The sequence below is a fragment of the Arthrobacter pullicola genome (genome assembly GCF_014836875.1).
GTDB classification, from domain to species: domain Bacteria; phylum Actinomycetota; class Actinomycetes; order Actinomycetales; family Micrococcaceae; genus Arthrobacter_B; species Arthrobacter_B pullicola.
In genome coordinates this window covers 115344-171056 of the sequence record NZ_JACSQC010000008.1, presented here as the reverse complement: position 1 = coordinate 171056, position 55713 = coordinate 115344, and the positions used below count along the sequence as shown (strand labels likewise).

The 55713-nt window shown below is 66.5% G+C and carries 51 protein-coding genes, 1 tRNA gene and 2 riboswitches (1 of these 54 cut by a window edge); of the genes, 21 read left to right on the top strand and 31 right to left on the bottom strand.

The window, feature by feature from the left end:
- Positions 1–419 precede the first annotated feature (419 nt).
- Both H9638_RS15570 and H9638_RS15565 read left to right on the top strand, forming a co-directional pair.
- The gene (locus tag H9638_RS15570; protein ID WP_191748929.1) at positions 420–902 is read left to right on the top strand and encodes an SRPBCC domain-containing protein; all 483 of its coding nucleotides are present in this window, start codon (positions 420–422) and stop codon (positions 900–902) included.
- A gap of 10 nt (positions 903–912) precedes the next feature.
- Positions 913–2286 (top strand): FAD-binding oxidoreductase, encoded by a 1374-nt coding sequence (locus H9638_RS15565; protein WP_191748927.1) that lies wholly within the window; start codon positions 913–915, stop codon positions 2284–2286.
- A 28-nt stretch (positions 2287–2314) separates the two neighbouring features.
- On the opposite strand, the gene H9638_RS15560 is transcribed toward H9638_RS15565, so the two are convergent.
- On the bottom strand, positions 2315–4051 hold the full coding sequence (locus H9638_RS15560) for a glycoside hydrolase family 13 protein (RefSeq protein ID WP_191748957.1): 1737 nt from the start codon (positions 4049–4051) through the stop codon (positions 2315–2317).
- A 278-nt stretch (positions 4052–4329) separates the two neighbouring features.
- Here H9638_RS15560 and H9638_RS15555 point away from each other — a divergent pair, with 278 nt between their 5' ends.
- Positions 4330–5097, top strand: coding sequence for a hypothetical protein (locus H9638_RS15555; RefSeq protein ID WP_191748925.1), 768 nt, complete (start codon positions 4330–4332; stop codon positions 5095–5097).
- A gap of 84 nt (positions 5098–5181) precedes the next feature.
- On the opposite strand, the gene H9638_RS15550 is transcribed toward H9638_RS15555, so the two are convergent.
- The 4 genes from H9638_RS15550 to H9638_RS15535 form a co-directional block, all read right to left on the bottom strand.
- Positions 5182–6543, bottom strand: coding sequence for a DUF4032 domain-containing protein (locus H9638_RS15550; protein ID WP_191748923.1), 1362 nt, complete (start codon positions 6541–6543; stop codon positions 5182–5184).
- 125 nt (positions 6544–6668) lie between these two features.
- Complete coding sequence (locus H9638_RS15545) at positions 6669–7757, bottom strand: ABC transporter ATP-binding protein (RefSeq protein WP_191748921.1); 1089 nt, start codon at positions 7755–7757, stop codon at positions 6669–6671.
- A gap of 156 nt (positions 7758–7913) precedes the next feature.
- The gene (gene otsB, locus H9638_RS15540) at positions 7914–8690 is read right to left on the bottom strand and encodes a trehalose-phosphatase (RefSeq protein ID WP_318241906.1); all 777 of its coding nucleotides are present in this window, start codon (positions 8688–8690) and stop codon (positions 7914–7916) included.
- On the bottom strand, positions 8687–10144 hold the full coding sequence (locus tag H9638_RS15535; protein ID WP_191748919.1) for an alpha,alpha-trehalose-phosphate synthase (UDP-forming): 1458 nt from the start codon (positions 10142–10144) through the stop codon (positions 8687–8689). The genes otsB and H9638_RS15535 overlap by 4 nt, the downstream gene beginning before the upstream one ends.
- Positions 10145–10309: 165 nt before the next feature.
- Here H9638_RS15535 and H9638_RS15530 point away from each other — a divergent pair, with 165 nt between their 5' ends.
- The 5 genes from H9638_RS15530 to H9638_RS15510 all read left to right on the top strand — a co-directional run bounded on the left by H9638_RS15530 (position 10310) and on the right by H9638_RS15510 (position 16115).
- Positions 10310–11188 carry a DsbA family protein gene (locus H9638_RS15530; protein WP_191748917.1) on the top strand — a complete coding sequence of 293 codons (879 nt, stop codon included), beginning with the start codon at positions 10310–10312 and terminating at the stop codon, positions 11186–11188.
- A 146-nt stretch (positions 11189–11334) separates the two neighbouring features.
- A tRNA-Thr gene (locus tag H9638_RS15525) sits at positions 11335–11411 on the top strand.
- Between the two features lie 249 nt (positions 11412–11660).
- A riboswitch (SAM riboswitch) is annotated at positions 11661–11773 on the top strand.
- A 151-nt stretch (positions 11774–11924) separates the two neighbouring features.
- Positions 11925–13337, top strand: coding sequence for an O-acetylhomoserine aminocarboxypropyltransferase/cysteine synthase family protein (locus tag H9638_RS15520; protein ID WP_191748915.1), 1413 nt, complete (start codon positions 11925–11927; stop codon positions 13335–13337).
- Position 13338: 1 nt separating this feature from the next.
- Positions 13339–14544: a cystathionine gamma-synthase gene (locus tag H9638_RS15515; protein WP_191748914.1), complete on the top strand. Its 1206-nt coding sequence runs from the start codon at positions 13339–13341 to the stop codon at positions 14542–14544.
- 226 nt (positions 14545–14770) lie between these two features.
- A riboswitch (SAM riboswitch) is annotated at positions 14771–14867 on the top strand.
- A 9-nt stretch (positions 14868–14876) separates the two neighbouring features.
- Positions 14877–16115: a cobalamin-independent methionine synthase II family protein gene (locus H9638_RS15510; RefSeq protein ID WP_191748912.1), complete on the top strand. Its 1239-nt coding sequence runs from the start codon at positions 14877–14879 to the stop codon at positions 16113–16115.
- An 88-nt stretch (positions 16116–16203) separates the two neighbouring features.
- Here H9638_RS15510 and H9638_RS15505 read toward each other — a convergent pair whose 3' ends face one another.
- From H9638_RS15505 to H9638_RS15465, 9 genes are all read right to left on the bottom strand, one after another.
- Positions 16204–16806, bottom strand: a complete 603-nt coding sequence (locus tag H9638_RS15505; protein WP_191748910.1) for an alkylhydroperoxidase domain protein — start codon at positions 16804–16806, stop codon at positions 16204–16206.
- Positions 16803–17471 (bottom strand): CMD domain protein, encoded by a 669-nt coding sequence (locus H9638_RS15500; RefSeq protein ID WP_191748908.1) that lies wholly within the window; start codon positions 17469–17471, stop codon positions 16803–16805. The genes H9638_RS15505 and H9638_RS15500 overlap by 4 nt, the downstream gene beginning before the upstream one ends.
- Positions 17468–18517, bottom strand: coding sequence for a putative FMN-dependent luciferase-like monooxygenase (locus H9638_RS15495; protein ID WP_191748906.1), 1050 nt, complete (start codon positions 18515–18517; stop codon positions 17468–17470). The genes H9638_RS15500 and H9638_RS15495 overlap by 4 nt, the downstream gene beginning before the upstream one ends.
- Positions 18514–20172, bottom strand: a complete 1659-nt coding sequence (locus H9638_RS15490) for a dipeptide ABC transporter ATP-binding protein (RefSeq protein WP_191748904.1) — start codon at positions 20170–20172, stop codon at positions 18514–18516. The genes H9638_RS15495 and H9638_RS15490 overlap by 4 nt, the downstream gene beginning before the upstream one ends.
- Entirely contained in the window at positions 20169–21041 is an 873-nt protein-coding gene (locus H9638_RS15485) for an ABC transporter permease (RefSeq protein WP_191748902.1), read from the bottom strand. Before H9638_RS15485 ends, H9638_RS15490 begins: the two co-directional genes overlap by 4 nt.
- Entirely contained in the window at positions 21038–21982 is a 945-nt protein-coding gene (locus H9638_RS15480) for an ABC transporter permease (RefSeq protein WP_191748900.1), read from the bottom strand. The genes H9638_RS15485 and H9638_RS15480 overlap by 4 nt, the downstream gene beginning before the upstream one ends.
- A 1-nt stretch (position 21983) precedes the next feature.
- Complete coding sequence (locus H9638_RS15475) at positions 21984–23651, bottom strand: TIGR04028 family ABC transporter substrate-binding protein (RefSeq protein ID WP_191748898.1); 1668 nt, start codon at positions 23649–23651, stop codon at positions 21984–21986.
- Between the two features lie 191 nt (positions 23652–23842).
- Positions 23843–24742: a sulfurtransferase gene (locus H9638_RS15470; RefSeq protein ID WP_191748896.1), complete on the bottom strand. Its 900-nt coding sequence runs from the start codon at positions 24740–24742 to the stop codon at positions 23843–23845.
- Entirely contained in the window at positions 24739–26196 is a 1458-nt protein-coding gene (locus H9638_RS15465; RefSeq protein ID WP_191748894.1) for an NtaA/DmoA family FMN-dependent monooxygenase, read from the bottom strand. Before H9638_RS15465 ends, H9638_RS15470 begins: the two co-directional genes overlap by 4 nt.
- 181 nt (positions 26197–26377) lie before the next feature.
- Between H9638_RS15465 and H9638_RS15460 the strand changes: the two genes are divergently transcribed.
- Together H9638_RS15460 and H9638_RS15455 are read left to right on the top strand one after the other, a co-directional pair.
- Positions 26378–26875 carry a DUF2975 domain-containing protein gene (locus H9638_RS15460; RefSeq protein WP_191748892.1) on the top strand — a complete coding sequence of 166 codons (498 nt, stop codon included), beginning with the start codon at positions 26378–26380 and terminating at the stop codon, positions 26873–26875.
- Entirely contained in the window at positions 26875–27129 is a 255-nt protein-coding gene (locus H9638_RS15455; protein WP_191748890.1) for a helix-turn-helix domain-containing protein, read from the top strand. Before H9638_RS15460 ends, H9638_RS15455 begins: the two co-directional genes overlap by 1 nt.
- A 10-nt stretch (positions 27130–27139) precedes the next feature.
- Here the strand turns inward: H9638_RS15455 and H9638_RS17120 are convergent, their stop codons facing one another.
- From H9638_RS17120 to H9638_RS15435, 4 genes are all read right to left on the bottom strand, one after another.
- Positions 27140–29725: a helix-turn-helix transcriptional regulator gene (locus tag H9638_RS17120; RefSeq protein ID WP_191748889.1), complete on the bottom strand. Its 2586-nt coding sequence runs from the start codon at positions 29723–29725 to the stop codon at positions 27140–27142.
- Between the two features lie 248 nt (positions 29726–29973).
- The gene (locus tag H9638_RS15445; protein ID WP_191748888.1) at positions 29974–30810 is read right to left on the bottom strand and encodes an alpha/beta fold hydrolase; all 837 of its coding nucleotides are present in this window, start codon (positions 30808–30810) and stop codon (positions 29974–29976) included.
- 44 nt (positions 30811–30854) lie between these two features.
- On the bottom strand, positions 30855–31709 hold the full coding sequence (locus H9638_RS15440) for an alpha/beta hydrolase (protein WP_191748887.1): 855 nt from the start codon (positions 31707–31709) through the stop codon (positions 30855–30857).
- A 75-nt stretch (positions 31710–31784) separates the two neighbouring features.
- On the bottom strand, positions 31785–32675 hold the full coding sequence (locus H9638_RS15435; protein WP_318241905.1) for a DMT family transporter: 891 nt from the start codon (positions 32673–32675) through the stop codon (positions 31785–31787).
- A gap of 162 nt (positions 32676–32837) precedes the next feature.
- Here H9638_RS15435 and H9638_RS15430 point away from each other — a divergent pair, with 162 nt between their 5' ends.
- Complete coding sequence (locus H9638_RS15430; protein WP_191748885.1) at positions 32838–34280, top strand: aminotransferase-like domain-containing protein; 1443 nt, start codon at positions 32838–32840, stop codon at positions 34278–34280.
- Positions 34281–34344: 64 nt separating this feature from the next.
- Here the strand turns inward: H9638_RS15430 and H9638_RS17005 are convergent, their stop codons facing one another.
- Both H9638_RS17005 and H9638_RS15425 read right to left on the bottom strand, forming a co-directional pair.
- Positions 34345–34467 (bottom strand): hypothetical protein, encoded by a 123-nt coding sequence (locus tag H9638_RS17005; RefSeq protein ID WP_263599663.1) that lies wholly within the window; start codon positions 34465–34467, stop codon positions 34345–34347.
- Complete coding sequence (locus tag H9638_RS15425; protein WP_191748884.1) at positions 34454–35140, bottom strand: TetR/AcrR family transcriptional regulator; 687 nt, start codon at positions 35138–35140, stop codon at positions 34454–34456. Before H9638_RS15425 ends, H9638_RS17005 begins: the two co-directional genes overlap by 14 nt.
- A gap of 172 nt (positions 35141–35312) precedes the next feature.
- Between H9638_RS15425 and H9638_RS15420 the strand changes: the two genes are divergently transcribed.
- From H9638_RS15420 to H9638_RS15390, 7 genes are all read left to right on the top strand, one after another.
- Entirely contained in the window at positions 35313–37004 is a 1692-nt protein-coding gene (locus H9638_RS15420) for an amidohydrolase (RefSeq protein ID WP_318241904.1), read from the top strand.
- Positions 37001–38668 carry an ABC transporter substrate-binding protein gene (locus tag H9638_RS15415; RefSeq protein ID WP_191748881.1) on the top strand — a complete coding sequence of 556 codons (1668 nt, stop codon included), beginning with the start codon at positions 37001–37003 and terminating at the stop codon, positions 38666–38668. Before H9638_RS15420 ends, H9638_RS15415 begins: the two co-directional genes overlap by 4 nt.
- A 1-nt stretch (position 38669) precedes the next feature.
- Positions 38670–39701, top strand: coding sequence for an ABC transporter permease (locus tag H9638_RS15410; protein ID WP_191748879.1), 1032 nt, complete (start codon positions 38670–38672; stop codon positions 39699–39701).
- Positions 39698–40555, top strand: a complete 858-nt coding sequence (locus tag H9638_RS15405) for an ABC transporter permease (protein ID WP_191748878.1) — start codon at positions 39698–39700, stop codon at positions 40553–40555. The genes H9638_RS15410 and H9638_RS15405 overlap by 4 nt, the downstream gene beginning before the upstream one ends.
- On the top strand, positions 40552–42159 hold the full coding sequence (locus tag H9638_RS15400) for a dipeptide ABC transporter ATP-binding protein (RefSeq protein ID WP_191748876.1): 1608 nt from the start codon (positions 40552–40554) through the stop codon (positions 42157–42159). The genes H9638_RS15405 and H9638_RS15400 overlap by 4 nt, the downstream gene beginning before the upstream one ends.
- Positions 42160–42257: 98 nt before the next feature.
- Complete coding sequence (locus tag H9638_RS15395) at positions 42258–43670, top strand: NAD(P)/FAD-dependent oxidoreductase (protein WP_191748874.1); 1413 nt, start codon at positions 42258–42260, stop codon at positions 43668–43670.
- A 92-nt stretch (positions 43671–43762) separates the two neighbouring features.
- Complete coding sequence (locus tag H9638_RS15390; protein ID WP_191748873.1) at positions 43763–44764, top strand: hypothetical protein; 1002 nt, start codon at positions 43763–43765, stop codon at positions 44762–44764.
- Positions 44765–44773: 9 nt separating this feature from the next.
- Here H9638_RS15390 and H9638_RS15385 read toward each other — a convergent pair whose 3' ends face one another.
- The gene (locus H9638_RS15385; RefSeq protein WP_191748871.1) at positions 44774–45607 is read right to left on the bottom strand and encodes a transporter substrate-binding domain-containing protein; all 834 of its coding nucleotides are present in this window, start codon (positions 45605–45607) and stop codon (positions 44774–44776) included.
- Between the two features lie 150 nt (positions 45608–45757).
- Positions 45758–46396, bottom strand: a complete 639-nt coding sequence (locus H9638_RS15380) for a LysE family translocator (RefSeq protein ID WP_191748869.1) — start codon at positions 46394–46396, stop codon at positions 45758–45760.
- A gap of 117 nt (positions 46397–46513) precedes the next feature.
- Here H9638_RS15380 and H9638_RS15375 point away from each other — a divergent pair, with 117 nt between their 5' ends.
- On the top strand, positions 46514–47152 hold the full coding sequence (locus H9638_RS15375; protein WP_191748867.1) for a peptidyl-tRNA hydrolase: 639 nt from the start codon (positions 46514–46516) through the stop codon (positions 47150–47152).
- On the opposite strand, the gene H9638_RS15370 is transcribed toward H9638_RS15375, so the two are convergent.
- On the bottom strand, positions 47149–47592 hold the full coding sequence (locus tag H9638_RS15370) for a hypothetical protein (protein ID WP_191748865.1): 444 nt from the start codon (positions 47590–47592) through the stop codon (positions 47149–47151). The genes H9638_RS15375 and H9638_RS15370 overlap by 4 nt on opposite strands.
- 97 nt (positions 47593–47689) lie before the next feature.
- Positions 47690–48442, bottom strand: a complete 753-nt coding sequence (locus H9638_RS15365) for a hypothetical protein (RefSeq protein ID WP_191748863.1) — start codon at positions 48440–48442, stop codon at positions 47690–47692.
- A 175-nt stretch (positions 48443–48617) separates the two neighbouring features.
- Here H9638_RS15365 and H9638_RS15360 point away from each other — a divergent pair, with 175 nt between their 5' ends.
- Positions 48618–48926, top strand: a complete 309-nt coding sequence (locus H9638_RS15360; RefSeq protein WP_191748861.1) for a hypothetical protein — start codon at positions 48618–48620, stop codon at positions 48924–48926.
- A gap of 26 nt (positions 48927–48952) precedes the next feature.
- Here H9638_RS15360 and nhaA read toward each other — a convergent pair whose 3' ends face one another.
- The 5 genes from nhaA to H9638_RS15335 all read right to left on the bottom strand — a co-directional run bounded on the left by nhaA (position 48953) and on the right by H9638_RS15335 (position 53403).
- A complete protein-coding gene (gene nhaA / locus H9638_RS15355; RefSeq protein ID WP_191748858.1) occupies positions 48953–50779 on the bottom strand; it encodes a Na+/H+ antiporter NhaA in 1827 nt (608 codons plus the stop codon).
- Positions 50780–50818: 39 nt separating this feature from the next.
- Complete coding sequence (locus H9638_RS15350; protein ID WP_191748856.1) at positions 50819–51202, bottom strand: RNA-binding S4 domain-containing protein; 384 nt, start codon at positions 51200–51202, stop codon at positions 50819–50821.
- A gap of 13 nt (positions 51203–51215) precedes the next feature.
- On the bottom strand, positions 51216–52106 hold the full coding sequence (locus tag H9638_RS17115; RefSeq protein ID WP_191748854.1) for an HNH endonuclease: 891 nt from the start codon (positions 52104–52106) through the stop codon (positions 51216–51218).
- A 44-nt stretch (positions 52107–52150) separates the two neighbouring features.
- On the bottom strand, positions 52151–52441 hold the full coding sequence (locus tag H9638_RS15340; RefSeq protein WP_191748853.1) for a DUF1540 domain-containing protein: 291 nt from the start codon (positions 52439–52441) through the stop codon (positions 52151–52153).
- A gap of 116 nt (positions 52442–52557) precedes the next feature.
- Positions 52558–53403 (bottom strand): hypothetical protein, encoded by an 846-nt coding sequence (locus H9638_RS15335; RefSeq protein WP_191748851.1) that lies wholly within the window; start codon positions 53401–53403, stop codon positions 52558–52560.
- Positions 53404–53501: 98 nt separating this feature from the next.
- On the opposite strand from H9638_RS15335, the gene zapE reads away from it, so the two are divergent.
- Positions 53502–54566 (top strand): cell division protein ZapE, encoded by a 1065-nt coding sequence (zapE, locus tag H9638_RS15330; RefSeq protein ID WP_191748849.1) that lies wholly within the window; start codon positions 53502–53504, stop codon positions 54564–54566.
- A 9-nt stretch (positions 54567–54575) separates the two neighbouring features.
- On the opposite strand, the gene H9638_RS15325 is transcribed toward zapE, so the two are convergent.
- A complete protein-coding gene (locus H9638_RS15325; RefSeq protein ID WP_191748847.1) occupies positions 54576–55520 on the bottom strand; it encodes a coiled-coil domain-containing protein in 945 nt (314 codons plus the stop codon).
- Positions 55517–55713, bottom strand: partial view of a DoxX family protein gene (locus tag H9638_RS15320; protein WP_191748845.1) — the 3' portion only. 175 nt of this gene lie beyond the right edge of the window; only the last 197 of its 372 coding nucleotides appear in the window; its start codon lies beyond the right edge, outside the window; it ends in the stop codon at positions 55517–55519. Before H9638_RS15320 ends, H9638_RS15325 begins: the two co-directional genes overlap by 4 nt.

The following is a 55713-nucleotide window of genomic DNA, read 5'->3' as shown; positions in this document are numbered from 1 at the left end:
ACCCGCAGCGCCGATGGTACTGCACCTGGGAGGGTGTGGGAGAGTAGGTCACCGCCGGACAATCATTCAAGACCAGGGATCCTGGTCCACGTTAGGCCCCGCACACTAAGTGCGGGGCCTGACGTGTTTAACCCCCGCTTTCCGTTCCGCGGGGTTGCAGGCCTGACCCGTGGGGTCAGCGGACCCTGCCTTCGACCGGCCTGCGGTTGTGCACCGTATTCAGCCCACGGGCGACCGTCGACGTGCAGATACGGCGGCCTCCGCGCGATTTTGGTCACCATACCTGCCCATCCAGCGAGGGCGAGAGCCGGTGAAGCCGCCAGACCTGCACACCCATCGAAATGAAGCCAGCCCTGCCCCACGCTGAGCAATGGAAGCCCGACGGGGTCCCCTGGCACCGGAGTACGTAGGCTAAAGGCATGACTTCATCCTTGTTCTCCCACGCCCCGGACCCCGAGCCGCAGCGGGGCGCAGCCTCCGTCGCCGATATCGAGGAATCCTGTGTTGTTCCCCGTGAAACGGACGAGGCCTTCAGGGGTTTCCACGAGTACCTTCACCTGTGGTGGCCTGCAGAATTCAGCACGTACGGGGAAGGGATGCATCCGGAGTTCGAGAGCGGATCCCTGACAGAGACGAGCCTCGATGAGGAGACCGCGCTCTGGGCCACGGTTCGGGAAATCCGCCCGGACGAGCTGCTGGCCATGGACTGGTTCCTGGGACACAGCCCGACGGTCTCGACCAGCGTGGAACTGAGGTTCGAGCCGCAGGAAAACCACACCCGTGTCACGGTGCAGCACTCGGGCTTCGGCCGGATCCCCGATGGCCTGGAGGTCCGTGACCGGCTAGCAGGGCAATGGCGCAATGTCCTGCAACGTTACGCCCGGTTCATGGGCGCCCGGTAGCCTTCTGCATATGACCACCGATGTTCTGCATGACCTAGCGCTTGCCCTTCCCGGCGTTTCACTGGCAACCGATTCGACCACCCTGGCAGCGTACGCCAAAGACCAGGGTCCGGTGCAGGACCTCGTTGACCCGCTGGCAGTGGTCTGGGCGGAAACCGTGGCCGATGTGCAGAACATTATGCGCTGGGCCTCGCGCACCAACACGGCTGTGGTCCCGCGCGGAGCCGGCACCGGCGTCTCCGGAGGAGCCCATGCCACCCGGAACTGCATTGTCCTCAGCCTGGAGAAAATGAACCGGATCCTGGAGATCCGGGCGGGCGACGAACTCGCCGTCGTCGAACCCGGCGTCATCAATGCGGACCTCAACGAGGCCGTGCGGCCCCACGGACTGATGTATGCACCTGATCCGGCCAGCTACAGGATTTCCACCATCGGCGGCAACGTGGCCACCAATGCCGGCGGCCTGCGCTGCGCCAAGTACGGAGTGACCCGTGACTCGGTGCTCGCGCTGGACGTGGTGCTCGCGGATGGAACGCTGATCCGCACCGGGCACACAACGTTCAAAGGCGTAGCCGGGTACGACCTCACCGGCCTGTTCACCGGGTCGGAAGGCACCCTCGGCGTCGTCGTCGGCATCACCGTCCGGCTCCGCTACCTGCCCCGCGAGGTATGCACCGTAGCGGCGTTCTTCCCCGACTTCCGGACCGCTGCGGCCGGTGTGCTCGCCGTCGGCGCGGCCAGGGTCCAGCCCGCGATCATGGAACTGCTCGACGGCGCCACGATGGCAGCGCTCGACGGCGCCCATGGCTCGGATCTCGGCACCCGGGGTGGGGCGCTGCTCCTGATTCAAACCGACGGTTTCGGTGCCGAGGCCGAAGCGGACGCCGTCCGTACCGTCCTGTCCGGACTCGGCGGGACCGTAAGCTCCGCCGGCTCAGCCGAAGCCGAGCGCCTGGTGGAACTGCGCCGGCACAGCCGCGGAGACGCCGTCGACCATGAGCTGCGGGTTGGAGAAGACGTGGCGGTGCCGCGCTCCCAGCTGGTGCACTACGTGGCGGAACTTGAGCGGATGGCCCGCGATCATGGCGTCCGGCTCAAGGTTGTTGCCCACGCCGGAGACGGCAACCTGCACCCGACCTTCTGGGTCAGCACTGCGGAGGGTGCCGCAGGTGCGGCCCGCCTGGACGCAGCCCTGGACGAATCCATCACGGTGGCCCTGGGGCTGGGCGGAACCATCACCGGCGAACACGGCGTGGGTCAGTTCAAGCTCCGCTGGCTGGCCCAGGAACAGCAGGCCGAGGTGCTGGAACTCCAGCGCCGGGTCAAAGCAGTTTTTGACCCGGCGGGAATCCTGAACCCGGGCAAGGCCATCCCCGGCGCCTAACCGCTGGCCCGCCCGAAGGAAGCGGAACCTAGGGTACCCGCATCCAGACCGTCCGGTTCGGGCGGAGCCGGGTGTGCTCCATGGCCCCCGGCGAGCTTTGATGCAGGATCTCGAACTCCGGCAGCTCAACCGCTTCGGTACCCATGTTCATCGCCACCAGCACCCCGTTGTTCACGAAAGCTACCACGCCCTCGGCGTCGTGCTCCGGCCACCAGGACAGCGAGCCGTGGCCCAGGCCGAGTTCCTGCCGCAGCCTGAGGGCTGCCTTGTACATGTGCAGTGTGGAATCCGGGTTCCGTTCCTGGATGTCCCTGGAATGGGTGCCCCAGACTTCCGGCTGCGGCAGCCAGCTCTTGCCGGTGCTGCTGAACCCGTACGACGGCGCGTCCGCCGTCCAGGGCAGCGGCACCCGCGAGCCGTCCCGGCCCACGCGGACACCATCCGTCCGGTGGAACGTCGGGTCCTGCCGGTAGGTGTGCGGAATCATGGTGTGGTCGGGCAGGCCGAGTTCCTCGCCCTGGTAGAGATAGACCCCGCCGGGCAGGCCGAGCATCAGCAGCGTTGCCGCACGTGCCCGGGACAGTCCGAGGACGTGGTCCGGCTGGGCATCGTCGGGCCCGATCCCGTCGCCGCTGCGCAGCTCATGGCCCTGCAGCCCGAAGCGGGAGACGTGGCGGACGACGTCGTGGTTGGAGAGCACCCAGGTGGTGGGGGCACCGACCTTGTCGAATGCCTTGAGGGAGGTTTCGATGGTGCTGCGCAGATCCCCGGCGTCCCAGGGGTGGTGGAGGTAGGCGAAGTTGAAGGCCTGGTGCATTTCGTCGGACCGGACCCAGTCGGTGAGCCGGTCCAGCGGGTCGATGGTCGCTTCGGCGCAGAGCACGCGGTCGCCGTCGTAGTCCTCCAGGATTTTCCGCCAGGACCGGTAGATGTCGTGGATTCCGGCCTGGCCGAACATGGGTGCCTCGTGGCCGGGGAAGCCTTCGATGGAGGCGCCGTCGGCGCGGCCGCCCCAGTCCGGGAGGCCGGACTTCTTGATCAGGGCGTGGGCGACGTCGACGCGGAAGCCGCCGACGCCGCGGTCGAGCCAGAAGCGCAGGATCCGTTCGAATTCCTGGTGGACGGCGGGGTTGTCCCAGTTGAAGTCCGGCTGGGTGGAGTCAAAGAGGTGCAGGTACCACTGGCCCGGAGTGCCGTCGGGGTTGGTGATGCGGGTCCAGGCCGGTCCGCCGAAGTGGGACTGCCAGTTGTTCGGCGGGTTTTCGCCGTTCTCGCCGGTGCCGTCGCGGAAGATGAACATGTCCCGGGCGGGGGAGTTTTCCGGGGCGGCGAGGGCGGCTTGGAAGAGGGGGTGCTGGTCGGAGCAGTGGTTGGGGACCAGGTCAACGATCACGCGGATGCCGTGGGCCTTGGCGGTGGCGACGAGGGCGTCGAAGTCGTCCAGGGTGCCGAAGATCGGGTCCACGGAGCAGTAGTCCGCGACGTCGTAGCCGGCGTCTTTCTGCGGGGATTTGTAGAAGGGGGAGAGCCAGATCGCGTCGATGTCGAGTTCGGCGAGGGCGGGGATTTCGGCGGTGATGCCGGGCAGGTCGCCGATGCCGTCGCCGCGGAGGTCGCGGAAGGAGCGGGGGTAGATCTGGTAGATCACCGAGGAACGCCACCATTGGCGGTCGCGTTCAGCGGAAGCCTCATGGACCGGCACCAGCTGGAGCTCTGCTGAAGGTTTTGAGATTTCGCGGAGGGCATTGTCCATGGACAGAATCATCCTTTTCACGCTGGTCAGGCTGCTTACGTATGGGTTAACGCCGGGTTCCCGGCACATGTGCCGATATGTGGTGGTGATTGTTCCCACAGCTGCATGACCGGTTGCCAGCTGGGCACAGGAGCCCCGCATCGCACATGGAAGGGGCCGCTGACTTGGGGCGGGACCCCCAGTGCCCCAGCCTAGCCACAACAGCACAGGATAGACTGGCGCCGATCGCCGGAACAGCTGCCGCTGTTCGCCGGCCAGCTATCAGGAATCATCGTCCCAGGGGGAGAACCATGCCAGAGAACCGCAACGACGACGCCGGTCAGAGCGCCGGCGGGCCAGACGGCTTCGCTGCGCCGGGACAGCCGTCCAGTGAACCGACGCCGGCGGGTCAACCGGACAGCAGCACTCCCGCATCCGGTGATGCCGCACCGGCCGGAAGCACCCCCGCGTCCGACACCGCAGCCATCGGAGGGGCACCGACCCAGCCGCTCTACGGACAGTACGGTGAACCCACTCCGGAGCAGGCGTCCTCCGACCAGCCGGCTTCCGGCCAGCAGCCCTACGGCCAGACGCCGCAGCAGGCTCCCTATGAGCAGCAGCCCTACGGCCAGCAGCCCCCTTACGGCCAGCAGCAGCCGTACGCTCAGCAGCAGCCTTACGGCCAGCAGCCCCCTTACGGCACGAACTACGGCTACCCCGGGACCTACCAGGCTCCGGCGCAGAAGCCGGGGAAGGCCCTGGGAATTGGTGGCTTGGTTCTTTCCTGCCTGTTCTTTATCCCGTACGCCTCACTGGCGGGCCTGATCCTGAGCATCGTGGGCCTGGTCCAGTCCCGGAAAGCCAACGAACGCAATGGCCCCGCCCTGGCCGGCATCATCATCGGAGCCATTGTTTTCCTGCTCACGTTGCTGGCCACAATTCTGATCTTCGTTTTCGCCGCGGGTGCGGTGGTCAACGTGGTGGAAGTCTGTGCGGAGTACGGCACGGGAACGCACGTCGTCGACGGCATGACCTATGAGTGCAATGTAAATTCCACGGGGTTCGAACAGTCCCTGTAACGCTGCAAAGAGCCTCACCTTGCAGACAGCCAAAAGGCCGGGCCCTCAGGTCCGGCCTTTTGGCTGTCTTCGCCTGCTGGCGCGCTAGGGCTGGTCCGGCGTTCCGCCACCCTCCAGGATGCTCATGGTTTTGGTGTCCGGGTTGAGCAGGATTGCGGCTTCATCCCGGCGGTGCCGCAGCTCGGTATCGAGATAGGACTGCACAGCTTCCGCGAGGCCGACGTTCCGGTTCTCCTTTTCGGAGAGGTACCAGCGGTGTTCCAGGACCTCGTGGACCACCTCGGCCTGTTCCAGTTTGCTGCCCAGCTCACGCGGCACTGCCTTGACGATCGGTTCGAAGACCTGGGTGACCCAGAGGTGGGCGCTGAGCTCCTCATCCAGGTCGGGGTGGTTGTCCGCGCGGTAGGAATCCAGATCGTTCAGCAGCCGGCGGGCCTGGTTCTCCTGGGCGTCCAGTCCGGTGAGGCGGAGCAGGCGGCGCTGGTGGTGGCCGGCGTCAACCACCTTGGGCTGCAGCTGCACCTGCGAGCCGTCCGGAGTAGTGCGGATGGTGAGTTCGTCGACGTCGAACCCCAGCTCGTTCAGGCGGCGGATCCGGGCGTTGACGCGCCAGCGTTCGCCGAGTTCGAAGGACTCCTGCTCAGTGAGTTCTGCCCAGAGGTTCCGGTAGCTGTCCATGATGCGTTCGCTCGTGGCGAGGGGATCGATGTTTTCCTCGATCAGGCCGCCCTCGGCCAGGTCCATGAGTTCGCCGGCGATGTTCACCCTTGCGATCTCAAGGTCGTACTCGCGTTGCCCGGGGGAGAGCTCGGGGTAAAGTTCCCCCGTTTCAGCGTCCACCAGGTAGGCGGCGAACGCCCCGGCATCGCGGCGGAAGAGCGTGTTGGAGAGGGAGACGTCGCCCCAGTAGAAACCTGCGAGGTGCAGGCGGACCAGCAGCAGTGCCTGGGCATCGATCAACCGGGTGAGCGTCACAGCGCGCAGGGTCTGTGAAAAGACGGCGCGGTAGGGCAGCGAGAATCGCAGGTGCCGGGTCACCAGCACCGGAGCGAGTTCCTCCCCGTCCTTGTCCGTGCGGCCGGTAATCACCGCCACGGGGGCAACGCAGGGGATATTGAGCCGCCTGAGCTTGCGGAGCATTTCGTACTCCCGCAGGGCAACCCGCTCGCTGGTTTCCTTGATGGCGATGAGGGAGTCGCTGAGTTTGGCGAACCGGACAACGTGCCGGGAGATGCCGCGGGGGAGGGCTGCGAGGTTCTCCTTGGGCCATTCCTCCAGGGGGATGGACCAGGGCAAATCCAGCAGCGCCGGGTCCATGGAGGCGGCAGTGATGTGCAGGGAACCCAACGGGGCTTGGGACGCATCGGCCTGGTTCCGCGGGCTGGTGCCTGGCTGCTCTAGATCCGAGGGGTGATCGCGCTGGTTGGCGCGCGCGGCTTCAGTCATGGGCGGCATGCCTTCTGTGGACTATGTTTATCCGGCGTTTATCCGGGGTTTAACCGGCACGGTGGCCTTTCCCCTGCAGTCTAGTTCAGGGGAAAGGCCACCGCACTTGCACAGAGCTGCTGAGACTATGCCTCGTCCGCGAGACGCTTTCCGGTGCTGGTGTCAAACAGGTGCACGTGGCCCGGCTTCGGCCGGACGAAGAGTGTGTCGCCCTTCGCCGGCGGCTTCCGGGCGTCCACCCGGGCCGTGATCTCGTGTTCCTGGCCGTCGAGGAAAGTGTGGCCGTAGACGAAGGCATCCGCCCCGAGTTCCTCGACGACGTCAACCTCAACCTTCAGGCCCTCGCCGGCAGCAGCGATGTCCATGTCTTCGGGCCGCACACCGAACGTGACGGTGTTGCCTGCCGCGGCGTCGAGAATGCTCCGCGGCACCGGGTAGACCGTGCCGCCGAAGGTGACACCGCCCTCGGTGACCGGAAGCTCGAGCAGGTTCATGGCGGGGGAGCCCATAAAACCGGCCACGAACACGTTCATCGGCTTGTCATAGAGGGCGCGCGGCGTGTCGACCTGCTGCAGGATCCCGTCCTTGAGGACCGCAACCCGGTCGCCCATGGTCATGGCCTCAACCTGGTCGTGCGTGACATAGACCGTGGTGACGCCGAGGCGGCGGGTCAGGGACGCGATCTGGGTACGGGTCTGGACGCGCAGCTTGGCGTCCAGGTTGGAGAGGGGCTCATCCATCAGGAAGACCTGGGGGTTACGCACGATCGCGCGTCCCATGGCCACCCGCTGGCGCTGTCCGCCGGAGAGCGCCTTGGGCTTGCGGTCCAGGTAGTCCTCGAGGTCCAGCAGCTTTGCCGCCTCACGGACACGGTCCAGCCGCTCTTCCTTGGGTACGCCGGCGATCTTCAGGGCGAAGCCCATGTTGTCCGCGACGGACATGTGCGGATACAGCGCATAGTTCTGGAAAACCATGGCGATGTCACGGTCTTTGGGCGGGACGTCGGTGACGTCGCGGTCACCGATGAGGATGCGTCCGGAATCGACGTCTTCCAAGCCGGCCAGCATGCGCAGGGAGGTGGACTTGCCGCAGCCCGAGGGGCCTACGAGCACCAGGAACTCGCCGTCGGCGATTTCGAGGCTGAGGTTGTCGACTGCGGGCCGGTCAGTGCCCGGATACAGCCGTGTAGCTTGGTCAAACGTTACCGTTGCCATGGTGTTTCCCTTCACGGGCAGGTACGTGCCCGACGATCCGTTGTGAATGGGTGGATATGTAATTGTGAAGCAGCGTGATGGACGCCGTGTGGCGCCCATCACGCTTAGTATGCCATGCCTGTAAAGAGGGCAGTGGAAAAGGCGGTGGCCGGAAGGTTAATTTTCGACGGCGGCGCGGCGCAGCTGCAGAAGATGCGTCAGGACTTCGGCGAAATCTGCGGGGGAGTCCACCCGAAAACCGGCAGCGGTGGCACCCGGTCCAACCTTGATTCCCACGTCGCCGCGCTGCAGGGCTGCGAACCCGTGTTCGTCGGTGACGTCGTCGCCGGCGAACAGCACAGCCGACGCGCCGGTCAGTTCACGCAGCGCGCGGATTCCTTCACCCTTGTTGGAATGCACCACGGACGCCTCGAGCACCCGCTTGCCGTCTGTGACCTGGACGCCGTCGAGCTCGCCCAGCCGGCCGCGCGCGGCATCGACTGCAGCGGAGGCGACGTCGTCGGGAGCACCGCGGGTATGCAGGACGACGCCGGCGGGCTTGTCCTCGAGCCGGCAGCCAGGCGAGGCGTCCACCACAGAGGCGACCGCCTGCCGGGCGCGGGCCAGCAGCGCCGCCTGCACCGGCGTGAGCTGCAGCGGTTCGGCATTGGGGCCGGTCCAGGTTTCGGCGCCGTGGCTGCCCACCAGCAGGGTTTCCGGTTCGGGGCTGGCCGCGTGGCGCAGGCTCGCCAGCGCCCGTCCGGAAATGAGGGCGGTTGACGTGTGCGGCACCTCTGCCAGGGCGCGCAGGGCGGCCGCGGACTCCGGCAGCGGCCGGGCGTCCTCGGCGCGCTGGACCAGGGGAGCCATTACGCCGTCGAAGTCCGTGGCGACCAGCAGTTCGTCTGCCGTGGCCAGCGTGGCCAGGGCGGTGCGGAGTTCCGGGGGAATCACGGCTGCTCTCCTTCCAGCCGCAGGGCGTTGAGGAAGGTCTGTGACCAGCGTTCCACATCGTTCTGCAGGACCTGGCGGCGCATCAGCCGCATCCGGCGCTGGGCCTCACGCGGCGGCATTTCGGTGGCGGTGACAATTGCGTCCTTCAGCCGGTCGATGTCGTGCGGGTTGACCAGCACGGCCTGGCGCAGCTGGTCCGCCGCGCCGGCGAACTCGCTGAGCACCAGGGCGCCGGTGTTCTCGGTGCGGGCCGCAACGTATTCCTTGGCGACCAGGTTCATGCCGTCGCGGAGTGCGGTCACCAGCATGACGTCGGAGGCGAGGTAGAGGGCAACCATTTCCTCGACCGGGTAGGAATGGTGCAGGTAACGGATGGCGGTGTTGGACATGGTGTCGTAGGTGCCGTTGATCCGTCCCACGGTGCCTTCCACCTCCTCGCGGAGGAGACGGTACTGTTCCACGCGTTCACGGCTCGGGCTCGCGACCTGGATCAGGGCGGCGTCTTCCACGCTGATCCGGCCGTCTTCGAGGAGTTCCCCGTACGCCTTGAGCCGGTGGCTGATCCCCTTGGTGTAGTCCAGGCGGTCCACGCCGAGCAGGATCGTCTTGGGATTGCCGAGTTCGCGGCGGATCTGCTTGGAGCGTTCGATCACGTCCTCGCGCTTGGCGAGTTCGGTGATCTGGTTGACGTCAATGGAAATCGGGAAGGCCTCGGCGCGCGAGACGTAGGAGGCGCCGTCGTCGCCGGTCACGTGCACCTGCTGCTGGCGCACGGAATGCCCGGCGAAGCGGCGGACGCAGCGCAGGAAGTTAGCGGTGTCGCTGGGCCGCTGGAAACCGATCAGGTCCGCGCCCAGCAGGCCGGCGATGATGTCCTTGCGCCAGGGCAGCTGGGCAAAGATTTCCAGCGGGGGGAAGGGGATGTGGTTGAAGAACCCGATCTTCAGGTCAGGCCGGGCGCGGCGCAGCAGCTGCGGCACCAGTTGTAGCTGGTAGTCCTGTACCCAGACTGTGGCCCCTTCGGCCGCGACTTCCGCGGCAGCCTCAGCGAAGCGGCGGTTCACCGTGCGGTAGGAATCCCACCAGGTTCGGTGGAACTCCGGCGGGGCGATGACGTCGTGGTAGAGCGGCCAGAGCGTCGCGTTGGAGAAGCCTTCGTAGTAGAGCTCCACCTCGGAGGCGCTCAGCGGGACCGGGCGCAGATGCATGTTGTCGTGGTCGAAGGCTTCTAGGGTTTCGTCCGGCGCCCCGTGCCAGCCAACCCAGGCGCCGTCGGCCTTGGCCATCACCGGGGCCAGGGCTGTGACCAGTCCGCCGGGAGAGCGGCGCCAGGAGTCCCCGCCGCCGTCCGAGACCCGGTCCACGGGCAGCCGGTTGGAGACCACAATGAAGTCGTAATCGCCGTACCCGTCCGTTGAAATCTCTGTGTTCGATTCGGCGGCAACAGCGTTCACTTTTTGCACTCCTAAGTTGACTTGTTTGTTTTCCACTCTATCCAACCCAGGAAACTTTGTACCGTGCCGGGCCGTTGTGCTTGGGGGCAGCGATATCGTTGTCCCTTGAGACTGTGTTGCCCGCTGCCGCCGGAGAGGCTGCCGCTTTGAGAGACATGAGGAAATATGAGTGACCGGAACCCCAAGCCGACCAAGGCTGACCGCCAGGCCGCAGCGCGCGAGAAGGCCCGCGAGCTTCGTGAGGCGCAGCTGAAGAAGGACCGCCGCAACAAACTGCTGACACGCTGGGGCATTGTGGTCGGGATCGTTGCGGTTCTCGTGATCATCGCCGTTGTTGTCATCAACAGCGTCCGCGGAGGGATTCCGGATGCGGGGCCGGCGCCGGCCAACAGCAACGTCAACGGCGGCATCACCCTTACCTCCTCCACCACGCTGGAGGCGACGGAGCCGTTTGAAGTGGATGTGAACAGCCTGCCCGAGGCCACCACCACCAACGCCGCCGGGGAGACCGTTCCTGCCGGCGTCGAAGCTGCAGCGCCGGGCGAGCCCATCCAGATCGTGGAGTACGTGGACGTCAACTGCGTGCACTGCGCGGACTTCGCCTCCACTTACGGATCCCAGATCGAGTCCTGGCTCGACGCCGGCGAGGTCACGTACGAATACCGCACGGTTGCCTTCCTGGACCGCGGTTCACCCACGAACTACTCTTCGCGCGGCGCCAATGCCGCTGCCTGCGTGGCCGATTCCAGCCCTGAGTCCTACTGGGGCTTTATGAAGGCAATCTTCGCCCAGTACCCGAACGGCGAAATCGACAACGCTGCCCTGGTCGACATGGCCGAGTCGGCCGGTGCCACCGGCGTTGAAGACTGCATTACCGGCGACGGTTTCCGCACCTACGTGAAGTATGCCGACTCCATGGCCCGCGCGGCCGAGGTAGGCGGCACCCCGACCGTGTACATCAACGGTTCCGAGGGTGACCTGAACACCTTCGTCGAGACGGTCCAGGCTGCGATCGATGCCAACAAGGCAGAGGCTGCTGCCTAGTCCCATCTGATTGCCGGGGCGCCCTCCGGAACGGAACCGTGGAGTGGTTTCGTTCCGGAGGCCGCTCTGGGCTAATCTTGTCTAGCGCTGTTTTGTCGTTGTGTTCTTGGTGAACGACGACGGCGCGCGGCCGGTTCGCCGGCTATGCCTCCTTAGCTCAGTTGGCCAGAGCACCTGTCTTGTAAACAGGGGGTCGCCGGTTCGAATCCGGCAGGGGGCTCCACCGCTGTTCCAAACCCCTTCTCTTCAGGCGCCAGGCCTGAACGGGAGGGGTTTTTCCATGTGCTGCTGACGGTTCACGGCACGCTTCGCCAAATACCCGTCAAGCGCCGGTGCTTCACGTCCGGCCGGCATCGTCATATAACGGCACTGGGGCGGTTTGTGACGGAACCCGCGTCCTAAACCGTCACGCAGCGCCTCGTTGCTGCAGGTATTTGGGCAGCGGCAGGGCCGCTGCCTACAGTGATCCCACTAACCATCAAGAGCGGCCGAGAGATCTGGCTTGTTGACGCCGCAGCAACCATCTGGCTGCCTTCCCCCTGGGACGGGCCGCGGGAACGGTGCTACCGCCAGGACCGATGGAGACGCATCAGCGAACCCAGCTGCGGCCCCGGTATGCCTTTGGCCCGGATCCCGCTGGCTCCCGGGCGCTGATGCACTCCCTCGGCAGGACCGAGGAGCAGCAAATGACATTGCATGAGCAGGCGGCCACTGCTGACGAAGTGGCGTCCCTTCCATGACCACCGGCGGCGCTGGCTGTACAGCCACCTCCCAGATTCATGCCGGCTATGAACCGCAGGCCCCCTACCGGCCCGTGGCGGTTCCCATTTACCAGACGGCCGCGTACGAATTCCCCGATTACGCCTCGGCCCGGCGTATGTTTGCGCTGAAAGAACCGGGCTTCACCTATACCCGGACGGGCAACCCGACGGTCGCCGTGCTGGAACAGCGAATCGCAGCGCTCGACGGCGGCGTGGCCGCACTGGCCACGGCCACCGGCCAGGCCGCCGTTTCCATTGCCCTCTTGACGCTGGTGCGCAGCGGCGGGCACATCGTCGCCTCCTCGAAGTTGTACGGGGGAACGGTGGACCTGCTCACGGACACGTTCAAGGACTTCGGGATCGAGGTCAGTTTCGCGGATCCGGCCGACGTCGGTGCCTGGGCTGCGGCGGTGCGCCCGCAGACCCGGGCATTCCTGACCGAGTCCATTGGGAACCCGCTTGCAACCCTGCAGGATCTGCCGGCGATCGCCGAGGTGGCGCACGGCGCCGGCGTCCCGCTGGTGGTGGACAATACGCTGGCTACCCCGGTGCTGTACCGGCCCCTGGACCATGGGGCAGACATCGTTGTTTATTCGGCCACGAAGTTCCTCGGCGGGCACGGAACCACCCTCGCAGGTGCCGTCGTGGATGGCGGACGCTTCGCCTTTTCCGCCTATCCGGACAAATGGCCGCAGCTCACCAGGCCCAAACGCCGCTACGGCGGCGAGATCCTGTGGGAACGCCACGGCCACGGCGCCTACCTGGCCCTGGCCCGCAGCAAATACCTGCACGATCTGGGACCGTCGCTGGCTCCGGCCAGCGCCGCACAGATTCTCCAGGGGCTGGAGACCCTGGACATCCGGGTAGCCCGGCACGCACAGAATACGCAGGCGGTAGTCCGGTTTCTGGCCGGCCATCCGGCCGTGGCCGCAGTGCATCACCCATCGGTGCCCGGCCACCCGCAGGCCGGACTCGCCGTCCGGGACTTCCCGCGCGGGGCCGGGAGCGTGTTTTCCTTCGACCTCGCTGCGGATCCGGGGCAGGTGGGTCCGTTCATTGACCGGCTGCGGCTGTTCAAGCTGGTGGCCAATGTGGGGGACACCCGATCGCTGGTGGCACATCCGGCCGCAATGACGCACTGCCGGCTCAGCCGGGAGCAGCGCGCCGCCGCCGGCATCGCGGAGACCACCATCAGGCTCTCATTGGGGCTGGAAGACGCGGCGGACCTCGTCGCGGATCTAGCCCAGGCCCTGGCCGGGCTGACCGGAGATACTTGCCCGGCGGCAGCGCCCCCAGCCGCCGTTGTCCACGCAGGAGCCCCTGCGGAAGCCCACACAGGAGCCCACACAGGAGCCCACACAGGAGCCCACACAGGAACGGAGGCCTGAGATGGCACTGTACGCAGGGTTCAACACCACCGCCGTCCACGCTGGACAGGAACCGGACCCGCTGACCGGAGCGGTAATCCCTCCGATCTACCAGACCTCCACCTTTGTGCAGGACGGAATTAATGTGCTGCGTGCCGGGCATGAGTACAGCCGCGGCTCCAACCCCACACGCAACGGGTTCGAAACCCAGCTGGCCGCATTGGAGCACGGCACGGCGGCCTTCGCTTTCGCCTCCGGGCTGGCGGCGGAGGATGCGCTGCTGCGGGCGGTGCTGCGGCCCGGCGACCACATAGTGCTGGGCGGGGACGGCTACGGCGGCACCAACCGGCTCATCAACGGGCTGCTGGGCCCCTGGGGCGTGGCGAACACAGCCGTGGATATCACCGACCTGGCAGCGGTGGCAGCCGCAGTCCAGCCCGGAAACACTGCGGTGCTGTGGGTGGAAACGCCGTCGAATCCGCTGCTGGGCATCGCGGACCTGGCTGGCTGGGCCAAGCTGGCACACGCGGCCGGGGCACTGCTGGTGGTGGACAACACCTTTGCCTCGCCCTATCTGCAGCGGCCGCTGGACCTGGGAGCGGACGTGGTGGTGCACTCGACGACGAAGTACATCGGCGGGCACTCTGACGTGCTCGGGGGAGCAGTGGTGGTGGCGGACCGTTCCTTCCGCGGCCGGGAGCTGGCCGAAGCGGTCGGCTACCAGCAGTTCGCCGGCGGCGCCGTTGCCGGGCCGCAGGACTGCTATTTGGCCGCCCGTGGCCTGAAGACCCTTGGCCTGCGGATGGAGCGGCACAACTCCAACGCCCAGGCGCTCGCCGAGTGGCTCCGGGACAAGCCCGGCGTCGCCGAGGTCCTGTATCCCGGGTTGCCCGAACACCCGGGGCATGCCCTGGCGGCCCGGCAAATGTCAGGTTTCGGGGGAATCGTTTCCCTGCGCTTCGCCGGGGGAGCGGCGGCGGCACGGGCATTTGCCGAATCCACGCGGCTGTTCGCGTTGTCGGTGAGTTTGGGCGGGGTGGAATCGCTGATCTGCTACTGCTCGGAGATGACGCATGCCTCGGTGCGGGGAACCGGGCTTGCGGTGCCCGTGGACCTGGTCCGGTTGTCGGTGGGGGTGGAGGACCTGGTGGACCTGCAGGCTGACCTGGCGCATGCGCTGGAGCGGACCCGCGGATTCAGCAGCAACGGCGTGATGCTCCATGCGTGATCCACCCGCCGGGTAACGGCGCCGAAGTCGTGTGACCATGGCCGCCAAAGCAGTGCGTGGCTGTCCCGCCTCCCTGTCACATGACGAATTACAAGGCAATGTAGAGAATGATTTTCCCGGTCTGCGATGGTCAACGATCATGGTAGGCAGTCCCTCCGTTTGGTGCCCGGCTCCTGTCCGGGGAGGGAGCGCACCCGCGTCACCGGTGGATTTAGAGCCCTAAGCCACACCATCCAGAGCAGCTGAGAGACCTGCCTCATTGACGCTGCAGCTTCCCCGGGATTTTCCATCCCGAAAGGTGCTAATGGCAGGACCGATGGAAGGAAAGAGCCATGACGATCGAACGCATTCACACCAGCCACGCGGGGTCCTTGCCCCGCACCCCGGAACTCATTGCGGCCAACGCGGCCCGCACCTTCGCCGAGGACGGGTTCACCCTGGAGCGGACGCCCGAGTTCGAGGGGCTGCTCACAGATGCAGTAGTTGACCTCGTCCAGCATCAGAAGGATCTTGGGATCACGATCCCCGGCGACGGGGAATACGGCAAGGCCATGTCCAATGCCGTGGATTACGGGGCCTGGTGGACCTACAGCTTCCAGCGCACCGCAGGCCTGGAGCTGACGGACTTCAACCCGATCCTTGCGGCCCCGGTCCGCAGCGAACCGGGCAGCATCAAGCTCACTTCCTTTGCCGACCGGCGCGACTGGACCCGGTTCGCCGCGGCGTACCAAGACCCGGAAAGCGGGATCCAGATCGGCAGGAACGCCACCGCGTTCCCGTCCGCGACCGGACCGATTTCCTACACCGGCCAGGCAGCGCTGGCCAGCGACATCACGAACCTCAAAGCCGGCCTCGCCGCTGCGGGCCTGGCCACCGGGTTTATTACCGCTCTTTCACCCGGGTCCGCCAGCCGGATCGGCAACGACTATTACGCCAGCGAGGAAGAGTTCATCTACGCCTGGGCCGACGTGCTGCGCGAGGAATACAGCGCGATCGTCGATGCAGGACTGATTGTTCAGATTGATGATCCGTCCATTGCGGAAAACTGGGACCAGATTAATCCTGCGCCCAGTGTCGAGGACTACCAGCGTTTCACGCAGATCCGGGTCGAAGCGCTGAACTATGCCCTGCGCGGTCTTCCTGAGGAGCAGGTACGCTTCCATGTCTGCTGGGGATCCTGGCACGGCCCGCACACCACCGACATCGAGTTCCGCAATATCGTGGACCTTGTACTCGCCGTCAACGCGGGCTCGTACTCTTTCGAGGCTGGCAATGTCCGGCATGAACACGAGTGGACCCTGTGGCAGGACACGGCGCTTCCAGAAGGAAAGGTCCTGGTCCCCGGTGTCGTCTCGCATGCGACAAACGTGGTCGAGCACCCGGAGCTGGTCGCCCAGCGGATCGAGCGCTTCGCCGGCCTGGTGGGCCGCGAGAACGTCATCGCCTCCACCGACTGCGGGCTCGGCGGGCGGCTGCACCCGCAGATCGCCGATGCCAAGCTCGAGTCCCTGGGCCGTGGCGCGCAGATCGCCTCGAACCGGCTCTTCGCGCGTTCAGGATCCACCGTCTAAAACCGCGGCGTAGGAACGGCACCGTCCCCTGAAGGACGGTGCCGTTTCTGCCTTAACACCTGTTCGCGGTGCGCGGGGCGTTTCTCCGCTAGTGCCGCTGGCCGGGCTCACCGAGTGAGAGCATCAGCCGGTTGGCCCAGTTGAAGAATGCCGCCCCGTGGATCACGTCGGAGATCTCCAGCACGCTGAGCCCTTGGTCCGCAAGCGCCTGGATGTGGGTGTCGTCCAGCTGCGGGGGCGTCTGGGTAAGCGCGCGTGCTGCAGCGGCAATCGCATTCCACCGGGGGCCAAGGTCAGCGGAAGTGCCCTCGTCCAGGAGCCGCTGGACGTCATCAGGCCGGTCCGAATAGTGGGCGGCAAACCTGGCGTGAACGGAGGCGCAAAAAACGCAGCCGTTCTCCCGGGACGCCGCTGCCGCCGCCAACTCGCGCTCGGCACGCGGCAGCCCTTCGGCCGTGTTGTAAAAGATGTCCTTGTCCGTCCGTGTCCGTGCCCCCAGAATGTCCGGGTCTCGGACCAGCAGGCGGAAGTACTCGTTCGAGGCCCGGGAACGGTCCACCAGCCCGGCATACTGCCGCTCCGTCAGGTCCTCCACGGCGGGGGCATGCAGCCAGGGAACCCACCCGATCTGCGCCTGGGTGAAGGCCTCGGGGCGGTCCAGAGTGGCATAGGTGATTACTTCGCCGGTCATGATTCGATCCTTACGGTCTGGGCTTCTGCAAGTGCCGCGTCCGCGGCCAGCACTGCTTCCCCTGCGGGGGTATCGGTTAGGAGCCGCAGCCCGGCGATAACCCGGAGCTGATAGGACAGGAAAGCCACCAGTTGCGACAGGGTTACGATTCCGGTGGTTGACCAGCCGGCGTCGACCAAGGCCTCCAGTGCTGCCGGTGAGGATTCCCGGGGCCGGAAGACCAGGAGATGCGCGTGCTCCAGGGCGGCCGCCAGCCTGAGGCCCAGCGCCTCGCGCACCGCGGGGGCAGCTGTCCACCGCGGTCCCTCACGGTCCTCGTTCCGAAGCCCCGGTTCCCGGTACTTCCCGTAGGGTCCCTGTGCCGCGCCGGACGCTGCGGCCTCCCGCAGCGCGGCGCGCAGGCCCGGATCTGCGCCCGCAGCCGCCAGGCCCCGGCCATAGAACTCCGCTGCCGCCTGGCTGCCGTGCAAAGAAGCCGCGAATACGGCGACGGCGAAGCGTTCCGTCAGGCCCGCATCGGCCAGGTCATCGGGATGGAAGAGCGCCAGATAGCTGGCCTGGGTGTTCTCATGGGTGACGGGCCGGCGGCGCCGCAGCGTGTCCAGAGCTGATCCGGGACTGCTCCCCAGAATGGTGTCGACGGCGTCGGGTATCGTGCTGCTCATTTCTCTCCTTGCAGGGTGGGTAGATCGGCGGGGTCCGGATGCCATCCGAGCCGCGGCGCCACTTCCGTGGCCGTCAGCTCGATGGAACGCAGAACGTACTCATGGGGCGGATCAATGGAATGGACCTGGAACGAAACGTCCGTTGCGCGCTGCAGCGAGCTGTCCCTGCCGAGCGACTCAACGACGTCCTCCACCGTGCCAACGTGCGCGTCCGTGGCAGCGATGAGGGCCTCCACATCGTGGCTTTCGAACACGTGCCCCTGGCGCTCGAAATGGGGGACGATCCGGGACAGGCCGGCCTCCGCCAGCCGGAGGGCCGTTGCCCTGTCGTCCGCGACGAACAGCGTGCGGGAGGCAAGGATTCGAGGCGTGGTGCCGGCCGGGAGGGCTGCCAGGTAGGCGTCGATGATGGGATTCTGCAGCCGGTCAAGCGGTGCGCCCTGCAGGGCTTCGTTCCGCGGCTGGGTCCGTGACAGCATCAGGCCGTCACCGGCACTACCAGCCCGTTCGCCTCCGCTGGCAGAGAACGTCGCCTGCCAGAGCCGCTCGAGCAGCTGCGGTGCGGCCGGGTAGAGCGAATTGGCTGTGGACCGGAGGTTCTTCCCGCTCCAGGCCTCGGTGAGGAGCTGAAGGTTGTCCGCGAAAATCTGGCGGCGCTGGTCGGAATCCAGGCCGAACGCGGCGAACGAGGATGCGGTTCCCCCGGTGCCCACACCCACCTCCAGCCTGCCGCCGGACAGCAGGTCCAACACGGCCGCGTCCTCGGACACCCGCAGCGGATCCTCCAGGGGCAGGGTGATGATCGCCGTGCCAAGCCGGATCCGGGACGTCAGGGCGGCGGCATGGGCAAGGAAGACCAGGGGAGCGGGCAAGCCGCCTTCGGTCTCGTTGAAGTGGTGCTGCGCAACCCAGGCGGTGTGGAACCCGGCTTCCTCTGCTGCCAGGATCTGCTCCAGGGCTAGACGGTAGCGGTCGGCCGGGCCGGCGTCGTCGAGCAGGCGGGTGAAGAACCCGATCCGCTTGGCAGCTGCTGCAGAGTCGGTCATTGCGTGGCCTTTCGGTTGCCGGGGATCGCTTCGATCAGTTCCCGGGTGTATGGATGCTGCGGATTGTCGAAGACTTCGGATACCGTTCCGACCTCCAGCTGGCGGCCTCCACTCATCACGGAGACCGTGTCTGCAATCTGTCTCACAACAGCCAGGTCATGGGTGATGAAGATGTAGGTGAGGTCCAGTTCCCGCTGCAGTTCCTCCAGCAGCCCAAGGATTTGGGACTGCACGGTGACGTCCAGCGCGGAAACTGCTTCGTCGAGGATCAGTACCTGCGGGTTGAGGACCAGCGCCCTGGCAATGGCCACGCGCTGGCGCTGGCCGCCGGAGAGTTCTCGGGGATGCTTGGTGAGCACCGACTCCGGCAGGTGAACACGGTTGAGCAGGTCCCGCGCGGCCTTGGTACGGTCCTGGCGGGGTACCGGGGCGAAGTTCAACAGCGGTTCTTCGATGATCCGGGTGATGGTCTGCCGCGGATCGAGCGAGGTGAAGGGGTTCTGGTAAACCAGCTGGACGTGTTTGCGGAACTGGCGGAGACCTTTGGCTTCCAGCGTGGAAAGTTCCTGGCCGCCGATGGAGATGCTGCCGGCGGTGGGCCGCTGGAAGCCTGCGAGGGCGCGCGCCGTGGTGGTTTTTCCGGAACCGGATTCTCCGACAATGGCATGGGTGGTGCCCTGCGGAACCTGGAAGCTCACGCCGTCCACGGCCCGGAACGCCGGCTGTTTCCGCCCGGTGGGGAACTCCTGGATGAGGTTATGGACCTCCACTGCGTTCCCGCCGCGGGGCGTTGGCGCAGGCCGCTGCGGGCCCGGGGCGATCGACGGCGCGTCGGAGAGCAGCTGCCGGGTGTAGGCGCTTGACGGGTGGGTGAGCACTTCAGCGGTGCGGCCCTGCTCCTGGATCCGTCCCCCTTTGAGTACCGCTATCCGATCGGCCCGGTCAGCGGCAACGCCGAGATCGTGCGTGACGAAGAGGACCGCGGTGCCGGTCTCAGCCCGAAGGTCATCGATCAGGTCAAGGATCCGCCGCTGAACGGTGACGTCCAGGGCACTCGTGGCTTCGTCGGCGATGATCAGTTGAGGCCGGAGGGCAATGGCCGCGGCGATCAGGACGCGCTGCTTCATGCCGCCGGAGAGTTCATGGGCATACTGCCCGGCGCGGCGTTCCGGCTCCGGGAGGCCAACGCGCTCCAGCAGCTCCAGGACCCGCTGCCGGCGGTCCGGCTTGGAGAGCTTTGTGTGCAGGCGCAGCACCTCTTCCACCTGCGCGCCAATTGTCAGCACGGGGTTCAAGGAGCTGGTGGGATCCTGTGGGATGAGGCTGATTTTGGCTCCGCGGATCGACTCCAGGCGTTTCTGCGACCAGCCGGCAATATCGGTGCCGTTGAGCCGGATGCTTCCGCCGTCCACCCTTCCGTTTCCGGCGAGGAGGCCGATGACTGCCTGTGCGGTGGTGGACTTCCCGGACCCCGATTCCCCCACCAGCGCCAGCACCTCGCCGGGAGCAATCTGCAGTGACACATCGTGGACGACCCTGCGGTGCCGCCGGTGCTGATCCGTGTAGGACACGGACAGGTTCTCCAGTTCCAGCACGGGAACGCTGCCCGACGGCGCGGGCGATGCTGTGGCCAGGTCAATGAGGGCGTCGGTCACGGTAGTACCTTTCGGATCGAGTGGCTGATGCGGTTGGCCGACACGACTACCGCCACCACCACCAGCCCCGGATAGGTGGTCAGCCACCAGGACGTGGCAACGTAGTTCCGGCCCTCAGCGATCAGCAGCCCCCACTCCGGGGTGGGTGGAGGCGGACCGTAGCCAAGGAATCCCAGGGTGGAGATGGCCAGGATGGCGCTGCCGAACTGCAGGGCCACCAGCGCCAGGACCGGTCCGGCAGAGTTCGGCAGGATATGCCGCCTCAGGACCGCGGTGAACGTTCCGCCGCTGCCGAAGGCTGCTTCGACGAAATCGCTGCGGCGGACTCTCAGGACCTCGGACCGGGACAACCTGGCGAAACTGGCCACCGAACCCACACCCACAGCGATGGCGGCGTTCACCGTGCCAAAGCCGAGGATGATGATGATGCTCAGTGACAGCAGCAGGCCCGGAATGGACAGCAGGACGTCCACAATCCGCATCACCACCGCATCCGTGACGCCGCCGACCGATCCGGCCAGCAGGCCCAAAAGCGTTCCCACCACCAGCCCGACGGCGACGGCCACCAGGGCGCCCGTCAAGGAGTTGATGGAACCGTGGATGATCCGCGAAAAGAGGTCGCGGCCCAGTTCATCGGTGCCGAGCAAGTACTCGCCGCCGGGCGGCAGGAGTTTGTCCCTGGCCGTGCCGGACGTAGCGCTGTGGCTGGTGAACAGACCCGGGGCGATGGCCCAGAGGGCAACAATTCCCAGGACCAGCCAGGCGAGGACCAGGCCTGGCTGAATCCGCGGGAAACGGCGTCCTGAACGGGGTGCGCCCGGTCCTGGTGCTGCCAGCTGCGAGGCGGCGGCCGCCACTGTGTGGCTCATGTGAGTGCTCCTGTCTTTCGCTTGAGCCGGGGGTCCAGCACGGGGTACAGCAGGTCCACAGCGAGGTTGACCAGGACGAATGCCGTGGCCGCGAGCACCACCACCGCCTGCAGCACGGCAGCGTCCTGGCTGTTCACCGCCTGCTGCGTCAACTGGCCCACACCGTTGTGCCCGAACACGGTTTCCGTCACCACGGCCCCGCCGATCAGTTCCCCAAGCAGCACACCCGCGATGGTCAGCGCCGGAAGTACCGCGTTGCGTGCCACATGATGACCCAGCACCCAGGCGGCACTTCCACCCCGGGAAAATGCGACGGCGACGAAGGGCTGTGTGCGGACGTCGTCGATGCTGCGGATCAGGATCTGCGCCAGCGGAGCCGAGATCGGAACGGCCAGGGTGGCCACCGGCAGGATCAGGCCCAGCGCCTCCGGTGGATTGATGACTGGAATCAGCTTCAGCTTGAAGGAGAAGATCTGGATCAGCACGATGCCCAGCCAGAAGACCGGTATCGAGACCAACAGGGAGGGCAGCGACTGGAGGGCGTTCCGTATCCAGCCGAACGGAGCAAGGCTGGACAGGAACGCAATCGCGACGGCAAGGACCACCGCGGCGAGGAAGCCCAATCCCGCCAGGGCCAGCGTGGGCGGCACATTGGCCGCCAGCTGCTCCACCACGGGAACACCCGCCTGAACCGAGTAGCCGAGGTTCCCGGTCAGGAAGCCACCCAGGGAATTCAGGTACTGAAGGAACAACGGGGTATCCGCGCCGTAGGAGTCGCGGATGGCCGCGATCTCCTCCGGGCTCAGGCCCATATCCGGATTCTGGTACTTGATCAGCAAAGCGTCACCGGGAAGCGCCTGCAGCAGCACGAAGGCAATGGTGAACGCCGCCCAGAGGACCAGGATGGCCTGGCCAATACGGTTCAGGAGGTAGCGCTGCATATCAGTCCTTGTCGAGCCAGACGCCGTACAGGCTCGGACGGCCGACGGCTTCGAAGGCAAGCCCGTGCAGGTAGGGTGCGGATGCGAAGACCTGCGGCTCTTCGAAGATCGGGATCACCAGGGCCTGGTCGATCAGGTGGTTCTGGATGTCGGCAACGTCCCTGAGCCGCTGCTCCGGATCGGTGCGCGCTGACTGGGTTTCGAGCAGGGAATTGAGCTTCTCATCGACGAAGCTCTTGACGCTCTGGCTGCTGCCGCCGAGCTGCAGCAGCGCATCCCGGTTCGCCGGGTGGAACTGGCTCTTGATGACGTCCGGATCTGCGCGGCCAACCATCGCCACGGATACCGGGGTCTTGTCCGGGTCGAGGTTGTCAACGGTCTTGCTGCCGGTGTCACCGGCCAGGACGTTGAGTTTGACGCCCACCTTTTCCCACTGCTGGGCGACCAGCTGCAACACAGCCTTGTTCTGCGGCTGGGGCAGGGATTCGTAAATAGTCAGGGACAGCTGCACACCGTCCTTCGTCCGGATGCCGTCGGCTCCCTCTTCCCAGCCCGCTTCGTCCAGCAGTTCCTTCGCCTTCTCTGGATCGTGGCCCAGCTTGTCGGAGAGATCCACGTAGCCAGCGGCAGCCTTGGCCAGGACGGACGTGGCCACGGGGTAGTTCTCGGAGAAAATGGTCTCCACAATTTCGTTGGTGTCGGTGGCCTTCAGGAGTGCCTGGCGGACGCGGACGTCCGAGACCAGTGCGTTGTCCGGGCGGAAAACGATGCTGTCGTTGACCCCGCGGCTGCCGGGAGCATGAATCGTGAAGTTCTGCGCCTCCACCTGCTTTTCGTCATAGGCCTGCACCTGGCGGATCAGGTCGCCCTGGCCTGCGAGCAGGGAGCCGGTGCGGACGCTGTCTTCGGGGGTGACGATAATCTTCACCGAGTCCAGGTAGGCGCGGCCCTGGTGTTCCGCGTTTACCGGGCCCCAGGTGTAGTCCTGGCGGGCCTCCAGCACGAGTTCCTTGCCCAGGACTTCGCTGGCCACGGTGAAGGGGCCGCTGCCGATGATGTTCGTGGCGTCGCCGAGTTCGTCGAAGTTGCGGTCCAGGGTGCTGACGGAAACGATTCCCGACCCGATGGTGGCCGTGCCCTGCAGGAAGCCGGGCGAGGACTTCTTGAAGTGGAACCTGACTGTCAGCGGGTCGATGACTTCGCTGTGGTCATAGTTGTTAATCACCTCGGAGACCGGCTGATTCAGGGCTTTGTTGCCCAGACCGTAAGTGTCGAAGTTGCGGGCCACCGCGGCTGCATCCACCGGGGTGCCGTCGGAGAAGGTGACCCCGCTGCGGAGTTTGAAAGTGTATTCCGTCAGCTCGGGATTGGAAGTCCAGGACTCTGCAAGCCACGGTTCGATTTCGAGTGTTTCGGGGTTCTGGAAGGTGAGCTTGTCCGTGATCTGGTTGAGGATCCCGCCGTTGGGGTAGAAACCGCCCGAGGGGGGATACAGGTTCGTGTGGGCCTGCTGCTCAAGGTAGACGAGGGTGCCGCCGGTGACGGGATTTCCAGAGTTCTCGGCCGGGCTGGCGGCCTCGGTGCTGGTGCCGCATCCGGCCACAACGATCGCCAGCGTGAGCGCTGCGATGCCGGCCGTGATGGTGCGGACAGGTTTACGGAAGACCATGGGGTGCCTGCTTTCGATGGGAAGGTGCCGGCGTAAAGCCGCGGGGTGAGGAGGGGGAGTGAGGGTGATGCCAGGACGTGTTGACCACACTGTAAGAGCGGGTACCCGTGGCGCCGAAGTCGCCTGACTTCAGCGGTCACCGGTGCTCGCATTGCGCAAGACCGGGTCACGTTCCGCAATAAAAAGACGGATTACCGCACCAGTGACTGGTCCGGGCCGGCGGACCAAGCCGACCAGGACCCCACATAGAGTGACGCGTTGATGCCGAGCGTTGCGAGCGTCAGGACCTTGTGGGCAGCCAGTACCCCGGCGCCGCAATAAGTCGCGACGGCGGCGCCGGACGTGAGTCCCGCTTCCCCGGCCTGTGTCCGGAGCGCTTGAGAGCTGAGCAGCAGTCCCTGTTCGTTTACATCGGCGCTGCTGGGCAGGCTCTGCGCCCCGGGAATATGGGCCGGTGAACCGCCCGTACTCCCGGTGAAGTGCTGCGCTTCGCGCGCGTCGACCAGCACTCCCGCCGGTGCAAACGCTGCGGCCTCAGCCGTGCTGATGGTGGGCAGGTACCCTCCATCGGGTGCCCCGGAGACCTTGAGGGTTATGGTCCCTGCGGTTGGCTCCGGACGGGCGGTGGCAGTGGGCAGGCCTTGCCCAAGCCAGTACCCATAGCCGCCGTCCAGGACCACCACGTCTGTCAGTCCTGCCCACCGCAGTACCCACCAGGCACGTGCGGCTGACAGGCCGCTGCGGTTGTCATAGACAACAACGCGCGAGTCATCGTTGATGCCGTAGCTCCGGAGGGAGTCCTGCAGGGTGTCAAACCGCGGCAGGGGCAGCGCGCCGTCCGCGGCCGGTCTATGCGCGCCGGCATCCGCGAGGACGGTGGGAAGGTGTACGTAGTGCGCCCCGGGCAGGTGCCCAGCGTCGTACTCTGCCTGTGGATCCGCAAGCCCTGGCCGGAAGCGGATGTCCAGCAGTACCGGAGGCTGCCCTCCTTCGAGCTGCTTGAGGAGGGTGGCAGCGCTGATGACATGCTGACTGCGGAAGTCGACGGCGCAGGCCGCCCCGGCTCCGTCGCCTTGTCCGCCGCTGTTCATACCGGAGTCCCGGCACTGATTGGGTTGGCAACTGCGGCCGGCTGTTCGCGTTTTTGCTCGTGGACATTCTCCGGAACGGTGAGGCCCAGGTGACTCCGCAGGGTGGCTCCGCTGTAGCTGCGGCGAAACAGGCCCCGTGCCTGGAGCTCCGGGATCACGCCTCGGGTGAAGCGCTCAAACTGGTCCCCGAGGTAGGGAGTGAGAATGTTGAATCCGTCCACGCCGCCTGCCTCATGCCAGGACTGCAGGTAGTCCGCTACCAGGGCTGGCGTGCCCACCACCACGTTGTAGGGGACCAAATGGTTGACCAGGAGGTCGCGCCACCGGACGGGCCGGTGGGTTCCGGGGACCCGGCCGGACCTTTGCTCCACCAGCTGCAGGAGACGGTGGCCGCCGCGGCTGAACGCTCCGGCATCTTCAGGGCTCACCTCGGCATCCAGATCGAAAGCGGCCAGGGGGAAGCCGATCAGGCCTTCGAGTACCGCCAGGCTCCGGGTGCCCGGAAATCCCTCCCGTCCGTCGTGCGGCCCTGGCGAAACCGGGACCAGGGAAACCAGGAAATCGTGGATAGCCCATGCCTCTTCGAGGGTGCCGCCGAGGATGGGCAGCACGGGTGTGATGATCTTGACCTCATGGGGGTCTCGTCCCTGGGCGGCGGCTTCCCGCCGCACGGCGTCCGTCTCCGCGGCAGCGTCCGTGAGGTTAGTGAGTCCCAGCAAAGCGAGGTCGGCCCGGGTGTGCACCAGGCGCCGTGACCGGGCCGAGGTGCCGGCATGCACCAACGGCACATGCCCCTGAACCGGCCGAAGCACGTTCAGCGGTCCGGCAACGGGGTGATGTGTGCCTTGAAAGCCGGCCGGATGGAGTTTGGTGGGGTCAAGGTAGACCCCCGATTCCTGATCGGCGACGAGGGCGCCGTCGCCCCAGCTGTCCCAGAGCAGGCGGAGGGCGTCGATGAGTTCCTCGGCGGAGTCGTAGCGGTGATCGTTGCCCCAGTGGGCGTCGCGGCCGTGGTTCGCGGCTGCCCGGGGCTCGGCCCCGGTCACGATGTTCAAGCCGAGCCTGCCGCCGCTGAGACGGTCTACCGACGCGCTGATCCGCGCCAGGGTGTAGGCGTCAGAATAGGTGGCGTTGACGGTGGCGATGAGGCCGATGCGGGAGGTCACGCCTGCCAGGAATCCCACGGCGCTCAGTGGCTCGATGCGGGCTGCCAGGTAGGGGTCCCGGAATTCCAGGTCCGGTCCGGTCGCCAGCCAGTCGCCGAAGAAGATGTAGTCCAGCCCGGCCGCCTCAGCTTCCAGGGCCGTAGCGCGGATGACCTCGGCATCCTGGTGTGGATCGTGGTGTGCACCGGGGTAGCGCCATCCGCTGGGATAGGCACCGACGGCCCGGAACATGGCTCCGATGATGATGGGAGCGCGGCCCGGAGCCGCGTCAGTCGTTGTTGTTTCCATGGTTTTGCTTCGCGTCGAATGAGTTCATGGACAGAACCTAGGGGGTCTGCCCGCACCTGGCGAACGAGGCTTAACAGCCGTTCGCCCGATGTCACTTCACGACATCAGGCTTCATTTTCCCGGCCTGCCGTTCTCTCGATAATCGATCTAAACTGATTGTCAGTCGAGAAAAGAGGCCCTTATGGGAAAGCTGACCATTCTTGTGCTGCGCATCCTGATGGCGGGTGTGCTCGCAGGAACTCTATTTGTCCAGGCCGTTATTGTGCCGCTGCTGGGCGCTGACCTCAGCGAAGCGGGGCCGGACGTCGCCGCCATCCGTGTGCCGCTGCTCGCCGTCGTGCTGCTGGCGGTCCTAGCGTTCCAGCTCACGGTTGTCTGCGTCTGGCGGCTGCTGACCATGGTGCGGCGGGGGACCGTGTTTTCCGCCGGAGCTTTCCGCTGGGTGGACGCCATCATTGGTGCCGTTGCTGCTGCCGCCGTCCTGACCGTCGTCCTTGGAATCCTCCTGGCACCCGGCGAATTGGTGGCACCGGGAATTGTGCTGCTGATTGGTGGCATAGCGGTGACCATCGCCGGCGTCGCACTCGTCGTCGTCGTGATGCGTGCCCTCCTGGCCCAGGCCGTGGCCACCGACGCCGCGGCCAGGGACCTGCGCAGCCAGCTCGACGAGGTGATCTGATGCCGATCGTCGTCGACATCGATGTGATGCTCGCCCGCCGGAAAATGCCTGTCGGTGTCCTGGCCGAACGGATCGGAATCACGCCCGCCAACCTCGCCGTGCTTAAGAACGGGCGTGCCAAAGCGGTCCGGTTCACCACGCTGGCCGCGCTGTGCGAGGTGCTGGACTGCCAGCCCGGGGACCTGCTCCGCTGGGTCCCGGAGGACGGAGAGGACTCCGTTTTCCGCGGTGACGCGCGCTCGCAGGCCGGGTAGCCGGCCCGGGTCAGGGAACAGGAGCAGCCGGACTGCCGTCAAGGTCAGCGTTCTGAAGCTGCCTGCGGGAAACGACCCCGAGTTTCCGGAACACTTTCCGGAGGTGATAGTCCACCGTGCTGGAGCTGACGAACAACTGAGCTGCGATACCGGCGTTGGTATAACCCGCAGCCGCCAGCCTGGCGACGGACAGTTCCTGTGGGGTCAGGGAAGCAGGCAGGGTGGATTCGTGCCGGCTGTCTCCGAGTGCTGCCAGCTCCCTGCGGGCACGCTCTGACCATCCAGGGACCCCGAGCCGGTGGAATATCTCCAGTGCCTGGGATAGTTGTCCAGCCGCGGCGTTCCGGCGGCGCCGGCGGCGCAGCCATTCCCCATAGAGCAGGTGTGTCCGGGCGGCATCCATCTCCAGTGCAGGTTCGCTGAAGAAGTCCAGCGCCCGGTCAAAGTGGGCTGCGGTGCCGTCCTCCATGACCAGGGCCATGCCCCGTTCGACCAAGCCCGCAGCCCACCTGCTGGTGGAATCCCGGTTCTCCGCCTGGAGCCGGTCGAGGAGCCGGATGGCCGCCTGCCGGTCGCCTGCGCGCGACGCACTTTCGAGGAGGTCAGGAACAAAAAGCGATCCCGAGAAGAACGGATCCTCGTACCTAAGCTGCTGACCGGCATCCCAGGCTTCAACGTAGCGGCCCTGCGACGCCCGCAGCAGCACTGTCCTGATCAGACGCGAAGCTACCCGGGTGCCGTAACCGGCCGCTCTGGCATCCGCTGTCAGGGAATCTTCCTGGGCAGCAGCCTCACTGCCGAGCCACCCATGCAGGGCCGGCGTCGAGATCACCATCTGGGCATACGCACCCGGCAATCCCATCATGGACATCAGCGCGGCGGCGCCGTTGAGCCGCACAGTTGCCTCCTGGATCTTCCCCAGCTGGAGGTCAAAGTGGGCTCCGAGGAGATCGATGCGGCATTGAGCCAGCTCCGCACCGCGGTTCAGGGCACTGTGCCCGGCACGCTTGAGGACGGCGGCTGCCGCCGTTGGTTCGCGAAGGAGGAACGCTGCGTAGGCAATGAGCATGAAGGACTGCAGGACATCGTCGTCGGATGTTTGGAGCGCCGTTGCTTGCCGGACGGCGCTGTGGACCAGGGGCGCAGCGGCGGCGTGCCCGTCCAGAACGAGGGTGCTGAGCGCGATGAGGCTCTGAGTGGGCAGGTCCGGGCCTGGACTCAGCCGGCAAACGAGCCGGGCTTCGGTGGCCGCTTCCCATGAGGACGCGTGATCCACCAGGTCATCGGCTTGGACAAGAGCCCAGAAAACCTGGGCGGCGGCTTGTTTTGCCCGCTGCGGGCAGGCCGTGCGGAAAATCCTGGCCGCCGCCAGCAAGCGGGGAACGCGGTCCGCGAACTCACCCCCTGGGACCAGGATGTCCAGCTCGCATTGGGCCAGGAGGATGCGTCCCCGGGTCACGTCGTCGAACCCTTCAACCGGGAGGGCCCGCAGCAGGGCACTGGCCTGCGCACCCGATCCGGCAGCGGCTGCGGATTCCGCGGCCGCCAGCAAACGGAGGTCTTTGTCCTTGCCGGTGGAGGAGAGGGCAGCCGCGCGGAGCAGGATTTTTGTCCGGGCAGAGTAGCCCCCGCGGCCTGCCGCCAGGTCTGCGGCCCCCTCGAGTTCGCTTGCAACGCCATCGTCGGGTCCGATGGTTGCCGCTGCACGGTGCATCACCCGCTGGTAGGTGTCGCCGCGGCTCTCGGCCGCGTCTGCCAGGTGCCCGTGAATACTGCGGATGTCGTGGCTGGAAGCCCCGTTGTAGATAGCCGAACGTACGAGCGGGTGCCGGAAGGTGACTGTTGTGCCCACGCGGGCCAGCCCGGCCAGTTCCGCCGGGTGCGAGGCATCATCCCGCAAACCCAGCGCGGTGCACGCCGCGGCGATCGCTTCGAGGTTCCCGGAAGGTTCCGTGGCCGCCGTTAGAAGCCATTTTTGCGTTTCGGAGGGGAGCCGGCGGTCTTGCCGGAGATAGTAGTCCGCAAGGCGTTTGCTCACCGGAACCGGTTCCGGAAGGAGTTCCTCCCCGCAGAGTTGCCGCACGCTGAGATCCGTCAGCAGGTCCAGCAGGGCCAGCGGATTTCCGCCTGTGGCCTCGATGATTTGGTCGGCCACGCGCCGGTCGAGCGTTCGTGATGCCACGCTCGCGAGCAGCCTGAGGGCGTCCTCGTGATTCAGGCCCGCGAGGGTGCGGCCGGGTAGATCATCCAGTGCACCGGGATCCCTGCCGTTGGTGCGAACAGCAAACAGGAGCACGATCCGTTCAGTCGTGAGGCGGCGCCCGGCAAACGCCAGTACCTGAAGGGATTCAGGATCCACCCACTGCGCGTCGTCGATAAAGCACACCAAAGGGGCGTCTTCGCAGAACCTGGCAAGCAGATGCAGCAATCCAAGGCCAACGAGCGGCCGAGGGGCCGGAGGGACCGGTCCCTCGGCGAGTCCGCAGGCCGCAACGAGCGCGGCGCGTGGGGTTTCCGCCAGATCGTCAAGGGCATCCCGGTGAGCCAGGACCATCCTCTGCAGCGCCGCGTAGGGAAGGTCCGTTTCAGCTTCCACTCCGCCGAACGCGTCCGCCAGCAGCCGTCCTCAACAAAGCAGTGAGCCAGGCGCTGTCCCCGTTCCGTCCCACGAGGGTGCCTGGCGGCTCTTGTCCGTCCATAAGTCCCGATTCCTGAGACCCCCAGAATGCCGTTCGGGACGACGGTAGCAAGCGTTAGGTCCAGACGATAGAGAGCGCTCCCAGGTTGTTCGGTTCCGCCGTTCCCCGGCCGGCGCGGCGGACACCGCGCCGGCCGGGGCGGGTTCTACCGTGCTGCTTTCTTGATCAGCGATGTGACCGCCCCCGGATTGCTCAGCATTGGCACGTGTGAGCTTTTCACCTCGACCGTCGTGGCACCCGCCCGTTTGGCCATGGCACGTTCTGCCTCCGGCGGGATGATGCGGTCACGGGTCGCGACCATGTACCAGCTGGGAATGGTCTTCCACGCCGGCTCTCCGGAAGGTGTCACCAGGGTTGCCAGGGCTGCCGGCCGCTGCGACGCTGCCATGAACCTGGCCTCGGCGCGGGGCAGGTCCTGGGCGAAGAGCTGGGGGAAATACGCCGGATCAATATAGGCGTCACCGTTGCCTTCGGCGGCTCCGGGGAACGGACGGACGATGAGGTGGTCGACCACATCAGTGTGGCCCCCGCCCAGCGCGAGTGCTGCCTGGGCCGTCTCGCCTTCGTCCAACGCGAAGGCCGCAATATAGACAAGGGACTTCACCTTCGGGTTGCCGGTGGCCGCGTTGGTGATCAGGGCGCCACCGTAGGAATGACCCACCAGGACCACCGGCCCCTCGATAGTGCCAAGGAAATCGCGGAGGTACTGGCTGTCGTATTGGACGTCGCGGAGCGGATTGGAGAAGGCGAGGACCGGATACCCGTCATCCTGGAGCGCCTTTCCAACGTGGGACCAGCCGCTGGCGTCCGCGAAGGCGCCGTGGACAAGGACCACAGTCGGTTTGGGCCCGCCCCAGCCGCCTCCGTGCCTGCCGTTGTCCGCGGTGGAGGCCGGTGAAACGCCTAGGAGAAGGGCGAGGACCAGTGCTGAGGCTGCTGCGAGGGCTGGCGCCCATCTTCTTCTGCTCCAGGGACGCATCATGGCAGTTTTCCTTTCGTGAGGTTCCTGCAGGCGGGCGGTCAAACTTACGCCGGCGATTCCTTGCTTTCAGGCGGTGTCCGGCGGGTGTCAGGTTCGGCATGCTGAAGCGCCCAGTCCAGGGCATAGTCCGCGACCGCTTCCCAGCCAGGTTCTGCGCAGGTCCAATGGGAGCGGCCGGCAAACTCCTGGTAGTCGGTGACGGCCGGGGATTTCGCCCAGTGCTTGGCGTTGGATCTGTTTACGGACGGCGGCATGATGTGGTCTTCGCTGCCTCCTATGAACAGCAGCGGTGCCCTGTCTGCGGAGTAATCCACCCACGTTTCCTGGTGCCCGGGCTGAAAGTTCGCGAGCAGGCCGTAGGCCCAGACCCAGTGACCAGGCGCTGGGATGGCATACCGCCCGTAGGCCCGGTCCGATTCCTCCCGGCTGATCGTGTTGGTGAAGGCGTAGTGCCATTCCTCCGGCGTGAAGCCGACGGCCTTGTGGAAGTTGGCGGGGTTCTTCAGCGCCGGGAAAAGTGAGCGCGCCTGGGACAGCGGGGTGACCCGGACACCCTCGGTCGGTGCCGAGTTGATTGCGGCACCAGCGGCGCCCAAGCCCCGGGCGAGGAGCATCTGTGTCAGCAGTCCGCCAAACGAGTGGCCCATAATGATGGGCGGATGGGGCAGGGCCTCAACAACGGATGCCAGGTAATCCACGGTTTCCGGCACGGTGGCGTCTGCTATGACTTCGGGGTGTTCGCGCAGCGCCTCGACCTCGATTTCGAACCCCGGGTAGGCGGGGGTGAGGACGGTGAAACCCTGGGCTTCATAATGGGTCTTCCAGGCTTCCCAGCTGCGCGGCGTGACCCAAAGCCCGTGGACCAGCACGATCGTGTCTGGGTTCGGTGAACTATTCATGAGGGAAAGCATTACGGTAGGCCGCACGAAGCACATCACGAGGAACGCGTAGTCACCGGTTGGGATGGCCCACGGTCAACTACGTTTGCGTAGCCGCCCAGGGTGATGCACGGCCCGCCGTCCCACCCGGCTGCGGACGGCGACGCCGGCACAGGCCACAATCACCACCGCACCGATCCCGTTCGTCAGGGTGAACGCCTCGCCGAGCAGGAGCGCTGCCCACGCCAGAGTGAGGAACGGCTGCACCAGCTGGATCTGGGAAATCGCGGAAATGGGTCCGATCCCCAGCCCCCGGTACCAGGCGAAAAAGCCCAGAAACATACTGATGACGGCCAGGTACCCGAACGCGAGCCACGCGGCGGGTGATGCGTCGGGGAATCCGGCGGACAGCCCCATGCCGGTGGGAATCAGCATGGCGGGAAGGGCCAGGACCAGTGCCCAGCAGATGGTCTGCCAGGCGCCGAGCTCCCGGGCCAGCAGGCCGCCCTCGGCATAACCGAAAGCTGCGAGCACCACGGCGCCGAGCAGGAGGAGATCGCCCGCACCGAGTCCGCTGAATCCGCCCGCGTCGAGCAGGACAAATCCCACGGTGGCGCAGGCTCCGGCCAGTGAGGCGACCCAGAACCGTATGGAGGGGCGCTCGCCGGCGCGCAGAACCGCGGCCACTGCGGTGGCGGCGGGAAGCAGACCAATCACCACCGCTCCATGGGAGGCCGGAACGGTCTGCAGGGCGAAGGAGGTCAGCAGCGGAAAACCTGCCACCACCCCCGCGGCCACAATGGCCAGACGCCGCCATTGGGCGGAGGAGGGACGGGCCGAGCGGGTGGCCAGCAGCACGGCCGCCGCGAGGAGCGCAGCGACAACCGCGCGGCCGCCGCCGACGAGCAGCGGATCCAGGTCCTGGACCGCAATGCGGGTAAACGGCAGCGTAAAGGAGAAGGCCAGGACGCCCAGGAAGCCAAACACCGGACCCTGGGGAAGGCCGGCTCCGCCGCCTGCACGGGTTTGGCGGCCGGGTAGCGGTGGTGCAAATACCTGAGTAGCGCTATTGTGGGTGTTCACTATTCAGAGTAGCAATATGCCTGCCTGGTGAGAAGCTGCTCCGAGAAACTGCAAAGGCGGCAAGCCATGGAACTGGATGCGGAGTCGGCGTCTCCTGCGGGTCTGGAAGCCGAGCTGCGCCGGTTCGCCGGTTCGCGCCCGGCAGGAAGCCGGCTGCCCACCACTCGCGCGCTGGTTTCCCGGTACTCCGCCAGTCCGGTGACCGTACAGCGGGTGATCCGCGGGCTCGTGTCAGAAGGTCTGGTGGAAACCCGGCCAGGTGCCGGGAATTTCGTCGCCCGCCGCACCGCAGTGCGGCACGCGGATTTCGCCTGGCAGACGACGGCGCTGGGCCCGGCACGCACGCCGCCCAACCCCGTCGGGGCCACCCTCCAGGCGACCCCTGAAGGCAGCGTCGCCCTGCACAGCGGCTATCCGATGGAGGATCTGCTGCCAGCCAGGCTTGTCCGCTCGGCCATGGCGCGTGCGGCCCGCGGCGGGGCAGCGGTGGAACGGGTTGACCCAGCAGGCCTGCCCGCGCTCCGGCGCTGGTTCGCCGGTGAGCTGACCCGGTCCCGGGCCGACGCCGCCCCGGTCAGCGCCGAGGATGTGCTCATCACTCCCGGAGGCCAGAGTGCCTTGGCCTCGGTTTTCCGCGCGCTGGCTGGACCGGGCGACGCCGTCGTGATGGAATCCCCCACCTACTGGGGCGCCATTGCCGCGGCCCGCCAGGCAGGGCTGCGGATCATTCCCGTGGCACGGGGTGCCAGGGCGCCGCTGGCCAGCGACCTGGAGGAGGCGCTGGCCACCAGCGGTGCCCGGATCTTCTATGCGCAGCCGCACTTTGCCAATCCCACAGGGACGCTCTGGAATGCGGAAGACCGTGCCGCCGTCATGGACCTCATGCGTGCCCGCGGAACCTATCTGGTCGAAGACGACTGGGCCCGGGACTTCTGTATCGACGCCGATCCTGCCCCGCTGGCCGCCGATGACCCGGACGGACATGTGGTCTATATCCGTTCGCTGACCAAGAGTGTGTCGCCGGCTGTCCGGGTGGCGGCGCTGGTGGCCCGCGGCCCCGCGCGGGCCCGGCTCCAGACAGACCGTACCGTTGACGACCTGTACGTCAGCGGACTGCTGCAGGCCACCGCCGTCGATGTGCTATCTTCGGCAGGCTGGGACAGCCACCGGTCCCGGCTGCGGACGGAACTGCGGACCCGTCGGGACGAACTGGCCCGGCAGATCAGCACCCACCTCGGTCCCGATGCGCTCACGCTGCTTCCCCGGGGCGGCCTCAATCTCTGGGTGCAGCTTCCCGACGGCACGGACACCGGTGCGCTCGCCGCCCGCGCCCGTGCAGCCGGCGTCCTGGTGGCGCCGGGCGCTGACTGGTTTCCCACGGAATCGGCGGGTGCCTTCCTCCGCTTGAACTTCGCCGGTGCGCCCCCGCACCAGTTCGGTCCGGCACTGCGGACGGTTGCCTCGGTGCTCGACGGCGGCACTTCGGCAGCGGGCGAAGCTATGCCGTAGCCAGCGTCCAGGCCAAAGCCGTATCAGCGGACGAGCGGCACCCAGGCCGGGGCGGTGAAGCCAATCAGCGCGCGGCATTCAGGAGCAGTGCAACCAGGCCCAGCCAGAACCGGTTCCGGACCCAGGGCAGCAATGCCGCCACGCCTGGCCCTTCTGCCCGAAGTTCCGTGACGTCAACGGCGGACATCCTGCTGGCTCTCACGTTCAGCGCTGTCCAGAATGGCGGCGAGACCGGCGTCAAAGGCCATCAGTGAGTCCAGCCGTCCCAGCCCGGCATGGTGCCGTTCGAGCAGCGGGAAGTCCGAGAGGCGGGCGAAGACCCCCGGGCTCAGCCAGGGATCGTGTCCGCCGGAGTCAGGCAGCCGCTGAACTTCCGCGGAAATCCCCGTCCCGAGCGCCAGATTGAAGCTCTCCAATGCCGCGTAATAGTGCACCACCCGGTCCGGCGGCAGCCCGGCATCTGTGAGGCACTGCAGGACAAATTCGATCGCCTGGAGTTCGCCGGGGCCATACGTGTCAGTGGCGAAGGATTCGCGGCCCAGCGCGGGATGCTCCAGGAAGGTCTTGAGGAGTTCGCTGCTGTAGGTCTCCAGCCGGGTGCGCCAGTGCTGACCGGGCCCGGCAGCAAGGGTCCGCTGGAGGGACTGGTTGAACAACCGGTCCAGCGCGGCCCGGATAATCGCGTCCCGGTTCTTGAAGTGCCGGTAAACAGCGGTGGCGTCGGCGTCGAGTTCCTGCCCCAGCCGGCGGACGGTAAGCCGTTCACCCGGTTCCTGGCGTGCCAGGCGGAGCACGGCGTCAAGAATGGCCCCGGGGTCCAGCCGGTTGCGGCGGTCCGGTGGCTGCGCGGGCTGGGCCATGTGTGGCTGCCTTTCGTCCTGAGCACGGTGACTCTCACGCTACATGATGCCGACCTGTCCCGGACTACGGTCAACGCCGTAGTCTGCTGTGATGTCAACACTGTTGACCAAATGTGATCCGCGCCATATCGTGACTGGCAGGGCTCGAAATTTGCTACGAAAGGACACCTTGGTGCACGCGGAGATTCTCCTTGAGAACGGCTGGGTATACAGCGGCAATGATGCCGCCCCTGTCCAGGCCAGCCTGGCCATTGCTGGCGGACGCATTCTCGCCGTCGGCACCGGGGACGTCATTGACGCCACCGTGGGAGCCGGAACGCAGCGCGTCGATCTGCGGGGACAGCTGGTGGTCCCGGGATTCCAGGACGCCCACATCCACCCCATTTTCGCCGGGATCGAAATGCTCCAGTGCGATCTGACGGGTGTTGGATCAGCGGAGGAAGCACTGGCCGCCATCGGAGCGTACGCAGAGGAGAACCCGGATGAACCGTGGATCCTGGGCGCCGGCTGGTCCATGGACCTCTTCCCGGGCGGAACACCGCTGAGGCAGCAGCTCGACGCGGTGGTCCCCGACCGCCCGGTCTTCCTCCAGAACCGAGACCATCACGGGGCCTGGGCAAATACGGCAGCCTTCGAGGCCGCCGGGATCACCGCCAAGACCCCCGATCCGGACGGCGGCCGCTTCGAACGCGAGGCTGACGGCACTCCGGCCGGCACCGTCCATGAGGGAGCGGCAGACCTGTTTAACCACGTCAAGCCGGCGGTTCCTTACGAGCTCGCCTACCAGGGCCTGCTGGCTGCGCAGCAGCTCCTGCTGGCACAGGGCATCACCGCTTGGCAGGACGCCTGGGTGCCCATTCCCGAGGGTGAACACGCGGACCACCTCACGGTCTACAGCGACGCCGCCAAGGCGGGGGACCTGCTGGTGCGGGTCACCGCCTGCCAGTGGTGGGACCGGACAGCCGGGATCGGCCAGCTCGAGGAGATCCTGAAGCGCCGCGACTCGGTCGCCGCCGGCTTCGACCCGAGCCAGCTGAACGCGAACTCGGTCAAGGTCATGGTGGACGGTGTCGCCGAAAACTACACGGCGGCCATGCACCACGTTTATCTGGATCACCACGGGCACCACACGGAGAACCGCGGCATTGAGTTCTTCGACCCGGCCGAGATGAAGGAATTCGTCACCGCGATCGACGCCGCCGGTATGCAGGTCCATTTCCATGCGCTCGGCGACCGGGCCGTTACCGACGCGCTGGACGCCGTGGAGGCGGCCCGCGAGGTCAACGGACCCAACGACAACCGGCACCATCTGGCACACCTGCAGGTGGTCAGGTCTGAGGACATCCGGCGTTTTGCGCCGCTGAACGCAGCAGCGAACGTCCAGGCACTGTGGGCCTGTCACGAGGAGCAGATGGACACGCTCACCCTGCCCTTCCTGGAGCCAGGCGCCGAGGACCGGCACTATCCGTTCGGTGAGCTTGCAGCCGCGGGTGCCCGCCTGGCCGCGGGCAGCGACTGGCCGGTTTCCACCGCGGATCCTGTGGCCGCTATCCACGTGGCCGTCAACCGGAGGTCGCCGGGCTCGGATGCTCCGCCGCTCGGACCGGACTCCCAGCAGCTCACTCTGAAGCAGATCCTGGATGCCTACACCCAGGGCTCAGCCTGGATTAACCACCGGGAGGCCCAGGCCGGCACACTCGAACCCGGAAAGCTGGCTGACCTGGCCGTCCTGGACGCCAACCTTTTCGAGCTGCCCGCGCAGGACCTGCACCGGGCCTCCGTCACCCAGACCTGGATCGGCGGGGAATGCGTGTACCAGCGCCCGGCCGCAGCAGCCCTCCCCGAAACTGAGGCAGCACAATGACTCCCGTGCCGGGCTCCACCCGGCAGGCACCGTTCCGCCTCGCCGCAGCGGGAGCCGCCGTCGTCGCCGTCAGCCTGGTCCTTGGCGGCTGCTCCGCCGGTGCGCAGGGGCTCGGGGACACCTCCGACGGGGAGAAGTTCACGCTCAGCACGTCGAGCCCGGAACCGGGTTCAGAAATCGAGAACTTTAACTGGGCCATGTACGCGGAGCCCTACTCCCTGGACTATGCCTACTCCTTTGACTATCCGGACAACACGGTGCTCTCCAACGTCTGCGAGTCGCTGTTCCGCTGGAACGAGGACCTCACCACCTCTCCGGGGCTCGCCGCCGGTTTCGCGAATCCGGACCCGCTGACCTGGGTTTACACCATCCGGGAGGGCGTGAAGTTCCACGACGGCACCGAGATGACAGCAAAGGACGTCGCGGCGTCGCTCTCGCGCCACATCGAGCCGGAGGTGGGATCCTTCTGGGCTTCCTCCTACCAGAATGTGGAATCGATCGAGCAGACAGGCGAGTACGAGGTCACGGTGCGGACCACCCGCCCGGATTATGTGTTCAACTCGGCCCTGGTGGGCGCCCCCGGAGTGGTGGAATCGGCCGCAACCCTGGAAGAAGCAGGTCCGGACTACGGCAACTCCACCACGGGCGTGAACTGCACCGGTCCCTTCCAGTTCGAAAGCTGGGAACCGGGGGAGAGCATCACCCTGCAGCGGTTTGCGGACTACTGGGACCAGGATCTCAGGGCTAAATCGGAGCGGGTCACCTTCCGGATGCTTCCGGATGCGAACGCCCGGACGAACGCGCTCCAGACCGGGGAGATCGACGGCGGCTTTATGATCCCGTCGAACGCCATCGACCTGCTCAAAGCCAACGAAGATGCCGGCACGCTGTATTTCGGCACGGACACCTCGGTTCAAAGCATGGTGTTCACTGACCTCGAAGGCACCTTCAAAGACGTCCGGGTCCGGCAGGCGCTCATGATGGCGTTGAACCGGGATGCCCTGATCAACGCCGCCGAACAGGGTTACGCCACCGGGACAGATGCCCTCACCACCCGGAACGTCTGGAACGAAGCGTCACCGGAGACCGTGGATGCGGCGTTCGAAGCGCTGCCGTCACTGCCCTATGACCTGGAAGAAGCCAAGCGGCTTATCCGGGAGGCCGGAGCCGAGGGCAGTAAGTTCGTCTTCGCCACCGCTTCCCTGAACGCCGCGTTCGACATCACGGCACGGGCCATCGCCTCTGCGGCGAAGGAAATCGGTCTGGACCCGGAAATTCAGACCATGTCCAACGACAAATACACCACCCTGTTTTCCGATCCGGAGGCCCGGGAGGGCGTGGATCTACTGGTGACCTCCTGGTACCTCTCCGCGAATGAACCTTTGGAAATGTACAGCGTGCTCCGGACCGGGGACTTCAGCAACTACGGCGGCTGGAGCAACCCCGAATTCGACGACCTTGTCAACGCCGCCTTCGAAGCCAAGGACCCGGACGAGCGGGCAGGGCTCACCGCACAGGCCGCCCAGCTGGCCGCCGAGGAAGTTGTCTGGGGTCCGCTCTACGAAAGCGTCACCACTATGTGGCTGAGCAACCGCATCACCGGCGCCGCCCCGTCCATCAACTACATGTATTTCCCATGGGCAGCCAAGATTGGGGGTCGCTGAGATGACCACGGCAGTACAAGCACCAACCGCAGCGGGCGCGCCGGGACCGGCCTCCGGAAAAAGGGCCAAAATCCGGGCCCGCGGTCCCGCCGTCTTTATCCTGCAGAAACTCGCGGTCCTCGCGGCAACGCTGTTCGTTGCCTCCCTGGCCGTCTTTTTCTCCCGTTTCCTGGTCCCTGGGGATCCGGCGCGCTTCCTGCTCCGCGGACGCAGCCCGAACCCCGACGCGCTGGCGGAGATCACCCGCCAGTACGGACTGGATAAACCCGCTTGGGAGCAGTACCTCAACTGGATTTCCGGCATCTTCCAGGGCGACTGGGGACGGTCCCTGACCTACCGCCAGGACGTCTCGGAAGTGCTCCTGAGCCGGCTGCCCACCACGCTGCAGCTGGTGGCCCTCGCCGCCGTCTTCATCACCATCCTGGGGCTGCTCGCCGGCATCCTGGCCAGCCTGAACAAGGGGTTCGGCGACAGATTCATCCTCATCACCCTGACCGCTGCAGGCGCCGTACCCCCCTTCGTGGCGGCCATCGCCCTGGTGGCACTGTTCTCGGTGGGCCTGGGCTGGTTTCCGTCCTTCGGCAGCGGCGACGCCGGATGGGACCGGATCTGGCACCTGACCCTGCCGGCACTGGCCCTGGGCATCACCTACATCGCCATGGTCGCGAGGGTGACCCGCTCCTCCATGAACGAACAGCTGGTCCGCGAACATGTGGAGGTGGCAACCAGCCGCGGGCTTAACCGCGGGGCGGTAGTGCTCCGGCATGTCCTGCGCAACGCTCTGGGGCCCATCCTCACCGTCAGCGGTGTGCTGGTTGCCGGGCTGCTGGTCTCCAGCGCCATCATCGAGCGGACCTTCGGGCTGGCCGGAATCGGGCAGCTGCTGGTGACTTCGATCGACCGGCTGGATTTCGCCGTCGTACAAGCGATCGTCATGGTGGTCGTGGCCGCCTTTGTCCTGGTCAATACGCTCGTCGACCTTATCCAGCCCCTCATCGATCCGCGTATCGCGGCCGGAACGGAGACCCGATGACCCTGACGCTCCGCCTACCACAGGCCGGCCTTAGCCGTTATGGGCGCTACCTTTCACCCCTCGGCTGGGCCGCTGCGGTTTTCGCTGCCCTGGTGGTTCTGCTGGCGGTATTTGCTCCCGTCCTGGCGCCCTATGACCCGGACTACGTCGATCTGAACAACGTGCTCGCCGGTCCGGGAGCCGGGCACCTGCTCGGCACCGACGCGCTGGGCCGTGACCTTCTGAGCCGGCTCATGCACGGCGGCCGGACCGCGCTGCTCGGGCCCACCCTCGTGATGATCGGGTCCACTGTGCTGGGCCTGCTCCTGGGCCTGGCCGCCGGCTGGTCCCGGGGATGGCTGGGCAAGCTGCTGAGCCGGGTCTTCGACCTGCTTTTTGCCTTTCCTGCGCTGCTGCTGGCCATGCTGGCTATCGCCCTGTTCGGCAAGGGACTCACCGCCCCGATTATCGCGATGACGATCGCCTACATTCCCTACGTGGCACGTCTGACCCAGTCCCTCGTGACTGCCGAACGCAGCCGGCCCTATGTCCAGGCGTACCAGGTGCTCGGCTTCCGGACACCGTGGGTGGTCCTGGGCCGGGTCCTGCCCAACCTCATTCCCACGGTGGGCGCCCAATCCACCCTCAACTTCGGCTACGTGCTGGCTGACCTCGCAGCACTGTCCTTCATTGGACTCGGCATCCAGCCGCCCACCAGTGACTGGGGCGCCATGATCGAGGAGTCCCGCGGCGCACTGCTTGGCGGGCACCTGCTGCCCGCCTTCTGGCCAGCACTGGTGATCGTCCTGGTGGTGGTGGCCGTAAACATCATCGGCGAGGAACTTTCAGATCGAATCGGAGGAAAACTCGCATGAGCAGGCTTTTGGAGATCCAGGACCTCACCCTCGGCTTCCCGGACAAGGCACCGCTGCTGGAACGTGTCTCGCTGCATGTGGACGACGGCGAGGCCGTCGCGCTGGTGGGAGAGTCCGGTTCAGGAAAATCCCTGACTATCAGGGCAGCGCTGGGACTCCTTCCGGACCGCGCCCAGGTATCCGGCAGGGTTTCCGTCCGCGGGCTGGATACCCTGACGGCCGGCAGGCAGCGCCTGATGGACCTGCGCCGCAAGGACGCGTCCATGATCTTCCAGGACCCCAGGGCCGGGATCAACCCGGTCCGCACCGTGGGGGACTTCCTGGGGGAGACGCTGCGGTTCCAGGGGCTCTCCCGCACTGAAGCAGCGCAGAAATCGGTCGCCGCCCTGGAACAGGTGGGGCTGCGCCGGGCCAAGGAACTCACCGGCCAGCACCCGCACCAGCTCTCCGGCGGGATGCTGCAGCGCGTGATGATTGCTGCCGCACTGCTGAACTCGCCGAAACTGCTGCTCTGCGACGAACCCACCACGGCGCTGGACGTGACCACCCAGGCCGGCATCGTGGGCCTGCTGCGCGAGCAGCAGCAGGCCCGGGGCATGGGCATGCTGTTCATCACCCATGACCTGAATCTTGCTGCCAGCCTCTGCGAACGCGTCTACGTGCTGCGGAACGGGCGGGTCGTTGAGCAGGGCGCCACCCAGGAAGTCTTCCTGGCCCCGCAGCAGGACTACACCCGTCAGCTGGTCAACGCCACACCCGTCATCGACCTGGACAAGGTCCCGGCGCCGGCTGTAGCGAACGGCATGCCGCCGCTGCTGACGGCGTCGGGTCTTTCCAAACGCTACGAACTGGCACGCGGCGAAATCCTCACGGCCCTGGACGACGCCGGTTTCAGCCTGCCCGAGGGAGGCTCCCTCGGCGTCGTGGGCGAGTCGGGCTCCGGCAAATCCACGCTCGCCCGGCTGGTCGTGGCGCTGGAAACAGCCACCGAGGGCGAACTTACGCTCGGCGGGAACCGCAGGCCCCAGCGCCGGCTGGCGGCCGCAGAACGGAAAGTCCTCGCCAAGGACGTCCAGATTGTCTTCCAGGACCCATACCTTTCCCTGGATCCGCGCATCCCGGTAGGCAGGGCCGTAGCGGATGTCTTCCGCCTGCACCAGCATCAAGGACGCCATGAGGCCCTGGCCAGTGCACGGGCACTTTTGGGGCGGGTGGGAATCGCGGAGGAACGCTGTGACGCCTTGCCCCGAGCGCTCTCCGGCGGCCAGCGCCAGCGTGTTGCCCTGGCCAAAGCGCTCGCCGCACGTCCCCGGCTGCTGGTCCTGGACGAGGCAACCAGTGCCCTGGACGTTTCGGTCCAGGCCCAGGTGCTCGATCTGGTGGAGGAACTCCGGGATCAGTTCGGCCTGACCATTTTGTTCGTTACCCACGACCTGGCAGTAGTTTCCCGGCTCTGCGACAACGTCCTGGTGATGCACCAGGGGCGGATCGTTGAACAAGGGGCAACCGCACGTATTCTCGAGGATCCCGGCGAAGAATACACTCGGAACCTCATCGGCTCCCGCCCCCGCCCGCTGTGGGATGAAGAGCCGGCCACGGCCTGATCCGTGCAGGACCAGGCACTGAGCCACAGGCGGCGGCAACCCTTGCCGCCGCACCATCCGGGCGCGGTTCCGCCGCACCCTGAAACAGGAGATCACCCGTGAACACCACCGTTTTCGAACGGAACATCCCCCATCCCGCCGTCGTCGCCAAGTCACTGGAAGGTGCCGTGCACCGTCCGTTCTGGATTGACGGACTGCAGGAGAGCGCGCCCAGCCATCCCCGGCTGGAGGGCAGTGCCAGCGCAGACCTGGTGATCGTGGGCGGCGGATACACCGGGCTCTGGACGGCGCTGCGGGCCAAGGAAAGGAACCCTGAACGCTCCGTGATCCTGCTCGAGGCCGAGCGGGTGGCGTGGGCGGCCTCCGGGCGCAACGGCGGATTCTGTGAAGCCAGTCTGACCCACGGGTATGAGAACGGGCTGAACCGCTGGCCGGAGGAACTGGGCACGCTGGAACGCCTGGGCATGGAGAACCTGGACCGCATCCAGGAGGCCGTGGAGAAGTACGGCATGGACTGCGACTGGGAACGCACCGGATCGCTCAGCGTTGCCGTTGAACCGCACCAGGTTCCCTGGCTCCAGGAGGACGACGAGGGCGTCTACCTGGACCAGGATGCCGTCCGGGCAGAGGTAAGCTCGCCCACTTACCTCGCCGGCCGCTGGCACAAGGATTCAACGGCGATGGTCCATCCCTACAAACTGGGACTGGAGCTCGCGAGGACGGTTGCCGGCCTCGGCGTCCAGATCCACGAAAAAACCCTGGTCAAGGAACTGAAGGAGCACGACGGCGGCGTCACCGTCGTGACTGAACACGGCGAAGTGCGCGCCGGCCAGGTGGTGCTGGGAACCAACGCTTATCCCTCGCTGCTGAAGCGCAACAAGCTGATGACCGTGACCGTGTACGACTACGCGCTCATGACGGAGCCACTCACTCCCGTGCAGCTCGAGGCGATTGGCTGGAGCAACCGGCAGGGACTCGCCGACCTGGCGAACCAGTTCCACTACTACCGGCTCAGTAAGGACAACCGGATCCTGTTCGGCGGGTATGACGCGCTTTACTTTGCCGGCGGACGCGTGAATCCCCGGCACGAGGACCGGCCGGCAACCTGGGAAAAGCTCGCGTCCCACTTCTTCACCACGTTCCCGCAGCTTGAAGGACTGAAATTCAGTCACAAGTGGGCCGGTCCCATCGATTCCAGCACGCAGTTCTGTGCCTACTTTGGTACGGCGCGCAAGGGAAAAGTGGCCTATGCTGCGGGTTTTACCGGGCTGGGCGTCGGGGCTACCGCCTTTGCCGCAGACGTTCTCCTGGACCTGCTGTCCGGCCAGGACACCGAGCGCACCCGGGTCGAAATGGTTCGGAAGCGTCCGCTGCCCTTCCCGCCTGAACCGCTGGCCTCGGTGGGGATCAATCTCACGAGGTGGTCGATGGACCGGGCGGACCACAATAACGGCAAGCGGAACATCATCCTCAAGACGCTCGACGCCGTGGGGCTGGGATTCGACTCCTAAGCCGGAGCTGAGATGCCGGCACCGTGTTCGGGCGGAGGGCGGCGGGCGTAACCCTGCCGCCCTCCGCTGCGGCAACGGATAAAGTAAACCCCATGGGGAATCAGCACTTTGGGGGAGCGCCGCACGCCGCGGCGGAACTAATCGCCGCAGTCCGGGGTATGGAAGCAGCCGGGATACCGCATCCGAAGGTTTATGTCATGACGCTGCTGCAGGCAGCCAAGACGCTGCTGGCCGCCGGTGACCGGGAACAGGGAGCGGCCCTGTGCGAGCGGGCCTGGGCGTTCACGGAATCGGTGCCGGCCCTTAACCACGACCGCGAAGTCGCCGTCCACGTCTATGACGCGGGATGGGACCACCGCCGTCCGCGGGACGTGAACTATCTGACCGGGGCGTTTTTCCTGGCTCTCGAGGAATTCGGTCCCGCCAGCGGCTGGATACCGCACCTGATGCGGGAACTTCACGGGTACGTCCAGGATCAGGGCGGATGGCGTGGTTTCGGTTCCCTCCAGGATCCCGTACTGGCCGCGCAGGCGATTCAGGTGGCCGAAGCCGGCCTGCGGGAGTTCGCGCCCGGGACGGACCTGGAGGAACGCCGGCTGCGCGGCGAGCTGGCCGGTTACGCCACGGCCCTGCTGTTTTCTGCCGGCGATGAGCAGTGGCCCGCTGCCCTGCAGGAATGGTTCTCCACACCAATCAGTGAGTTCGAACCGAGCACCGCGCTGTTCAGTTTCCTCCTTGACCAGCAGGCCTATGACCCGGCCCGTGAACTGGCGGAGCGTACACTGCAGGCCGTGGAAGCTGATCCTGCTTCCTCCGACGCGCAGCGGGCCGGTGCGGTCCTGGATGCAGCTTTCAGCATCGCCATGGCGCCCGACGCCGCCGGCCTTGCCCGCCTGCCGGAACTGGAGGAGCGGGCCGGCGCCCTGGCCCATGGCACCTTCAGCGACGAGGAAGCGCTCCTGCTGCAGGAAAAACTCTCCCGCTATATCCACAGTCGCACGGCCGGGGGCGGAGCCGCGCAGCCGGATCAACAGGCCATGTTCGACCGGCTGCGCTTTGACCCCTTCACCGCCGGCAGCGACGCGGGGAACTAGCTCCGGGGCCTAGCCCCACCAAGGCTGCTTGGCGGCGTCGTACGTGCCGTCATGGGCGGCCAGGTTCAGCCACTGGTTCACGTACTCCTGGAACACCGTGTCACCGAGCGGAAGCAAGTAGGCCTTCTGGGAGAAGTTAAACGGGTTGTCCGGATCCACCGCGCACAGTTCCGGGTATTCGTTGGCCACCCACTTCACCTCGGCGGCATCGGTGGTCATCACGTCCGCCCGGCCGGCGACGATCTCATCGAAGATGGTGTTGTTGTCCTCGAACCGGATGATCTCCCCGTTGGGATAGTGCTTGTCCGCGAAGATCTCGTTGGTGCCGCCGATCGGGGTGATCGACCGGACACCCGGTGCATTGATTTCCTCCACGGTGTCGTAAAGCTCTTCCTTGCCGCACAGGGTGATCGGGGTTTTACCGTCGTCCAGGACCGGGTCGCTGTAGAACGCCTGCTCGGCCCGGGCCAGTGAAATGGACACCCCGCCTACTCCGATGTCACAGCCGGCCAGGAAATCGGGCATCAGGTTCTTCCACGAGGTCTGCACGTAGTCGACCTCCACCTCCAGCCGGGAAGCCAGGTCCTGGACCATGGCGATGTCGATTCCGGAGAACTCTCCGGTTTCCGGGTCCTTGTAGGTGAAGGGCCGGTAGTCGCCCGTGGTGCAGACCTTCAGGGCGCCCCGGGACTCGATGAGGTCCAGCCGTGATTCCGCCGGGGTGTCGCCACCGGCGGCATGGCCATTCGTTGCACCGGCAGTTTCAGCAGCAGTGGGTGCGGTGCAGCCGGTCGCAAGCAGGACGGTCAGGGCAAGAACGGACGATAGGGGTTTGGAGGGCACAGCTGAATCTCCTAGGCAGTGGGGTGCGGAGTGAATCTCCGTTCCCTCAGTCCTAACAGCCGCGTTTGATGGTGTCTGCCCAAGTCAGACGGCAGTAACGCCGGGCTGCTGAAACGTTACCGGCCGGAGGCTTTCCAGCGGAGCGCGGGCCTAGTGCCGCACCGCGAGGGAGGTGCCGAAGCCCAGCAGTGCGACGCCGGTCAGCCGGTCGGTGAGTCTGACCGACCGGGGAGCCTGGAGAGTTTTCCGGGCCAGGTGGGCCGCCCCAATGATGAACCCGAACCAAGCCACGCTGAGCAGGTTATGGATGCCAGCCAGGGCCAGACCCATCAGGAGGGGGGAGGCGCCCTCGGGAATGAACTGCGGAATCATGGCGATGTAGAAGACTCCAACCTTGGGATTGAGCAGATTGGTTCCCAGTCCTTTGGCCCACGATGTGACCAGCCGTTCACCGCTGGCGGGAAGGGCTCCGTCGACTTCCACTGCGGCCTGGCGCCGCCGGAACGACTTCCACAGCAGCGAGCCGCCGAGCCACAGCATGTAGGCGGCCCCGGCGAGCTTCAACGCCGTATAGGCGGTTTCCGACGCCGTCAGGAGAGCCGAGATTCCCACGGCGGCTGCGGCGCCCCATAGGAAGGCTCCGGTGTTGATGCCCAGGCCGGTCGCCACGGCATGCCGCGGGCCCTGGCTGATCGCGGAGCGGAGCACCATGGCTGAGTCCAGCCCCGGCATGATCGTCAGCAGGATGGCAACAGCGGTAAAACCCAGCAGGGCTTGTTCGATGGTCACGCAAGAACTCTATCTTCACCCTGGCATCCGGGCACGGACGGTACCCCGGCGCAGCGCTGCGGGGGTACAGCAGACCGCCTGCTCCGGCTGCCGCCCCGGCCATGGCAAGCTGGAGGGGTGCACCCCAGCGATACTGTCCAGCCGATACTCCTGCGCGTTGATAAGGAAGAGCCGGCCGCGCACTGCGATGCGATAGCCGCAGCCGCCGTCGCCGGTGTGCTGGCGTATGCGAACCGGACCGGTGACGCGGCCTGGGAAGACTGGGTGACCGGCCGCTTTACAAAGACCGTGCGGCGTGCGGGCCCCAAGCCCTTCGCAAAGCTCTGCGCCCAGGCTCCCTCCGGCATCGTGCAGATCGGGGCGGCGGAAGCAGCCGCGTTCGAGCCGCAGCGGTATGAGGATATGCCACGGGCACTGCGGGCGCTGCAGGTGTCAGGAACGCAGCTGCCGGTCACGGAACCAGCACCTGCCGCTGCAGGGTCGCCCCTGATCATCCTGAACCGGGATCTGTCCATGTCCACAGGCAAGGCGGCTGCGCAGGCTGCGCACGCCCTGCTGGCATGGTTCCTGGAGCTGGACGCCGGTCAGCAGCAGGCCTGGGCAGCCCAGCCCGGGGCGGCCGTGCAGGAAGTTCCGCAGCGCGGCTTTTCCGCCCTGCACGGACACCGGGGTGCGGGGCCGCTGATTGTCGACGCCGGTCTGACCGAAATTGATCCGGGCACTGCTACGGCGTTTGTCGCAGCGCCGGTCCGCTAACTGTTCCGGGAAGAACCGCCGCCGGGGAAGTCCTCTTCTGCGGCCCTGAGGATTGCTTCCTCGTCGCCGAGGACATCGACCGGGCGCTTTCCCTGAAGCACCTTGCTGGGGCGGCAGAACCACAGCACCAGCTCCTCGTCCGTCCAGCCGGACAGCCGGCCCTGCCGCACGATGTCCTTCACCACCGGGACCATCCGGGCCCCCGCCTCGTCGAACTGGAACCCCGGGTAGAGGAACGTCCCCTTGTCCGCGATGGCCAGGACCTTTGCTTTGCCCGTCAGGTGCCTGGCCCGCAGGTTATCCGGAGCGCCAAACCGGAGCCGTTCAGCGAGCTCACTGACCGTGTACAGGCCAAATTCCCTGCCGATGGACCGCCACCGGTCATCGGCCGGACGCTGCTGCCCGCGGGGACGGGGCTGTTTTGGTCCCTGTGCCGTCATGGGGGCAACCGTACGCGCCTGGCCGCGCCGAGGGCAGCCCCGGGGCGGGAACCGGGAGGGGGAAGCCCTATTCGGAACGTTCCCCCGTGCTGCCGGATCAGGCGCGAACGGGAGCTGTTCCGAGCATTCGGGCATGGCGGGCATGGGCTTCAAGTCCCGCTTCGGCAGGAGCAGGCAGGTCGATGATGCCGCGCAGCGACCCGCGCAGGCTGCGGTAGGCGCCGTCGACCTCCGACGGCGAAGCCGCACCGTCGAGGATGAGGTTCAGGGCTGTCCGGGCGGTCGCGAGCTTGCTCCGCTCCTGGTCCGTCAGCTTTGACTGGCCGCAGCGGCGGGCGTAGTTTTCCGCCGTCCGCAGGGCCACCTCGAAGCGGTCCACGGCTAGATGCAGGCGGGCCGGATCGGAACCTCGTTCTGCTTCACGAATGCCCTGCATGGCCACGAGGACCTCCCTGATCACCGGATCGGAGTAGTCGGTCATCACCGGATAGTCGATCAGCAGGGCAACATCGGTTTCATACCGGGACCAGGCAACAAGTGAGGAATCCCGCCGGCGGCACGCGGCCTCCCAGGAACCGGCTCTTGCCTGGGCCTCGGCCCGGGCGGTGCGCCTGCCCCGGAGAGCCCTGGAAGTTCTTTGCGCTCCGATAACCAGACCTGTGAGAGCCCCGATCGCCAACGGCGGCACGGCAAACGCGAGGGCGAAGGTGTACGCCGGCGGAGCGACGCCCCAGATGGTCCAGGCGGCGAAGCTGATCAGCGCATAGACCGCCAGGACCAGCATCCCTGCCGTGAAGGCGAAAAGAACCAGCGCAGCCGCAGCCACTTTCCGGACTATTCTCTTCAGCATCCCCACAGGATAGCCGCCCAAGCTGGATCACGGCAGGGAATGCGGGCAACCGGCGGGCAGCATACGGTGTGGTCCCGGAGTTGCAGTGGATCCCGGAAAGGACACGCTGCGATTTGTGCCAAGCTTGTGGATTTCCACAGCCGACCTTCAGGTGCATCTACCTATGGTCTGGTGCATGGGGACTTACAACACACTTTCACGGAAGACCTGGGCAGCGAATACCTTCACCCCGCAGCCCGGGATGGTCACCTCCGCAGCCCGGCGGCTATCCGCCTGCGGGGCGCAGGAAGCTCCGGTGCTGCGGCCGCTCGAACCAGGCCAGGTGTATGTCACCCGGAAGGGCACTGCCTACCACCCCGGCTGGTGCCAGGTAGTGCAGCGGACCTGGGAATTCAACCGCCCAGCCCTGCAAATCTGTGCCGCCGGGGACGCCGGCAGCCGCCGGCTGTGCAGGTCCTGCGAGAGCGACTCAAAGAACCCCTGAATCTTCCGGCCTTTGGCCTGGAAGATTCAGGCACGGCCTGCGCGGGTAGTTTCAAGCGAACGGATCAGCTCGGCGGCGTCGTACGGGCCCCGGTGCCGGACACCGTTCACGAAGAACGTGGGCGTTGAATGCAGGTCCATGGCTTCGGCGTCCAGGGCATCATCCCGCACCCGGTTCACAACGCCGGCGGAACGCAGATCCGATTCGAAGCGGTCAAGGTCCAGTCCAAGGCGCTCTGCCAAGCCCAGCAGGTCCTCCGGATTCAAATGATCCTGGTCCTCGAAAAGCGCGGAGGCATAAGCCCCGAAGCGCCCCTGCAGGGAGGCAGCTTCCGCCGCCTCCGCGGCCAGCACCGCATGGGGGTGGACCCGGGTGAGCGGCAGGTGCCGCCACACCCAGCGGAGCTCCCCGCCGAAGTGCTCGCGCACCTCGTCGACGACGCCGGTGGCCCTGCTGCAGAACGGGCACTCGAAGTCTCCGTACTCCACCAGGGTCAGCGGCGCGTCCGGGTTGCCGAACACATGATCCCGGCCAGGGTCCACCGGCCTCGCCAGATGCTTGCCGACCGGCTCTATCGGTGCCCGTGCCTCGAGCACCTTAAACACCACGGTGCCCAGCCCGAAGGCCAGCAGTGACCCGGACAGCACCCCGACCCGCGCCTCGTTCTGAGCTGCGGGGTCATCGATGGCCAAACTGATAATAAAGAGCGAAATGGTGAACCCGATGCCGGACAGCGCCGCTCCGCCGGCGATCCGGCCCAGTGTCAGGCCCGGCCCGAATTCGCCCGCTCCCAGCCGCCGGAGCAGGGCGGAGATACCGAAGATGCCGGTGAATTTACCCAGCGCCAGGCCTATGGCCACGCCCCAGGTGAGCGGGGACCTGGCAGCTGCGGCGAGCGTGCCGCCGTCGAGCTCCACGCCCGCGTTTGCCAGCGCGAAAAGCGGCAGGATCAGGTAGGAAACCCAGGGAGCCAGGGCGCTTTGCAGCCGCTCATTGATGGAAATGGACTCCCGCAGGCTCCCGGCTGCCGCACGTGCGTACTCCGAGTTGGGCGACTGCCGGAACGTCTGCGCGAGTTCCAAGGCGCGTTCCACCTCGTGCCGGCGGGGAGCGAAAACCGGAACAAACAGGGCGACGGCGACACCCGCCAGGGTGGGGTGGACACCGGCGTAGTAGAACGCCAGCCACGTCGCCGCTGCCAGGACGGCGTAGGCCGCGCCCCGGCCGCGGGGCAGGTACCGGGAGGCGGCGACGGCGGCCAGCCCGGCGAAACCGGCAACGAGCGGCAGCAGCTCCAGATGGTCCGTGTAGACCAGGGCAATAATGCTCAGCGCCGCGACGTCGTCCACGACTGCCAGGGTGAGCAGGAAGATCCGCAGCCTGCCGGGGAATCTCGGTCCTACAATGGCCAGCGCTCCAAGCAGGAAGGCTGTGTCCGTGGAGATCACCACGCCCCAGGCGTGGGCGTACTCCGTACCTCCGGCTATGAAGAGGAAGATCAGAGCGGGAACGGCAATACCGGCGGCTGCGCCAGCCACCGGCACGACGGCGCGGGAACGGTTGGTCAGTTCTCCGAGCGCGAATTCGCGGCGCACTTCCAACCCGACGGTGAAGAAGAAAACGGCCATGAGCAGATCGTTCACGACTTCCTGGAGCGTCAGTTCCAGGTCCCAGCTGCCCGCCCGCAACTCAACGGTCGTTTCCCAGAATTCTGAGTAGGTGAAAGCCCAGGGGGAATTAGCCCAAAGCAGCGCCAGCAGGGTAAAGGCAAGAAGCAGGGACGCGGCCCGTTTTTCCTGGCCCATGGCGCCCAGGCGCTCGAGCAGCCCGGTGACACTGCGGCTGCTGGACATCTGCTGGTCCTTCCTCCGGGACGGATCCTGCGTCAGAGACTAGCGCTCACCGCGGAGGCGTTCCATCTCCCTGCGGTCCTTTTTGGTGGGGCGCCCGGTGCCGCGGTCCCGCTGCGGCAGGCCAAGAGCCGGTGCCGGGGGACGTTCCGGGGTGTGGTCGGTGAAGCAGTGTGAAGCGGCTTCGGCGCCAACGCGCTTGGAGATGAGGGCCCGGACCTCGAGGATCCGTTCGAACCCGGGCTGCCGGACACGGATGCTGTCCCCGGGCTGGACCGGCTGCGCGGCCTTTGCTGCGTTGCCGTTGAGCTTGACATGGCCCGCACGGCACGCGGCGGTGGCAGCGGAACGGGTTTTATAGGCACGGATGGCCCACAGCCAGGCGTCGATCCGCACGCTCTTGGGGGTGCTGGTTGGAATGCTCATGATGGTCCCGAGTTTAGTCCGGGCGCCGGCTGCGGGTCCCGAGCAGCCGGGCCGCGTCTTTCTGCGCCTGCATTGCCTCCGGGGAGAGGAGCATCCCGTCCACGGCTGCGGATGGGAGGGTGCCGCGCTGCTCCTCGAGCAGGCGCCGGAGCTCGGCGGGGGTGTAGGGATCAGGGGAGCAGGCATGCGCCATGGCATGGCAGTTGGGGCACAGCGGAACCAGGTCCGTCGCCGGGTCCAGCTCGTAGTCTTCGTGCACCAGGCGCGGCGGCACAATGTGATGGGCCTGCATCAGATCCGTACCTTCAGGGCCGAAGGCGGCGGCAAAATCGAAGCCGCAGGCCGAACACACCGGACCGTGGTGGACCAGGCAGATCCGGACAGCGTCGGGGTCGTTCTCATAGCGGCTCGCCAAGGACCAGCGCAGGGCCTGCTGCGGCAGCGTTCCCGGGATGGGTGACGTGGGCTGGCTTGGAACGCGTGCCGTGAGCCGCGCCCATGCGGCGCGCAGCGCATCTCCGGCGCCGCGGTCGAGCACCGTGATGCCGGCGTCGCTGTCCAAGGCCCCCGGTGGCAGGTCAGGCAACAGCTCCGACAACGGAATCTGCTCTCCCAGCGGCAGGAGCAGGTCAATATCCACGTCCGCGAAGGTGAAGAATGTGCCTTCGCCCGGGTCAGCGATTTGGTAGGGAAAGGAGACGACGACGCCGTGACCGGCTACGGCCGCAAACTCGCCGGGAAGCACGAACCAGGTATCGGAGCCGGGTTCCAGGCCGGGGTTCCCGGAGATTTCCCACACGACCCGGAAGAACCCGGCGTCCTCAGCGCCCGCTGCCGCCTCGGAAAAGTCCGGTTGCCAGGCCTCCGGCCACACCGGGTCCCAGCCCAGCAGGACAGCGGTCACCGGCAGCTCCGGAAACGGCGTTTCAATGTGTCCTCAAAGTGGTCTCAACGCGGCTGGTACGTGAGGCAGTCGGCGAGTTCGGCGCCGGGACCGACACGCACATCATGCGCATCGCACATCAAGTGATCGTTGAAACGGCATTCGCCCCGCTGGCAGGCACCAACGGTCGCAAGGACCTTGGGAAGCCCGCCGGTTGCAGAGGTATCGATGAACGTCGAGCAGCTGGCGTGTTCCGGGGTGCCGCCGACGGTAATCGCGTAGGCTGTGCAGCCGTCGTGGTTGAAATCGCAGTTGTGGACGGAACAGTCGGAGACGGGTGCTACGTGCTTAGTCATGGTTCCTCCCGTGCAGTTGCCGGAGTACTTCTTGCCTGAATTCCGAACGTACCACCGTTGACGGCGAATAATTAGCACGAATTTTCAGGCCCTAATTCACCCCGGCACCCGGTTAATTACTGGCGCAGGAGCGTCACCGTAGCCAGCACCACCGTGACGGTGAGGGCCAGGCGCAGCAGGAAGGACGCTTCCGGGTAGCCGCGCCGCAGCACGGAAGGCAGCCGCCCGCTGGGTGCCGGCCAGGAGCGTGCGTCGCAGCGGATAACCGTAATGGTAAAGGTGATGGCGCCGCCCACACCGCAGACAGTGGTCAGCATTCCCACCAGCTGGCTCTCCGCCGTAAGCCCGCCGGAGAGCAGCACACCCACAGCCAGGCCCAGGGCACTGCCCCGGCCCACGAAGTCCAGGTAGCGGCCCATGGCTGGCAGGAAGACGCTCAGGAACCGGCGGGCAGCGGGGCCGCGCAGCAGTGCGCCGGCGGCATTGGTGTGCAGCGGCCGCACAGCAGCCAGTTCAGCGAGGGTTTCCGCACTCCGGACTGCGGGTTCCAGCTCTGTCAGGGCGCGGCTGAGCAGTTCCTCCTGCCCAGGCACCAGCTCAGGACGTTTGAGCAGTGCCGCCAGGGAGTCGGCCGCCCGGCGGCGCTGCACGGTGTCGGGCCGTGACAGCCGTGCCCGCTCAACCCGGCGGAGCCAGCCGCCGTCCGTCCCGCGCAGCATCAGCCGCGGATCGGCAACCGAGCGGACCGCTTGCCGCGCATAGGCGGCGGTATTCTGCCGGCCGGCAGGAACCCCGGTGCGCAGTTCCGCGGCGCGTGCCGAGACCAGTTCAAGATAACGGTCCTGCAGCGCAGGCAGTCCGGTGTTGTCCCAGCATGCCCTGGCAACTATGAACACCCCAAAGAGAGCGGACACCAGGGCTGTTGCCTGGGCAACGGTCCAAAAATCCAGGACTGCCAGCAACTCCCGCACTTTCGCCCCCACCCTCGTATGGATATCCAACAAAATCCTGCCACAGGACTGCATTTGGAGCCGCTCCGGAGGGTCGGTATAACCGGTATATGACCTCTGCGCAGCTGGACCATCTGATCGAGGCGCTGATCCGGCAGGCGGAGGAAGCGGGAATGGAGCTCGACGCCGGGCAGCGGGCTGTGCTGCCCGCCCTCGCCCGTGCGGGGCGGGCCGCCGCGGGCGGTTCCGCAGAGCCTGCTCCGGGCAGTTCCGTGTATCTGTGGGGGCCGCCGGGACGGGGCAAAACCTGGCTCCTCGACGCGTTTTATGCCTCCGTGCCGGTGGCCCGCAAACGCCGCCTGCATTTCCATGATTTCTTCCGTGAACTCCACGCCCGGACCTTCGCCGGCTACGGGCGCCCGGGGTACCGGCAGGGTTCAGCCTTTGCGGACGGACTGGACGCGCTTCTGGGCGACGCCCGGCTGCTCTGTTTCGACGAGTTCCATGTCAACGGGCCCGCCGACGCTGCGTTTGTCACCCGTCTGCTGGAGCAGGTCCTTGACCGCGGGATCGTGTTGGTGGCGACGTCCAACTATGCGCCGCGGGAGCTGCTCCCTGACCCGATGTTCCACCACCTCTTTGAACCAGGCATCGAACTCATCACTAAGAACCTGCACGTAGCAGCGCTGGACGGCGGGGTGGACTACCGCTCGCTTTCAGACGGCCGACGCCGCCGGTCCGGGTTCGCTTCCGGACACCACCTGCGCCACGCCGGGACGGACCTGCTGGCCGCTGCGGGCCTGCGCCCTCCCGCGGCGGGGGAGGCCAGGGCCCTGAAACCAGGCACCGTGCCCCTCACCGCGGACCGTGCTGGACACGGCCAGATCTGGTTCCGTTTCGCCGAGCTGTGCGGGGCCCGTTCTGCGGCTTCCGACTATCTTGCGCTCGCAGCTGAGCACCCGCACTGGGTGGTTTCAGCCGTTCCCCAAACCACCGATGCCGGCCCCGACGCCTGGCAGCGGTTGGGCAACCTGGTGGATGTCCTGTACGACGCGGGCTGCCGCCTGGACGTGATTGGCTTCAACGACTACGACGGCGTGTTCCCCGGCAACGCGCACGAGGCTGACCTTGCCCGGATCCGCAGCCGCTTTGGCCTGCTCTGGGTCCTGGGGTAATCCCGGCGCTCAGCGCAGGGAGTCCAGTTTGGTTTCGGCTTTCTCCACTGCGCGGCGGGCCGCCCGGGCCTCGCGGCGGGCTGTATCGCGGGATCGTTCCAAGGTGCCGCGGCGCCGGTCCACCGCGCTGACACCGCGTTCGAGTTCACGGATCCGCTCTTTGAGTTCGTCTATCTCATCGGTCAGCCGGTCACGGGCTGCAGTTTGTTCTTCCAGGTCCGCCAGGATGGATGTGAGCCGGGCCTCTGCCTGCCCGGCTGAGTCCCGCGCCGCAGCCAGCTCCTTTTCGGCGGCCCCCAGAGCCTTGGCCTGATCGGCCTGCTGCTGCCGGATTGATTCGCTGTCCTTGGTTTTCGCGGGGGCCGCCTGCCGGCGTGGCTCCCGTTTTTCGCTGCTGCCGGCGGCGACCAGCGGGAAGGCCGAATCCGGGTCCGCCACCGCACCGTCGAGGTCCACCGGTTCCCACCCGTTGGCTTCCAGACTGCGGACCAGGCGCCCCGATGCCAGCGCGGCGGCGGCGTCCGCGTCCGTCATCGCAGCCCACAGGGTCTGTTCCACCTCGGCCGCCACGGCCGTGCTGACCGGATGGCCGGCTGTGTCGGCAAGTTCCCGCGCCTCACGGGCCAGGGCACGCAGCATGCGGTGCCGTTCGGCATTGAGCCTTCGCAGTTCCTCGCGGTCCAGATCCTGCTGGGCCTCCCGAAGCGAAGCACCGAGGCCCAGGACCTCCGTGATGGCACGGCTGCGCTCGCGGACCAGCAGGTTCGTCAGCCAGGCCGCCGCTGATGGTTTGGGCAGGGCCTTGAGCCGCTGACCCAGTTCCTTATCGCCGCCGCGGGCAGCCGCAGCCGAGGCGCTGTTGCGGGCTGCCGTGAATTCCGCGGGCAGCAGCCCGTAGAGGCCGGTCACGGTCTCTGCCGGGCCGGTTCCGGCGGAAGCCCCGGTGGTACTCATCCCGGATAGGGGCCGAACCGGCCGACCGCCACGAAGACGTTTACCACCAGCAGGATCGCCGGCAGGGCCACACGCTGGCGCTCGCCCCGGCGGATGTGGACCACGACGGCGCCGGCCATCATGACTGCCAGGGCGGACGCAGCGATGGGGGTGAGAATGGGTGCGATGTCCGTGGCGGCCGGCAGCAGCAGGC

Coding starts and splice junctions, on each gene's coding strand:
- H9638_RS15570 (WP_191748929.1), top strand. CDS start 420: ATGACTTCATCCTTGTTCTCCCACGCCCCGGACCCCGAGCCGCAGCGG.
- H9638_RS15565 (WP_191748927.1), top strand. CDS start 913: ATGACCACCGATGTTCTGCATGACCTAGCGCTTGCCCTTCCCGGCGTT.
- H9638_RS15560 (WP_191748957.1), bottom strand. CDS start 4,051: ATGATTCTGTCCATGGACAATGCCCTCCGCGAAATCTCAAAACCTTCA.
- H9638_RS15555 (WP_191748925.1), top strand. CDS start 4,330: ATGCCAGAGAACCGCAACGACGACGCCGGTCAGAGCGCCGGCGGGCCA.
- H9638_RS15550 (WP_191748923.1), bottom strand. CDS start 6,543: ATGACTGAAGCCGCGCGCGCCAACCAGCGCGATCACCCCTCGGATCTA.
- H9638_RS15545 (WP_191748921.1), bottom strand. CDS start 7,757: ATGGCAACGGTAACGTTTGACCAAGCTACACGGCTGTATCCGGGCACT.
- H9638_RS15530 (WP_191748917.1), top strand. CDS start 10,310: ATGAGTGACCGGAACCCCAAGCCGACCAAGGCTGACCGCCAGGCCGCA.
- H9638_RS15520 (WP_191748915.1), top strand. CDS start 11,925: ATGACCACCGGCGGCGCTGGCTGTACAGCCACCTCCCAGATTCATGCC.
- H9638_RS15515 (WP_191748914.1), top strand. CDS start 13,339: ATGGCACTGTACGCAGGGTTCAACACCACCGCCGTCCACGCTGGACAG.
- H9638_RS15510 (WP_191748912.1), top strand. CDS start 14,877: ATGACGATCGAACGCATTCACACCAGCCACGCGGGGTCCTTGCCCCGC.
- H9638_RS15505 (WP_191748910.1), bottom strand. CDS start 16,806: ATGACCGGCGAAGTAATCACCTATGCCACTCTGGACCGCCCCGAGGCC.
- H9638_RS15500 (WP_191748908.1), bottom strand. CDS start 17,471: ATGAGCAGCACGATACCCGACGCCGTCGACACCATTCTGGGGAGCAGT.
- H9638_RS15495 (WP_191748906.1), bottom strand. CDS start 18,517: ATGACCGACTCTGCAGCAGCTGCCAAGCGGATCGGGTTCTTCACCCGC.
- H9638_RS15485 (WP_191748902.1), bottom strand. CDS start 21,041: ATGAGCCACACAGTGGCGGCCGCCGCCTCGCAGCTGGCAGCACCAGGA.
- H9638_RS15480 (WP_191748900.1), bottom strand. CDS start 21,982: ATGCAGCGCTACCTCCTGAACCGTATTGGCCAGGCCATCCTGGTCCTC.
- H9638_RS15475 (WP_191748898.1), bottom strand. CDS start 23,651: ATGGTCTTCCGTAAACCTGTCCGCACCATCACGGCCGGCATCGCAGCG.
- H9638_RS15470 (WP_191748896.1), bottom strand. CDS start 24,742: ATGAACAGCGGCGGACAAGGCGACGGAGCCGGGGCGGCCTGCGCCGTC.
- H9638_RS15465 (WP_191748894.1), bottom strand. CDS start 26,196: ATGGAAACAACAACGACTGACGCGGCTCCGGGCCGCGCTCCCATCATC.
- H9638_RS15460 (WP_191748892.1), top strand. CDS start 26,378: ATGGGAAAGCTGACCATTCTTGTGCTGCGCATCCTGATGGCGGGTGTG.
- H9638_RS15455 (WP_191748890.1), top strand. CDS start 26,875: ATGCCGATCGTCGTCGACATCGATGTGATGCTCGCCCGCCGGAAAATG.
- H9638_RS15445 (WP_191748888.1), bottom strand. CDS start 30,810: ATGATGCGTCCCTGGAGCAGAAGAAGATGGGCGCCAGCCCTCGCAGCA.
- H9638_RS15440 (WP_191748887.1), bottom strand. CDS start 31,709: ATGAATAGTTCACCGAACCCAGACACGATCGTGCTGGTCCACGGGCTT.
- H9638_RS15430 (WP_191748885.1), top strand. CDS start 32,838: ATGGAACTGGATGCGGAGTCGGCGTCTCCTGCGGGTCTGGAAGCCGAG.
- H9638_RS17005 (WP_263599663.1), bottom strand. CDS start 34,467: ATGTCCGCCGTTGACGTCACGGAACTTCGGGCAGAAGGGCCAGGCGTG.
- H9638_RS15425 (WP_191748884.1), bottom strand. CDS start 35,140: ATGGCCCAGCCCGCGCAGCCACCGGACCGCCGCAACCGGCTGGACCCC.
- H9638_RS15415 (WP_191748881.1), top strand. CDS start 37,001: ATGACTCCCGTGCCGGGCTCCACCCGGCAGGCACCGTTCCGCCTCGCC.
- H9638_RS15410 (WP_191748879.1), top strand. CDS start 38,670: ATGACCACGGCAGTACAAGCACCAACCGCAGCGGGCGCGCCGGGACCG.
- H9638_RS15405 (WP_191748878.1), top strand. CDS start 39,698: ATGACCCTGACGCTCCGCCTACCACAGGCCGGCCTTAGCCGTTATGGG.
- H9638_RS15400 (WP_191748876.1), top strand. CDS start 40,552: ATGAGCAGGCTTTTGGAGATCCAGGACCTCACCCTCGGCTTCCCGGAC.
- H9638_RS15390 (WP_191748873.1), top strand. CDS start 43,763: ATGGGGAATCAGCACTTTGGGGGAGCGCCGCACGCCGCGGCGGAACTA.
- H9638_RS15370 (WP_191748865.1), bottom strand. CDS start 47,592: ATGACGGCACAGGGACCAAAACAGCCCCGTCCCCGCGGGCAGCAGCGT.
- H9638_RS15365 (WP_191748863.1), bottom strand. CDS start 48,442: ATGCTGAAGAGAATAGTCCGGAAAGTGGCTGCGGCTGCGCTGGTTCTT.
- H9638_RS15360 (WP_191748861.1), top strand. CDS start 48,618: ATGGGGACTTACAACACACTTTCACGGAAGACCTGGGCAGCGAATACC.
- nhaA (WP_191748858.1), bottom strand. CDS start 50,779: ATGTCCAGCAGCCGCAGTGTCACCGGGCTGCTCGAGCGCCTGGGCGCC.
- H9638_RS15350 (WP_191748856.1), bottom strand. CDS start 51,202: ATGAGCATTCCAACCAGCACCCCCAAGAGCGTGCGGATCGACGCCTGG.
- H9638_RS15340 (WP_191748853.1), bottom strand. CDS start 52,441: ATGACTAAGCACGTAGCACCCGTCTCCGACTGTTCCGTCCACAACTGC.
- zapE (WP_191748849.1), top strand. CDS start 53,502: ATGACCTCTGCGCAGCTGGACCATCTGATCGAGGCGCTGATCCGGCAG.
- H9638_RS15325 (WP_191748847.1), bottom strand. CDS start 55,520: ATGAGTACCACCGGGGCTTCCGCCGGAACCGGCCCGGCAGAGACCGTG.